The 56,025-nt window shown below is 65.4% G+C and carries 53 protein-coding genes and 1 tRNA gene (1 of these 54 only partly in view); 33 read left to right on the top strand and 21 right to left on the bottom strand.

The genetic code is table 11. The features are described from left to right. The 5 genes in view from ACOXXX_RS17690 to ACOXXX_RS17670 are tightly spaced (at most 12 nt apart) and all read left to right on the top strand, a layout consistent with a single transcriptional unit that may run on beyond the window. Positions 1–272, top strand: partial view of a carbohydrate ABC transporter permease gene (locus tag ACOXXX_RS17690; protein WP_422827934.1) — the final stretch only. The gene continues 595 nt to the left of window position 1, outside the view; the window shows 272 of its 867 coding nt (coding positions 596–867); its start codon lies off the left edge, out of view; its stop codon occupies positions 270–272. 12 nt (positions 273–284) lie between these two features. After that, the gene (locus ACOXXX_RS17685) at positions 285–1,115 is read left to right on the top strand and encodes a carbohydrate ABC transporter permease (RefSeq protein ID WP_422827933.1); all 831 of its coding nucleotides are present in this window, start codon (positions 285–287) and stop codon (positions 1,113–1,115) included. Positions 1,116–1,126: 11 nt separating this feature from the next. Next, entirely contained in the window at positions 1,127–2,131 is a 1,005-nt protein-coding gene (locus ACOXXX_RS17680) for an ABC transporter ATP-binding protein (protein WP_422827932.1), read from the top strand. Further along, positions 2,128–2,901: an L-iditol 2-dehydrogenase gene (locus ACOXXX_RS17675; protein WP_422827931.1), complete on the top strand. Its 774-nt coding sequence runs from the start codon at positions 2,128–2,130 to the stop codon at positions 2,899–2,901. The genes ACOXXX_RS17680 and ACOXXX_RS17675 overlap by 4 nt, the downstream gene beginning before the upstream one ends. Further along, positions 2,901–4,352, top strand: coding sequence for a mannitol dehydrogenase family protein (locus ACOXXX_RS17670; protein WP_422827930.1), 1,452 nt, complete (start codon positions 2,901–2,903; stop codon positions 4,350–4,352). Before ACOXXX_RS17675 ends, ACOXXX_RS17670 begins: the two co-directional genes overlap by 1 nt. A 67-nt stretch (positions 4,353–4,419) precedes the next feature. Here ACOXXX_RS17670 and ACOXXX_RS17665 read toward each other — a convergent pair whose 3' ends face one another. Then, positions 4,420–4,662, bottom strand: coding sequence for an accessory factor UbiK family protein (locus tag ACOXXX_RS17665; RefSeq protein WP_422827929.1), 243 nt, complete (start codon positions 4,660–4,662; stop codon positions 4,420–4,422). Between the two features lie 93 nt (positions 4,663–4,755). Between ACOXXX_RS17665 and lgt the strand changes: the two genes are divergently transcribed. The 5 genes from lgt (at position 4,756) to ACOXXX_RS17640 (ending at position 8,828) form a co-directional block, all read left to right on the top strand. After that, on the top strand, positions 4,756–5,643 hold the full coding sequence (gene lgt, locus ACOXXX_RS17660; protein WP_422827928.1) for a prolipoprotein diacylglyceryl transferase: 888 nt from the start codon (positions 4,756–4,758) through the stop codon (positions 5,641–5,643). Further along, positions 5,640–6,701 carry a class I SAM-dependent methyltransferase gene (locus ACOXXX_RS17655; RefSeq protein WP_422827997.1) on the top strand — a complete coding sequence of 354 codons (1,062 nt, stop codon included), beginning with the start codon at positions 5,640–5,642 and terminating at the stop codon, positions 6,699–6,701. Before lgt ends, ACOXXX_RS17655 begins: the two co-directional genes overlap by 4 nt. Further along, on the top strand, positions 6,698–7,456 hold the full coding sequence (gene pgeF / locus ACOXXX_RS17650; protein ID WP_422827927.1) for a peptidoglycan editing factor PgeF: 759 nt from the start codon (positions 6,698–6,700) through the stop codon (positions 7,454–7,456). The genes ACOXXX_RS17655 and pgeF overlap by 4 nt, the downstream gene beginning before the upstream one ends. Before the next feature lie 237 nt (positions 7,457–7,693). Continuing rightward, positions 7,694–7,831 (top strand): hypothetical protein, encoded by a 138-nt coding sequence (locus tag ACOXXX_RS17645; protein WP_422827926.1) that lies wholly within the window; start codon positions 7,694–7,696, stop codon positions 7,829–7,831. Positions 7,832–8,039: 208 nt separating this feature from the next. Continuing rightward, positions 8,040–8,828, top strand: coding sequence for a Hint domain-containing protein (locus ACOXXX_RS17640; RefSeq protein ID WP_422827925.1), 789 nt, complete (start codon positions 8,040–8,042; stop codon positions 8,826–8,828). Positions 8,829–8,849: 21 nt separating this feature from the next. Here ACOXXX_RS17640 and ACOXXX_RS17635 read toward each other — a convergent pair whose 3' ends face one another. Beyond that, on the bottom strand, positions 8,850–9,350 hold the full coding sequence (locus ACOXXX_RS17635) for an Lrp/AsnC family transcriptional regulator (protein ID WP_422827924.1): 501 nt from the start codon (positions 9,348–9,350) through the stop codon (positions 8,850–8,852). 199 nt (positions 9,351–9,549) lie between these two features. Here ACOXXX_RS17635 and trxB point away from each other — a divergent pair, with 199 nt between their 5' ends. From trxB to ACOXXX_RS17620, 3 genes are all read left to right on the top strand, one after another. Next, on the top strand, positions 9,550–10,554 hold the full coding sequence (gene trxB, locus ACOXXX_RS17630; RefSeq protein WP_422827923.1) for a thioredoxin-disulfide reductase: 1,005 nt from the start codon (positions 9,550–9,552) through the stop codon (positions 10,552–10,554). After that, positions 10,551–10,898, top strand: a complete 348-nt coding sequence (locus ACOXXX_RS17625) for a ribonuclease E inhibitor RraB (RefSeq protein ID WP_422827922.1) — start codon at positions 10,551–10,553, stop codon at positions 10,896–10,898. Before trxB ends, ACOXXX_RS17625 begins: the two co-directional genes overlap by 4 nt. A gap of 244 nt (positions 10,899–11,142) precedes the next feature. Continuing rightward, complete coding sequence (locus tag ACOXXX_RS17620) at positions 11,143–12,861, top strand: bifunctional sulfate adenylyltransferase/adenylylsulfate kinase (RefSeq protein WP_422827921.1); 1,719 nt, start codon at positions 11,143–11,145, stop codon at positions 12,859–12,861. 54 nt (positions 12,862–12,915) lie between these two features. Here ACOXXX_RS17620 and ACOXXX_RS17615 read toward each other — a convergent pair whose 3' ends face one another. Both ACOXXX_RS17615 and ACOXXX_RS17610 read right to left on the bottom strand, forming a co-directional pair. Continuing rightward, the gene (locus tag ACOXXX_RS17615) at positions 12,916–13,512 is read right to left on the bottom strand and encodes a pseudouridine synthase (protein WP_422827920.1); all 597 of its coding nucleotides are present in this window, start codon (positions 13,510–13,512) and stop codon (positions 12,916–12,918) included. Further along, the gene (locus ACOXXX_RS17610) at positions 13,505–13,963 is read right to left on the bottom strand and encodes a nucleoside deaminase (RefSeq protein WP_422827919.1); all 459 of its coding nucleotides are present in this window, start codon (positions 13,961–13,963) and stop codon (positions 13,505–13,507) included. Before ACOXXX_RS17610 ends, ACOXXX_RS17615 begins: the two co-directional genes overlap by 8 nt. A gap of 63 nt (positions 13,964–14,026) precedes the next feature. On the opposite strand from ACOXXX_RS17610, the gene ACOXXX_RS17605 reads away from it, so the two are divergent. The 11 genes from ACOXXX_RS17605 (at position 14,027) to dtd (ending at position 23,407) form a co-directional block, all read left to right on the top strand. Next, complete coding sequence (locus tag ACOXXX_RS17605; protein WP_422827918.1) at positions 14,027–14,830, top strand: pseudouridine synthase; 804 nt, start codon at positions 14,027–14,029, stop codon at positions 14,828–14,830. Positions 14,831–14,931: 101 nt separating this feature from the next. Next, entirely contained in the window at positions 14,932–15,129 is a 198-nt protein-coding gene (locus ACOXXX_RS17600; RefSeq protein WP_422827917.1) for a hypothetical protein, read from the top strand. 13 nt (positions 15,130–15,142) lie between these two features. Further along, positions 15,143–15,979, top strand: a complete 837-nt coding sequence (locus ACOXXX_RS17595; protein ID WP_422827916.1) for a hypothetical protein — start codon at positions 15,143–15,145, stop codon at positions 15,977–15,979. Positions 15,980–16,155: 176 nt separating this feature from the next. Next, a complete protein-coding gene (locus tag ACOXXX_RS17590) occupies positions 16,156–17,040 on the top strand; it encodes a 5-bromo-4-chloroindolyl phosphate hydrolysis family protein (protein ID WP_422827915.1) in 885 nt (294 codons plus the stop codon). A 29-nt stretch (positions 17,041–17,069) separates the two neighbouring features. Next, positions 17,070–18,269 (top strand): toxic anion resistance protein, encoded by a 1,200-nt coding sequence (locus ACOXXX_RS17585; protein ID WP_422827914.1) that lies wholly within the window; start codon positions 17,070–17,072, stop codon positions 18,267–18,269. Further along, on the top strand, positions 18,269–19,234 hold the full coding sequence (locus ACOXXX_RS17580) for a DUF2927 domain-containing protein (protein ID WP_422827913.1): 966 nt from the start codon (positions 18,269–18,271) through the stop codon (positions 19,232–19,234). The genes ACOXXX_RS17585 and ACOXXX_RS17580 overlap by 1 nt, the downstream gene beginning before the upstream one ends. A 26-nt stretch (positions 19,235–19,260) precedes the next feature. Next, the gene (locus ACOXXX_RS17575; RefSeq protein ID WP_422827912.1) at positions 19,261–20,385 is read left to right on the top strand and encodes an SPFH domain-containing protein; all 1,125 of its coding nucleotides are present in this window, start codon (positions 19,261–19,263) and stop codon (positions 20,383–20,385) included. A 22-nt stretch (positions 20,386–20,407) separates the two neighbouring features. Continuing rightward, positions 20,408–20,833, top strand: coding sequence for a hypothetical protein (locus tag ACOXXX_RS17570; RefSeq protein WP_422827911.1), 426 nt, complete (start codon positions 20,408–20,410; stop codon positions 20,831–20,833). A gap of 45 nt (positions 20,834–20,878) precedes the next feature. Continuing rightward, positions 20,879–21,988: a TFIIB-type zinc finger domain-containing protein gene (locus ACOXXX_RS17565; protein WP_422827910.1), complete on the top strand. Its 1,110-nt coding sequence runs from the start codon at positions 20,879–20,881 to the stop codon at positions 21,986–21,988. Between the two features lie 73 nt (positions 21,989–22,061). After that, positions 22,062–22,967 (top strand): carbohydrate kinase family protein, encoded by a 906-nt coding sequence (locus ACOXXX_RS17560; RefSeq protein ID WP_422827909.1) that lies wholly within the window; start codon positions 22,062–22,064, stop codon positions 22,965–22,967. Then, positions 22,964–23,407, top strand: coding sequence for a D-aminoacyl-tRNA deacylase (gene dtd, locus ACOXXX_RS17555; RefSeq protein WP_422827908.1), 444 nt, complete (start codon positions 22,964–22,966; stop codon positions 23,405–23,407). The genes ACOXXX_RS17560 and dtd overlap by 4 nt, the downstream gene beginning before the upstream one ends. An 81-nt stretch (positions 23,408–23,488) precedes the next feature. On the opposite strand, the gene ACOXXX_RS17550 is transcribed toward dtd, so the two are convergent. The 8 genes from ACOXXX_RS17550 to ACOXXX_RS17515 all read right to left on the bottom strand — a co-directional run bounded on the left by ACOXXX_RS17550 (position 23,489) and on the right by ACOXXX_RS17515 (position 37,358). Then, entirely contained in the window at positions 23,489–24,670 is a 1,182-nt protein-coding gene (locus ACOXXX_RS17550; protein ID WP_422827907.1) for an HlyD family efflux transporter periplasmic adaptor subunit, read from the bottom strand. Continuing rightward, positions 24,670–26,886, bottom strand: a complete 2,217-nt coding sequence (locus tag ACOXXX_RS17545) for an ATP-binding cassette domain-containing protein (RefSeq protein WP_422827906.1) — start codon at positions 26,884–26,886, stop codon at positions 24,670–24,672. The genes ACOXXX_RS17550 and ACOXXX_RS17545 overlap by 1 nt, the downstream gene beginning before the upstream one ends. Continuing rightward, positions 26,883–28,196: a TolC family protein gene (locus ACOXXX_RS17540; protein ID WP_422827905.1), complete on the bottom strand. Its 1,314-nt coding sequence runs from the start codon at positions 28,194–28,196 to the stop codon at positions 26,883–26,885. Before ACOXXX_RS17540 ends, ACOXXX_RS17545 begins: the two co-directional genes overlap by 4 nt. 66 nt (positions 28,197–28,262) lie before the next feature. Next, positions 28,263–32,921, bottom strand: a complete 4,659-nt coding sequence (locus tag ACOXXX_RS17535) for an Ig-like domain-containing protein (protein ID WP_422827904.1) — start codon at positions 32,919–32,921, stop codon at positions 28,263–28,265. Between the two features lie 382 nt (positions 32,922–33,303). Next, positions 33,304–34,026: a peptidase gene (locus ACOXXX_RS17530; protein ID WP_422827903.1), complete on the bottom strand. Its 723-nt coding sequence runs from the start codon at positions 34,024–34,026 to the stop codon at positions 33,304–33,306. A gap of 107 nt (positions 34,027–34,133) precedes the next feature. After that, complete coding sequence (locus ACOXXX_RS17525; protein ID WP_422827902.1) at positions 34,134–34,976, bottom strand: transglutaminase family protein; 843 nt, start codon at positions 34,974–34,976, stop codon at positions 34,134–34,136. Continuing rightward, positions 34,973–35,926 carry an alpha-E domain-containing protein gene (locus tag ACOXXX_RS17520; protein ID WP_422827901.1) on the bottom strand — a complete coding sequence of 318 codons (954 nt, stop codon included), beginning with the start codon at positions 35,924–35,926 and terminating at the stop codon, positions 34,973–34,975. Before ACOXXX_RS17520 ends, ACOXXX_RS17525 begins: the two co-directional genes overlap by 4 nt. Positions 35,927–35,933: 7 nt before the next feature. Further along, complete coding sequence (locus ACOXXX_RS17515; protein WP_422827900.1) at positions 35,934–37,358, bottom strand: circularly permuted type 2 ATP-grasp protein; 1,425 nt, start codon at positions 37,356–37,358, stop codon at positions 35,934–35,936. Between the two features lie 495 nt (positions 37,359–37,853). Here ACOXXX_RS17515 and urtA point away from each other — a divergent pair, with 495 nt between their 5' ends. The 6 genes from urtA to selD all read left to right on the top strand — a co-directional run bounded on the left by urtA (position 37,854) and on the right by selD (position 46,275). Further along, complete coding sequence (gene urtA, locus ACOXXX_RS17510; protein WP_422827899.1) at positions 37,854–39,140, top strand: urea ABC transporter substrate-binding protein; 1,287 nt, start codon at positions 37,854–37,856, stop codon at positions 39,138–39,140. Between the two features lie 74 nt (positions 39,141–39,214). After that, entirely contained in the window at positions 39,215–41,176 is a 1,962-nt protein-coding gene (urtB, locus tag ACOXXX_RS17505) for an urea ABC transporter permease subunit UrtB (protein ID WP_422827898.1), read from the top strand. Positions 41,177–41,309: 133 nt separating this feature from the next. Next, positions 41,310–42,560: an urea ABC transporter permease subunit UrtC gene (gene urtC / locus ACOXXX_RS17500; RefSeq protein WP_422827897.1), complete on the top strand. Its 1,251-nt coding sequence runs from the start codon at positions 41,310–41,312 to the stop codon at positions 42,558–42,560. Further along, positions 42,557–43,297, top strand: coding sequence for an urea ABC transporter ATP-binding protein UrtD (gene urtD / locus ACOXXX_RS17495; RefSeq protein WP_422827896.1), 741 nt, complete (start codon positions 42,557–42,559; stop codon positions 43,295–43,297). Before urtC ends, urtD begins: the two co-directional genes overlap by 4 nt. A gap of 4 nt (positions 43,298–43,301) precedes the next feature. Continuing rightward, the gene (gene urtE / locus ACOXXX_RS17490) at positions 43,302–43,997 is read left to right on the top strand and encodes an urea ABC transporter ATP-binding subunit UrtE (RefSeq protein WP_422827895.1); all 696 of its coding nucleotides are present in this window, start codon (positions 43,302–43,304) and stop codon (positions 43,995–43,997) included. Positions 43,998–44,115: 118 nt separating this feature from the next. Then, positions 44,116–46,275, top strand: a complete 2,160-nt coding sequence (gene selD, locus ACOXXX_RS17485; protein WP_422827894.1) for a selenide, water dikinase SelD — start codon at positions 44,116–44,118, stop codon at positions 46,273–46,275. Here selD and mnmH read toward each other — a convergent pair. Then, the gene (gene mnmH, locus ACOXXX_RS17480; RefSeq protein ID WP_422827893.1) at positions 46,257–47,315 is read right to left on the bottom strand and encodes a tRNA 2-selenouridine(34) synthase MnmH; all 1,059 of its coding nucleotides are present in this window, start codon (positions 47,313–47,315) and stop codon (positions 46,257–46,259) included. The two genes, selD and mnmH, sit on opposite strands and share 19 nt — an antisense overlap. 174 nt (positions 47,316–47,489) lie before the next feature. Here mnmH and ACOXXX_RS17475 point away from each other — a divergent pair. Continuing rightward, positions 47,490–47,564, top strand: a tRNA-Phe gene (locus ACOXXX_RS17475). A gap of 41 nt (positions 47,565–47,605) precedes the next feature. On the opposite strand, the gene ACOXXX_RS17470 is transcribed toward ACOXXX_RS17475, so the two are convergent. The 7 genes from ACOXXX_RS17470 to ACOXXX_RS17440 all read right to left on the bottom strand — a co-directional run bounded on the left by ACOXXX_RS17470 (position 47,606) and on the right by ACOXXX_RS17440 (position 53,356). After that, entirely contained in the window at positions 47,606–48,697 is a 1,092-nt protein-coding gene (locus ACOXXX_RS17470; protein ID WP_422827892.1) for a site-specific integrase, read from the bottom strand. Further along, on the bottom strand, positions 48,697–48,933 hold the full coding sequence (locus ACOXXX_RS17465) for a hypothetical protein (protein ID WP_422827891.1): 237 nt from the start codon (positions 48,931–48,933) through the stop codon (positions 48,697–48,699). The genes ACOXXX_RS17470 and ACOXXX_RS17465 overlap by 1 nt, the downstream gene beginning before the upstream one ends. 3 nt (positions 48,934–48,936) lie before the next feature. Continuing rightward, positions 48,937–49,152: a phage head-tail joining protein gene (locus ACOXXX_RS17460; protein WP_422827890.1), complete on the bottom strand. Its 216-nt coding sequence runs from the start codon at positions 49,150–49,152 to the stop codon at positions 48,937–48,939. After that, positions 49,152–50,870 carry a prohead protease/major capsid protein fusion protein gene (locus ACOXXX_RS17455; RefSeq protein WP_422827889.1) on the bottom strand — a complete coding sequence of 573 codons (1,719 nt, stop codon included), beginning with the start codon at positions 50,868–50,870 and terminating at the stop codon, positions 49,152–49,154. The genes ACOXXX_RS17460 and ACOXXX_RS17455 overlap by 1 nt, the downstream gene beginning before the upstream one ends. Before the next feature lie 44 nt (positions 50,871–50,914). Continuing rightward, positions 50,915–52,246 (bottom strand): phage portal protein, encoded by a 1,332-nt coding sequence (locus ACOXXX_RS17450; protein ID WP_422827888.1) that lies wholly within the window; start codon positions 52,244–52,246, stop codon positions 50,915–50,917. Beyond that, complete coding sequence (locus ACOXXX_RS17445; RefSeq protein WP_422827887.1) at positions 52,243–52,764, bottom strand: hypothetical protein; 522 nt, start codon at positions 52,762–52,764, stop codon at positions 52,243–52,245. Before ACOXXX_RS17445 ends, ACOXXX_RS17450 begins: the two co-directional genes overlap by 4 nt. Positions 52,765–52,936: 172 nt before the next feature. Further along, entirely contained in the window at positions 52,937–53,356 is a 420-nt protein-coding gene (locus tag ACOXXX_RS17440) for a hypothetical protein (RefSeq protein ID WP_422827886.1), read from the bottom strand. 404 nt (positions 53,357–53,760) lie between these two features. On the opposite strand from ACOXXX_RS17440, the gene ACOXXX_RS17435 reads away from it, so the two are divergent. After that, a complete protein-coding gene (locus tag ACOXXX_RS17435; RefSeq protein ID WP_422827885.1) occupies positions 53,761–54,165 on the top strand; it encodes a type II toxin-antitoxin system PemK/MazF family toxin in 405 nt (134 codons plus the stop codon). 280 nt (positions 54,166–54,445) lie between these two features. Here ACOXXX_RS17435 and ACOXXX_RS17430 read toward each other — a convergent pair whose 3' ends face one another. Continuing rightward, positions 54,446–54,883: a terminase gpA endonuclease subunit gene (locus ACOXXX_RS17430; RefSeq protein WP_422827884.1), complete on the bottom strand. Its 438-nt coding sequence runs from the start codon at positions 54,881–54,883 to the stop codon at positions 54,446–54,448. On the opposite strand from ACOXXX_RS17430, the gene ACOXXX_RS17425 reads away from it, so the two are divergent. Continuing rightward, positions 54,865–55,991 (top strand): IS3 family transposase gene (locus ACOXXX_RS17425; RefSeq protein ID WP_422824954.1). Its coding sequence is split into 2 segments (ribosomal slippage): positions 54,865–55,129 and positions 55,129–55,991, totalling 1,128 coding nucleotides; the frame shifts between segments, so codons are not numbered across the junction. The two genes, ACOXXX_RS17430 and ACOXXX_RS17425, sit on opposite strands and share 19 nt — an antisense overlap. Positions 55,992–56,025: the final 34 nt, after the last annotated feature.

Genomic DNA, 56,025 nt, shown 5'->3' with positions numbered 1-56,025 from the left:
GGTTCTTCTACATCATCCTGCCGCACCTGGGCCGCGCCATCACCATCGTGCTGCTGATCCAGACGATCTTTCTGCTGGGCATCTTCGCGGAAATCTTCGTGACTACCGGCGGATCGTTCGGCACCCGCACCCTGACTTATTTGATCTACCAGCGCGTGCTGGAAAGCCAGAACGTCGGACTGGGCAGTGCCGGGGGCATCTATGCCGTCATCCTTGCCAACATCATTGCCATCTTCCTGATGCGCATTGTCGGCAAAAACCTGGACGCATGAGGAGGAACTGATATGGCCCGTGCCGTCACGAAAAACCGCAAGATCATCAACACCGTCGTCGCCTGGACGATTGGCCTGCTGATCTTTTTCCCGATCCTCTGGACCGTGCTCACCAGTTTCAAGACCGAAGCGACCGCCATCGCCGATCCGCCGGTCTACCTGTTCTTCGACTGGACGCTTGAGAACTACTCGGCGGTGATGGAGCGGTCGAACTACGCGCTGTTCCTGTGGAACTCGATCTTCATCGCAGGCGGCTCGACAATCCTGGGCCTGCTGGTCGCGATCCCCGCGGCCTGGTCGATGGCCTTCGTGCCGTCGCGCCGGACCAAGGACATCCTGCTTTGGATGCTCTCGACCAAGATGCTGCCCGCGGTCGGCGTGCTTTATCCTATCTATCTGATCTTCATTCAGATGGGCCTGCTGGATACCAAGATCGGTCTGACCATCGTGCTAATGCTGATCAACCTGCCGATCATCGTCTGGATGCTCTACACCTACTTCCGCGAAATCCCCGGTGAGATCCTTGAAGCCGGCCGGATGGACGGGGCCAGCCTGAAAGAGGAGATCCTTTATATCCTCACCCCCATGGCCGTTCCGGGCATCGCCTCGACGCTGCTTCTGAACTTCATCCTGGCCTGGAACGAGGCGTTCTGGACACTCAACCTGACCGCCGCCAAGGCGGCACCGCTGACGGCCTTCATCGCCAGCTATTCGTCGCCCGAGGGCCTATTCTACGCCAAGCTGAGCGCGGCATCGACCATGGCCATCGCGCCGATCCTCATCATGGGCTGGTTCAGCCAGAAACAACTCGTCCGGGGCCTGACCTTCGGCGCGGTGAAATAAGGAGACGAACAATGGGACAGATTACCCTCAAGCAGGTCAGGAAAGCCTTTGGTGACGTCGAAGTCATCCCGCCGCTGGATCTGCAGATCGACGATGGTGAGTTCGTGGTGTTCGTCGGCCCGTCGGGCTGCGGCAAGTCCACCCTGCTGCGCCTGATCGCGGGGCTTGAGGATACGTCCTCGGGCGTGATCGAGATCGACGGCAAGGATGCCACCGGCCTGCCGCCCGCGAAACGCAGCCTTGCCATGGTCTTCCAGTCCTACGCGCTTTACCCGCACATGACGGTGCGCAAGAACATCGCCTTCCCGATGAAGATGGCGAAAATGCCGCAGGAAGAGCAGGACAAGCGCATCGCCTCGGCCGCCGCCGCGCTGAACCTGACCGACTATCTGGATCGACGTCCGGGTCAGCTTTCGGGCGGTCAGCGCCAGCGGGTCGCTATCGGCCGGGCCATCGTCCGCGAACCTGCAGCGTTCCTTTTCGACGAACCGCTGTCGAACCTCGACGCGGCGCTGCGGGTGGGCATGCGTCTGGAAATCTCGGAGCTGCACAAGAAACTGGCCACCACGATGATCTACGTGACCCACGACCAGGTCGAGGCCATGACCATGGCCGACAAGATCGTGGTGCTGCGCGCGGGCCATATCGAACAGGTCGGATCACCGATGGAGCTGTACCGCAACCCGCGCAACACCTTTGTCGCGGGCTTCATCGGATCGCCCAAGATGAACCTGATCACCGGCGCCGAGGCGGCCAAGCACAATGCCAAGACCATCGGCATCCGCCCCGAGCATCTGATGATCTCGCGCGAAAGCGGCACCTGGACCGGCAAGGTCGGCGTCGCAGAACACCTGGGGTCCGACACCTTCATGCATGTCCATTCGGACCTCTCGGACGAACCGCTGACCGTGCGCGCGACCGGCGAGTTCGAGATCAAGTACGGCGACACGATCCACCTGTCGCCCGACATGGACAAGCTGCACAAGTTCGACGCCCAGGGCCTGCGCATCGCATGAGGCGACTGGACGGCAAATCCGCCCTCGTGACCGGTGCCGCGCGCGGCATCGGCAAGGGGTTCGCCGCGGCCTTTTTGCGCGAAGGCGCCCGCGTGGCGATCGGGGACATCAACCTCAAGGCCGCGCAGGAGGCCGCCCGCGATATCGGCGAAGGCGCCTTTGCGGTCGAACTGGACGTGAGCCGCCAGGACAGCATCGACGCGGCGATCGCGTCGGTGGTGGATCAGGCGGGCAAGCTCGACATCCTTGTCAATAACGCCGCCCTCTTCGATGCCGCCGAAACCGTCGACATCACCCGCGCCAGCTATGACAAGCTTTACGCGGTCAACGTCGCGGGCACGCTTTTTACGATGCAGGCCGCGGCGCGCCAGATGATCGCGCAAGGGCACGGCGGCAAGATCATCAACATGGCCAGCCAGGCGGGCCGCCGCGGCGAGCCGCTGGTGCTGGTCTATTGCTCGACAAAGGCGGCGGTGATCTCTATGACGCAGTCGGCGGGGCTGAACCTGATCAAGCATGGCATCAACGTGAATGCCATCGCCCCGGGCGTTGTCGACGGCGAACACTGGGTCCATGTAGACGCGATGTTCGCCAAACTCGAAGGCAAGGCACCCGGCCAGAAAAAGGCCGAGGTCGAGGCCGGTGTTCCCGCAGGCCGCTTTGCCGTCCCCAACGACCTGACCGGCATGGCGGTCTTTCTTGCCTCGGACGAGGCCAATTATATCGTGTCGCAGACGTATAACGTCGATGGCGGCCAATGGATGAGCTGATGGCCACGAAACTTACCCTCGCGAACCTGATCAAACTGCCGCAGACGGTGGCGCAGCCGTTCTACCGGCGCGCCGACCTGTCGCCCGGGATCCTGCACATCGGGGTTGGCAACTTTCACCGGGCGCATATGGCGGTCTACCTCGACCGGCTGTTCAACCTGGGCCGCGATCACGACTGGGCCATCGTCGGTGCCGGCGTCAAAAGCTTTGACGCCCTACGCCGCGACAGCATGGCCGACCAGGACTGGCTGACCACGGTGGTGGAACTGGACCCCGAAGGCTTTTCCGCCCGGGTGACGGGCTCGATGATGGATTTCTGCCCGGTGGAACAACAGGCCACGCTGGAGCGGCTGGCCGATCCGGCGATCCGCATCGTGTCGATGACCATCACCGAAGGCGGATATTACGTGAATGCCGAAGGCGGATTCGATGCCGCGCATCCCGAGATCAAGGCCGACGCCGCCAACCCGGACGATCCCAAGACAGTCTTCGGCCTGCTGCTGGCCGGCCTGCAGCGCCGCCGCGATGCGGGCACCCCGCCCTTCACCATCCTGAGCTGCGACAACCTGCCGGAAAACGGCCATGTCGCGCGCCAGACGGTGCTGGGGCTGGCCGGGCTGATCTCGCAGGATTTGTATGACTGGGTCGCCGAAAACGTGGCCTTCCCGAATTCCATGGTCGATTGCATCACCCCAGGCACGTCGGATCGCGAACGGCAGATGGTGGCGGAAAAATTCGACATCGAGGATGCGCAACCCGTCGCCTGCGAGCCGTTCCGGCAATGGGTGATGGAGGATAACTTTCCCCTGGGCCGCCCCGCGCTCGAAGAGGTCGGGGTCGAATTCGTGGAGGATGTCGCGCCCTACGAGACCATGAAATTGCGCATCCTGAACGCCGGTCACGCGGCCATCGCCTATCCGGGCGCGCTGCTGGGCCATCACTTCGTGCATGACGCCATGGCGGACGAGGATGTGGCGGGCTTTCTGACCACGCTGATGCGGCGCGAGGTCATCCCCGTGCTGCCGCGCATTCCGGGCGTCGATTTCGACGCCTACCTGCGGATGTGCGTCAAACGCTTTGCCAACCCCGAAATCGGCGACACGATTCCGCGCCTGTGCCAAGACGGGTCGAACCGGCAGCCGAAATTCGTGCTTCCGACGATCCGCGAAGCGATTGCCGCGGGCAAAGGCACGGCCGGTCTGGCGCTCGAAGTGGCGCTCTGGTGCCGCTACTGCGCCACGGTCGAGGCGCTGGACGATCCCAATAGCGAGACCTTGCGCGCCGCGGCGAACGCCGCCGGGGACGATCCGGCGGCCTTCCTGGCGCAAAAGGCGATCTTTGGCGATCTGGCCCAGAACCCGACTTTCGCAGCCGCCTTCGCACAGAATGTCCGGGCGCTTTGGGCGACCGACGTCCGCAGCGTGCTCAAGGCCTATCTGCAGGCGCAATAACCGGGGCGGGCGCCGTTTTCTTTGAAAGAAAACGGGCCGGAAATTTTGAAATTTCCGGTGCCGGGCGTCAGCCCTTGCTTTCCAGCGCGTCGATGCGCGCCTTCAGCGCCTCGTTTTCTTCGCGGGCCTTCTGCGCCATGGCGCGGACCGCGTCGAATTCCTCGCGCGTGACGAAATCGCGGTCGGCCAGCCAGCGGTCGATCATCGACTTCATGGCGGTTTCCGCCTCGGTCTTGGCGCCCTGGGCCACGCCCATGGCGTTGGTCATCAGTTGCGAGATGTCGTCGAATACCTTGTTGCGGGTCTGCATCGTGTCACTCCGTATCATTCCCTTCGTATATGGCCCCTCGGTGCCGCAGTCTCAAGGTTGACTTCCGCTGCGGCCTGACGGCACATCTCGCGCATGCTGGCTGCCATCCCCTTTCCGCCCCTGTCGCCCGACCTGATCTCGTTTTCGGTCTTCGGGTTCACCATCGCGCTGCGCTGGTACGCGCTGGCGTATATCGTCGGGATCCTGATCGGCTGGCGGCTGGCGGTGATGGCAGTCAAACGCCCCGCGCTGTGGCGCCATGACACTCCGCCGATGCAGCCCGCGCAGGTCGAAGATCTGCTGACCTGGGTCATCCTGGGCGTGATTCTGGGCGGCAGGCTGGGCTTCGTGCTGTTCTACCAGCCGGGGTTCTACCTGGAAAACCCGAGCCAGATCCTGATGATCTGGCAGGGTGGCATGTCGTTTCACGGCGGCCTTATGGGGGTGGTGATCGCGGCGCTGGTCTATTGCTGGCGGAACGGCCTGCCGCTGGCCCCCACCGCCGACATGATGGCGCTGGCCACGCCGCCGGGGCTGTTGCTGGGGCGGATCGCCAATTTCATCAATGCAGAGCTTTGGGGCCGCCCGACCGATCTGCCCTGGGGCGTGATCTTTCCCGGTGCGGCGGCGCAGGACTGCGCCAACGTGGTGGCCGGGGCCTGCGCGCGCCATCCATCGCAGCTGTACGAGGCGCTGCTCGAAGGGTTGATCCTGGGCGCGGTGCTGCTTTGGCTGGCGTTCCGGCGGGGTGGCTTGAAACGTCCCGGCATGATCGCAGCACTTTTCTTCGCGGGCTATGGCCTTGCGCGGTTCCTGGTCGAGTTCGTGCGCCAGCCCGATGCGCAGTTCGTGAGCCCCGGCAACCCGCTGGGCCTCGCGTGGCACCTCGGCGGCTACGGGCTGACCATCGGGCAGATCCTGTCGTTGCCGATGCTGCTGGCCGGGCTGGCCGTGGTGCTTTGGCTGCGTCGCAGGGCATGACCCCGCTGGGCCAGATCATCGCGGCGCAGATCGCCCGGACCGGTCCGCTGAGCATTGCCGAATACATGGCTCTGTGCCTGCTGCACCCCGAGCACGGCTACTACACCACCCGCGATCCGCTGGGGGCGGCGGGGGATTTCGTCACAGCCCCCGAGATCAGCCAGATGTTCGGCGAAATGGTGGGGCTGTGTCTGGCGCAAAGCTGGCTCGACCAAGGCGGGCCCACCCCCTTTACACTGGCCGAGCTTGGGCCCGGCCGCGGCACGCTGATGGCCGATATACTGCGCGCGACGGCACGCGTCCCCGGCTTTCACGACGCCGCCCAGCTACACCTGGTCGAGGCGTCGCCCACGCTGCGCACAGTTCAGAAATCCGCGCTCGACCGCTGGGCGGTGCACTGGCACGACAGGGTCGACACCCTGCCCGCACGGCCGCTGTTTCTTGTCGCGAACGAATTCTTCGACGCCCTGCCGATCCGGCAGTTCATCCGCGATGACGGCGGCTGGCGCGAACGGGTCGTGGGGCTGCAGGACGATGCGCTTTGTTTCGGTCTCACCCAGCCCAGCCGCATCGCCACGCTGGAAGATCGGTTCGCCCGGACGCAGCCCGGCGACCTGGTCGAGACCTGCGGCCCGGCGCAAACCATCGCTCAGGATCTGGGCCAGCGCATCGCGGATCATGGCGGCGCGGCGCTGATCATCGACTACGGCGATGCAGACCGGACCGGAGACACGTTTCAGGCGGTGCAGGGCCACAAGAAGACCGATCCGCTGGCCGCGCCGGGCCTGGCCGACCTGACCGCGCATGTGGACTTTGCCGCCCTTGCGCGCGCCGCCCCCTGCGCCGCGACGCAGCTGGCCACGCAGGGCGTGTTTCTCGAAAGGCTGGGGATCACGCCGCGGGCGCAGGCGCTTGCCGCGCGGCTGACCGGCGACGCGCTCAACACCCATGTCGCCGCACATCGCCGGTTGACCCACCCGTCGGAAATGGGAACGCTGTTCAAGGTACTTGGATTCGTCGCTGAGGGCGCTGCGCCACCGCCCGGACTGGAACTATGACGCTGGACATCATTACCTCCGACACGCTGGCCCCGATCCGCCACGGGTTCTTTTCCCGCCGGGGCGGCGCGTCTTCGGGGGTATTTGCCGGGCTCAACTGCGGCACCGGCAGCACCGATCAGACGGAGATCGTGCAGATCAACCGCGCCCGCGTCGCCGCCGCGATGCAGGTCCCGCCCGAGCATCTGACCGGCGTGCACCAGGTGCATTCGTCGGATGTGGTGACCGTCACCGCGCCGCTGAACGGCGACCGGCCCCGCGCCGATGCGCTGGTCACCTCGACCCCCGGGATCGCGCTGTCGGTCCTGACCGCCGATTGCCAGCCGGTGCTGTTCGCCGACGCGGGCGCGCAGGTGATCGGGGCTGCCCATGCCGGCTGGCGCGGCGCGCTCGACGGGGTGCTGGACGCCACGGTGGACGCGATGGTCGCCCTGGGAGCAAGCCGCGAAAACATCCGCGCGGTGATCGGCCCGTCGATCAGCCAGCGCGCCTATGAAGTCGGCCCCGAGTTCTTCGAGGCCTTCCTGGACGAGGACCCCGGCAATGGCCGCTTCTTTGCCGGGGGCGACGGCGACCGCATGCAGTTCGACCTGCCGGCCTTTGGGCTGCACCGTCTGCGCAGCGCCGGGATCGGCGGCGCCGAATGGACGCGGCACTGCACCTATTCCGACCCGGACCGGTTCTATTCCTACCGCCGGGCCACGCACGAGAAAGAAGCCGACTACGGCCGCCTGATCTCGGTCATTCGGCTCTGACGGGGCGGATCCTGCCGCATTTCCGTCACGATCGGCGCAACAATCTCGCCTGAACACCGCGATTGTTCCCGCGCGGGCCTTTCAAACAAGGGCCTGACGCGCCGCGGACCTGTCAGGGCAATTTTTTCCGGTTCCCCGACAATCCCCTATTTCCGTCCAAAATCCGCCCCATCCGTAAACGATCTTGAAAGCATCAGACGCCGATACTCCGCCGGCGATGGACAAAGGACCACACCGATGAAGACCCGTTTTCTCCGCTCCGTAGTCAAGACCTCTCAAAACACCGACGTGATCATGCCCTGGGCCCGTGGCGCCCGCCGGGCGGCCTTTGTGGCCAAGCGGAAGGCCCCGCAGCCGGTGCGCCGCAGCGCCTGAGCCGAATCGCCAATTGTGGCGAAACGGTTCACGCCGACACGACAGTTTCCCTCGACTTGCCGGATTGTGCCCCTTCCCCAGGCCAATCCGGCCTTTCTTTTGACAATCAGGCGGATTTTCGCCGAATGTCTCCTCATAAACAGTAACAGTCCTTCTGTCGTTGTTGGTGGGGGCCAGCACGGATGTGACCAACCTTAGGGGTGATCACATGGCCAGCCTTCGCTTCAGCGCCTCGGGCGCAACCAAAGCGCCTTTGCTTCCCGTTCGCTATGACACGCCGACATCCGGGCAGGACCCGGCCCGGCGCAGCGTGTCGGTCATGCGCAAGTACGAGGTGTCTGCGCTGCTGCCGGATCTGTCGATCACGCAGAAATCACATGTCGCCCCCGCCACACCGCTGTTCGAGGAAACCGCCGGGGCTTTTGCCCGCGGCACGCTGATCCAGACCGTCCGCGGTGCCGTGGCGATCGAGGATTTGCTGCCCGGCGATTTCATCGAAACAGCGCGCGGCCCGGCGCCGGTGATGTGGATCGGATCGACCACCTACGTGCCTGGAGTGGCGGATGACGGATCCGGTCTGACCCGGCTCACCCGGGTGACGGCGGATGGCTTTGGCCTGGGCCGGCCGATGACCGATCTGCTGCTGGGCCCGGCGGCGCGGATGACATTGCGGCGGGAACGGCTGCGCAGCATCCTGGGCCAGGATGCGGTGCTGGCGCCGGTGCGCGAATACGAGGATGGCGACCGCATCTTTTCCGTCGAACCGGGCGGGTCGGTGCAGCTCTATCACCTGATGCTGCAGCAACACGCGGTCATCCGCGTCGGCGGGATCGAGATGGACACCTACCACCCCGGCAAGGCGCTTGTCCCGACGTTGGGGCACAACCTGCGCGCGCTTTACCTGTCGATGTTCCCCAACATCGAACATCCCAGCGATTTCGGAGAACTGTCGCTGCCCCGCACCAACCGCGAGGTGATCGACAGCCTGTCGCGCTGAACCTTTCAGACCCGGGCGGCGTCAGGCCATGCGGCTCAGCCGTTCCTCGAGCACGTCGAACGGCACGCCGGGTTCGTCCTTTGCGCCGCGGATGACGAGGCTGGTCTTTACGCTGCCCACGTTGGGCGCGGTCAGCAGCTGCGAGGTCAGGAAGGACTGGAACGTGCTCAGGTCCGGGGCCACGCATTTCAGTATGAAATCGACCTCGCCGTTCAGCATGTGACACTCGCGCACCAGCGACCAGCCGCGGCAGCGTTCCTCGAATGCGCTCAGGTCCGCCTCGGCCTGGCTTTGCAGGCCGACCATGGCAAAGACCTGCACCTCGAATCCCAGCTCGCGCGGATCGACCTCGGCATGGTAGCCGCGGATGAACCCCTGCTCTTCCAGGGTACGCACCCGGCGCAGGCAGGGCGGCGCGGAAATGCCCACCCGCTTGGCCAGTTCGACATTGGTCATCCGTCCGTCGGCCTGAAGCTCGGACAGAATCTTGCGGTCAATCGGATCAAGCCTGTGTGTCGGCACGCGGATCACCCCCCCCTGAATTGCCGGTTCTTATACCATGGTCGCTGTTGTGCGCAATAATGTTTCGCAACGGCGCAACATTATTAGCAGATCGATCAAAGCGCCAGCCCTGACGCACGCCCGCGTGTTGGGGGTTTGCGCGCACCCCCCGCATGGCTATATGACAGGCCCAACCATTGCCACCGCATGCGAGGCCAAGATGACCGAAACGCGCCACACAAAGGTTCTCATCATCGGATCGGGGCCTGCGGGCTATACCGCCGGGGTTTACGCCAGCCGTGCCATGCTGGAGCCGATCCTGGTGCAGGGGATTGAACCCGGCGGCCAGCTGACCACCACCACCGAGGTCGAGAACTGGCCCGGCGACACCGAGGTTCAGGGCCCTGATCTGATGATCCGGATGGAAGCGCATGCTCGCGCCATGGGCTGCGAGATCATCGGCGACATCATCACCTCGCTCGATATGCAAAGTCGGCCCTTCAAAGCCCAGTCCGACAGCGGCACGGTCTACACCGCCGACGCGGTCATTCTGGCCACCGGCGCGCGGGCAAAATGGCTGGGCCTGCCCAGTGAAGAGGCGTTCAAGGGCTTCGGCGTTTCGGCCTGTGCGACCTGTGACGGGTTCTTTTATCGCGGGCAGGAAATCGTCGTCGTGGGCGGCGGCAACACCGCTGTCGAAGAGGCGCTGTTCCTGACCAACTTCGCCTCCAAGGTCACGCTGATCCACCGCCGCGACGAACTGCGCTCGGAAAAGATCCTGCAGGACCGGCTGTTCAAGAACCCCAAGATCGAGCCGCTGTGGTTTCACGAACTCGACGAGGTGGTGGGCACCGACATGCCCAAAGGCGTCGAAGGCGTGCGTGCCCGCAACGTCAAAACCGGCGAGATCACCGAGATCCCCTGCAAGGGCGTGTTCATCGCCATCGGCCACGCGCCCGCCAACGAACTGGTCAAGGACACGCTGGAAACCCACATGGGCGGCTATGTCGTGACCAAGCCCGACAGCACGGCAACCTCGATCCCCGGCATCTTTGCCGCGGGCGATCTGACCGATCACAAGTACCGCCAGGCGGTGACGAGTGCCGGAATGGGCTGCATGGCCGCGCTCGAGGCTGAACGCTGGCTGGCCGAACAGGACCTCGACAGCGGCAAGGACACGACCGAGCCGTTGGGTTACGGCGCGCCCGTGGACGCGGCAGAGTGACCGGCGCCCACGATTTCGCCGCCCAGAAGGCCGAGACCTACGCCACTTTCGCGCGCATCCGCGACGAGGCGGGCACCCTGCCAGATACCGCCCGGATCGATTATGCCTTTCTGCCCGGCGACACCCCCGATTGGGACGCCGTGCTGGCGGCGCTGGCCGAACAGGGCTTTGACTGCGCCCGGGTCGAGCCCGGCCCCGACGATGGGCCGGATGGCCCCTGGCTCGAGGCGTCGCTGACCGATCAGCCGCTTTCGGCCAGCGCCGTCTGGCTGGGCGAGGAGATGGCGACCCGCACCGCCCTGCCCTTCGGCTTTCGCCCCGACGGCTGGGGCTTTCTGATCTGAGGCCCTGTTTCCCCGGGTCAAGACAGTCCCGGGGCGCTTCAGCGGCAGGACGCTTGGCCCGACGCCAGCCATGCCCCCGGCAGGCGATCCGCGCTATGCACCGCGTGCAAAGCGGCATTTCGGCATCAAACCGCGGCCCAACCTGAATTTTGCTTGAAAGCGCAACAAAACAGCGTCTAAACGCACGCCAGACGCGGCTGCGCCAGACCCTGCGCAACCCCATTCAAAGCGAGAGTGTATTACGATGTCCATGTCCGCCAACCTGGCCCCGATCCCCGAACTCTATGTGTCCTACGAAAGTGCACAAAAGCTGAAGGTCGAGGCGGCGGAGCTGACCTCGCACGATCTGACTCCGCGCCAGATCTGCGATCTGGAGCTTTTGATGAACGGCGGTTTCAATCCGCTCAAGGGGTTTCTGTCGGAAGAGGATTACAACGGCGTCGTCGAAAACATGCGGCTCGCCGACGGCACGCTCTGGCCGATGCCGATCACGCTCGACGTCAGCGAAAAGTTCGCCGAGACCATCGAGGAAGGCCAGGACATCGCGCTGCGCGATCAGGAAGGCGTGATCCTCGCCACCATGACCGTGACCGACAAATGGGTGCCCAACAAGGCGCGCGAGGCCGAAAAGGTGTTCGGTGCCGATGACGACGCGCATCCGGCGGTGAACTACCTGCACAACACCGCCGGCAAGGTCTACCTTGGCGGCCCGGTCACCGGCATCCAGACGCCGGTGCATTACGATTTCCGCGCCCGTCGCGACACGCCGAACGAACTGCGCGCCTATTTTCGCAAGCTGGGCTGGCGCAAGGTCGTGGCCTTCCAGACCCGCAACCCGCTGCACCGCGCGCACCAGGAACTGACCTTCCGCGCCGCCAAGGAAGCGCAAGCCAACCTGCTGATCCACCCGGTCGTCGGCATGACCAAGCCGGGCGATGTCGATCACTTCACCCGCGTGCGCTGCTACGAGGCAGTACTGGACAAATACCCGGGCTCCACCACCACGATGTCCCTGCTCAACCTTGCGATGCGTATGGCGGGCCCGCGCGAGGCGGTGTGGCACGGGCTCATCCGCGCCAACCACGGCTGCACCCATTTCATCGTCGGTCGCGACCACGCAGGGCCCGGCAAGAACTCTGCCGGCGAGGATTTTTACGGCCCCTACGACGCGCAGGATCTTTTCCGCGAATACCAGACGGAAATCGGCTGCGAAATGGTCGACTTCAAGCACATGGTCTATGTGCAGGAACGCGCGCAGTACGAACCCAATGACGAGATCGAGGACAAGGACAACGTCACGATCCTCAACATCTCGGGCACCGAACTGCGCCGCCGTCTGCGCGAAGGCCTGGAAATCCCCGAATGGTTCTCATTCCCCGAGGTGGTGACGGAGTTGCGCCGCACCTCGCCGCCCCGGTCCGAACAGGGCTTTACCGTGTTCTTCACCGGCTTTTCCGGCTCCGGCAAGTCGACCATCGCCAACGCGCTGATGGTCAAGCTGATGGAGATGGGCGGCCGCCCGGTCACGCTGCTTGACGGCGACATCGTCCGCAAGAACCTGAGCTCGGAACTGGGTTTCAGCAAGGAACACCGCGACCTCAACATCCGCCGCATCGGCTATGTGGCGTCCGAGATCACCAAGAACGGCGGCATTGCGATCTGCGCGCCGATCGCGCCCTATGCCGCCACCCGCCGCGCGGTGCGCGAAGATATCGAAAGCTTCGGCGCCTTCATCGAGGTGCATGTCGCGACCAGCATCGAGGAATGCGAACGCCGCGACCGCAAGGGCCTTTACAAGCTGGCGCGCGAAGGCAAGATCAAGGAGTTCACCGGCATTTCCGATCCCTACGATGTGCCTGAAAACCCCGAACTGCGGGTCGAAACCGAAGGCACCGATGTGGACAACTGCGCGCATCAGGTGATCCTGAAGCTTGAATCGATGGGCCTGATCGCCGGTCAGTAAGCCTTTGAAGACCTGAAGGAAACGGCCCCGGGGTGCGCAATCCCGGGGCCGTTTTCATGTCTGCGAGGGCATTGCGGCCTCGACCCAGGCGCCCGGCGCGATGCCGTCCAGGGACCAGTCGCCGACCGACCAGCGCACCAGCCGCAGGCAGGGCAACCCCACATGTGCCGTCATCCGTCGGACCTGGCGGTTGCGGCCTTCGCTGATGGTGATCCGCAGCCAGTGGTCCGGCACGGATTTGCGGAACCGCACCGGCGGATCGCGCGGCCACAGATCGGGCTGGTCGATGACCTCGGCCTGCGCGGGCCGGGTCGGGCCGTCCTTGAGCGTCACGCCTGCGCGCAGGGCATAGAGCTTTTCTTCGGACGCCGCGCCCTCGACCTGCACCAGATAGGTCTTGGGCCGCTTGAACTTCGGGTCGCTGATCCGCGCCTGCAACCGCCCGTCGTCGGTCAGCACCAAAAGCCCTTCGCTGTCGCGGTCAAGCCGCCCGGCCGGATAAACACCCGGCAGATCAATATGGTCCGACAGCGTCGCGCGCGTCGATCCGGCCGTGCCCCTGTCGGTGAACTGCGACAGCACGCCGTAGGGCTTGTTGAAAAGGATCACCCGCCCCTGCCCCCGCGGGGCTTGAGCCCGCGCCTTACGCATCGCCGCCCCGCCGCGCGGCAAAGAAGGCGCGCAACAGCGCCTCGGCCTCGGCCCCGGCGATGCCGTCATAGACCTCGGGCCGATGGTGGCATTGCGGATGAGAAAACACGCGCGCACCCTGCGCCACGCCCCCCGATTTCGGATCGGACGCGCCATAATAAAGCCGCCGGATGCGGGCAAAGGAAATCGCCGCCGCGCACATCGGGCAGGGTTCGAGCGTGACGTAGAGATCGTGATCCACCAGCCGTTCCGACCCCAGCGCCGCGCATGCCGCGCGGATCGCCAGCACCTCGGCATGGGCGGTGGGGTCGCGATGCTCCAGCGTCCGGTTGCCTGCGGAGGCCACAACGCCTTGCGGCCCGACCACGACCGCCCCCACCGGCACCTCGCCCCTGGCGGCGGCGGCACGCGCCTGGGCCAGCGCGGCGTCCATATGTGTGGCAAAGGTCATGGCTGTCTTCCTAGCGGCCCTTGCGCCCTTCCCCAAGGGGCCAAATTCGGTTAGCGCAGGATCATGAGCACCCAAACCCCTCCGGGCGACCGTATCGCCAAGGTCCTGGCCCGCGCCGGTGTCGCGTCGCGCCGCGAAGCCGAACGCATGATCGAAGCGGGCCGAGTCAGCGTCAACGGCAAGGTCATCACTCGCGCCGCGCTGAATGTCACCGGCGCGGACAAGATCACCGTCGACGGCAAACCGCTGGGCGCGCCCGATGCGCCCCGACTCTGGCTTTATCACAAGCCCACGGGCCTCGTGACGACGACGAAGGACGAACAGGGCCGCGCCACGATCTACGACGACCTGCCCGAGGACCTGCCGCGGGTGATGTCGGTCGGGCGGCTCGACCTCAATTCCGAAGGCTTGTTGCTGCTGACCAATGACGGCGGCATCAAGCGCAAGCTGGAACTGCCGTCGACCGGGTGGCTGCGAAAATACCGCGTGCGCGTCAACGGGCGGCCCAGCGATGCGACGGTTGAACCGCTGCGCCGGGGCCTGACGGTGGACGGGCAGAGTTTTCAGCCGATGATCGTGTCCATCGACCGCCAGCAAGGCGCCAATGCCTGGCTGACCATCGGCATCCGCGAAGGCAAGAACCGCGAGATTCGCCGCGCGATGGAGGATGTGGGCCTCAGCGTAAATCGGCTGATCCGTACGTCCTACGGGCCGTTCCAGTTGGGCCAGCTGAAACCGGGCGCCGTTGAAGAGGTCCGCCGCAAGGTGGTGCGCGATCAGCTGGGCCTGGACGGGCCGAAGCCCGACAAGCCGGTGCCGCAGCGCCGCCGCAAGCCGCCACGGCGCGGCGCACCGGACGACACATGACGCGGGGCCTGCCATAAACCGCTGTTAACCCTGTCTTAAAGTCCGCCGTTTTTCCCCGTCCACGCCGTCTTTTTGCCCCGATTTGTCAGCACAACCGGGGCATGATGTATTCCCTGCTCGCTCTTGCCGTCATCCTCGGCTCTGTCTTTCTGGTGCTCGCCAACCTGCGGCTGGTGGCGCATGACACCTTTCAGGTGCTGCGCGACACCGCGCGCAATGCCAGCCGGTCGGGCCAGTTGCTGCCCAACATGGCGTTCGCCGCGCTGTGGCTGCTGATCTTCGCGCTCTGCCAGGTCTAGGGAGGCTCGCAAGATGCCCATGCCCACAACCCGCAAAGTCCGACGTCCGCACGACGCCGAACCGCAGGGGTCGGCCATCGGGCTCTTGTTCCTGGCGGGCTGCCCGTTGTTCCTGCTGGTCTTTCACGGCTCGCCCGCGGGCATCCTCGCCGCGGCGACGCTGCTGGCGCTTCTGGGTGGCGCGCTGTCGCTGATCCGCAAGGGCCAACTGGTCCAGCAGGCCTATGACGCGGCCGAGGTCGCCTATCGCCCGCGCATTCCCTACAAGATCTTGGGCTCTGCCCTGATCGGGCTTCTGGCGGCGATCCTGGCCCTGTCGCAGTTCGACACCCTGTTGATGCCGCTGGGTCTGGGCGTGCTGGCGATGCTGTTGTCGATCGCGGCCTTCGGCGCCGATCCGCGCCGCGACAAGGGCACCGACAACCCAGAGGTGGTGCTGCGCAAGCTGGCCGCGGACCAGATCGCCGCGACCGAGCGTGCGCTGGAACGCATCGTACAGGACATCGACACGCTGGACGATGCCGAACTGACCAGCCGCACCGATGCGGTACGGGTGGCCGTCGCGCGGCTTTTGCGGGCGCTGTCGAGCAATCCGGCAGAGCTGCGCAGCCTGCGCAAGCCGTTGGTCAAGTTCCTGCAGATGCTGCAATCCGAGGTCGACCAACTGAGCGAGCACTGGGCCGACGAACGCCGGGCGCGGGCGCGCAAGCGGTATCTGTCCCGGCTGTCGGCCATCGCCCGCGCGTTCGAGGCGCGGGCGCGCAAACAGCGCGACCTCATAGCCGGGGATGCCTTCGAATTCGAGACCGATCTGCTGCTCGACCGGATGCCGCACGAAACCGCCGCGTGACGCATCGCGCGCGCAGTTCCCCCTAGCACACCCGCCGTGATTGCCTTAAGTTCCGGGTAAACCGCGACAATTCGGGGGGTTCGATGTCCGGCACCGGACTGCAGAAAATTGCCTATGTCCTTCTGATCGTGCTCCTTTTCGGGGTCAGCTCAGGTATGTTGGGGGGGCTTTAGGCGATGGCGCAGCGCTATGGCGGCAAGTACAGCCCCGACGACACCCCCGGCACCGAACCGGCCGAACGGCCCGCCTTTCAGGGCGCGCGCGTCGACCCGGTGGGGGCGCGCAGCAATGTGCTGTTTTTCCCGCCGATCATCCTGGCCGCCACCTCTTTGACCGCGGGCGCGACCGGGCTTGCGGTCGGTCTTCTGGGGGCGGGCAGCCTGCTTTTAGGGGCCTGGCTGCTGCGCGACGGCCTGCGGGCCGAGGCGGAATACAACACCCGCAAGGTCGCCCGCCGTCCGGCGCTGCCGCGCAAGATGCTGGCCGCCGTGCTGGCCGCCATCGGCGCAGGCCTTGCGGCGTGGAAATCCGAACCGGGGCTCGTCGCTCCGCTGATCTTTGCCGGGGCCACGGGTACGCTGCACATCGGCGCCTTCGGCATTGACCCGCTTAAAAACAAGGGCATGGAAGGCATCGACACCTTTCAGCAGGACCGGGTCGCCGCCGTGGTGAACGAAGCCGAGAAATACCTGACCGGCATGTCCGACGCGGTCAAGCGCGCGGGCGACCGGCAGGTCGAGGCGCGCGTGGAACGGTTCCAGATCAAGGCCCGCGACCTGATCCGCACGGTCGAGGAAGACCCGCGCGACCTGACCGCCGCGCGCAAGTTTCTGGGCGTCTACCTGATGGGCGCGCGCGACGCGGCGGTGAAATTCGCCGATGTCTATTCCCGAACCCGCGACGCCAAGGCGCGCAGCGATTTCATGATGCTTCTCACCGATCTTGAAGAAAGCTTTGGCCAGAAGACCCGCAAGCTGCTGCTCGACAACAACTCTGACCTCACGGTCGAAATAGACGTGCTGCGCGACCGGTTGCAGCGCGAAGGTGTGCGCCCGAGATAGGCGCGTCATAGAGAAACGAGGAATCCCGAATGTCCGAAACAGTCCGCGCCAAAGCCGAAGCCTCGGTGGCTCTTGTCGACGAAGTCAACGCCGTCGTTCTGCCCGAACCGCGCCAGGCCGATGCCGTGGTGCCGCTGGCCGAGGCCGACGCGCCGGTGGGCGAGGAGATCCGCAGCCGCATGGCCGAGATCGACATGGCCGATACCCAAAGCATCGTGTCCTTCGGCTCTGCCGCGCAGGCGGAATTGCAGGAGATCAGCCAGGCGATGCTGCAGGACGTCCGCAACAAGGATGTGGGCCCCGCGGGCGATTCCCTGCGCACCATCGTGACCGCCATCCGCGGCTTTTCGGTGTCGGAACTGGATGTGCGCCGCGAACGCACCTTCTGGGAAAAACTGCTGGGCCGTGCCGCGCCCTTTGCCAAGTTCACCGCCAAGTTCGAAGACGTGCAGGCCCAGATCGACCGGATCACCGACGACCTGCTCAAGCACGAGCACACACTGCTCAAGGACATCAAGTCGCTCGATCTGCTTTATGAAAAGACGCTGCAGTTCTATGACGAACTCGCGCTTTACATCGCCGCCGGTCAGGAAAAGCTGAAAGAGCTGGACGAAAAGGACATCCCCGCGAAGGAGGCCGAAGTCGAGGCCGCGCCCGAAGGCGACCAGGTGATGGTGGCGCAGGAGTTGCGCGATCTGCGCGCCGCGCGCGACGATCTGGAACGCCGGGTGCATGACCTCAAGCTGACCCGGCAGGTGACGATGCAGTCGCTGCCGTCGATCCGGCTGGTGCAGGAAAACGACAAGTCTCTGGTGACCAAGATCAATTCGACCCTCGTGAACACCGTGCCGCTGTGGGAAACCCAGCTGGCGCAGGCGGTCACGATCCAGCGGTCGGCCGAAGCCGCCAGCGCCGTGCGCGAAGCCAACGACCTGACCAACGAACTGCTGACCGCAAACGCCAAGAACCTGCGCGACAGCAATAAGATGATCCGCGAAGAGATGGAGCGCGGCGTCTTCGACATCGAGGCGGTCAAGCAGGCCAATGCCGACCTGATCGGAACGATCAACGAAAGCCTGCAGATCGCCGACGAAGGCAAGGCGCGTCGCGCCGCCGCCGAAGAAGAGCTCAAGAAGATGGAGGCCGAGCTGCGCGATACGCTCGCCTCGGCCAAGGCGCGCCGTGACGGGGTCGGCGACAACGCCGGCACCGCCGTGCCGCAGGGCTGATGCGTATGGGCTGGGGCAGACCGGTCACGGCTGCGGCACTGGCGCTGGCGCTGCTGGCGGGGTGCGAAACGCTGCCCCCCGCGCCGCCGGGCATCAAGCCGCAGGCCCGGCCCGACCGCCCGGCCCCGGCCGCACCGGCGCCCGATCCCGGCCCGTCGGACGAAAGTCGGGCGCTCGCGCAGTATTACGCCCGCGTTCAGGCCGATCTGCTGACCCGCGGGCTGCTGCGCACCGATGGTGGCGGACCTGACACACCCTTTACCGACACGACGCTGGTGCGCAATTTCCAGGCCATTGCCTTGGAAGAGGAATACGCCCGCGGCGGCGGGTTCCGGCGATCCCAGGGGGGCGACGGCCGGATCAAGAAATGGACCCAGCCGGTACGCGTCAGCGCCGAATTCGGCCCCTCGGTGGTCGATTCCCGCCGCGCCAAGGACCAGTCGATGCTGGCGTCCTTCGTGGCGCGGCTGAACCGGGTGACCGGCCATCCGATCACCATGTCGACCGCCAACCCGAATTTCCATGTCCTTTTCATGAGCGAGGATGACAAGGACCTGATCAAGCCGCGCATTCGCGAACTGGTGCCCGATATCGACGCCACGTCGCTGGCAATCTTCGACAACCTACCGCGCGCGATCCACTGCCTTGTCATCGCCTTTTCCGAGGAACCGGGCGGCTACAACTACGGGCGGGCCATCGCCCTGATCCGCGCCGAACATCCCGAGTTACTGACCCGGTCGTGCATTCACGAAGAAGTGGCACAGGGCCTGGGCGTGGGCAATGACAGCCCGCAGGCCCGGCCCTCGATCTTCAACGACGACGACGAATTCGCGCTGCTGACCACACATGACGAAATGCTGCTGCGCATCCTCTACAACCCCCGCCTGCGTCCCGGCATGACCGCCGAAGAGGCGATCCCCATCGTGCGCGACCTTGCCGCGCAGATGGTGGGCGGGCCAAGCTGAACACGACCATCAGGAGGCTATGCGCCATGGGCATTTTCGATTTCCTTTCCGGCCAGTTCATCGACGTCATCCACTGGACCGACGACACCCGCGACACCATGGTCTGGCGGTTCGAACGTGAGGGCCACGAGATCAAGTACGGCGCCAAGCTGACGGTGCGCGAAGGTCAGGCAGCGGTCTTCGTGCACGAAGGCCAGCTGGCGGATGTGTTCACCCCCGGTCTCTACATGCTCGAGACCAACAACATGCCGATCATGACCACGCTTCAGCACTGGGATCATGGCTTCAAGAGCCCGTTCAAGTCCGAGGTCTATTTCGTCAGCACCACGCGGTTCAACGACCTCAAGTGGGGCACCAAGAACCCGATCATGGCGCGCGATCCGGAATTCGGCCCGGTGCGCCTACGCGCCTTTGGCACCTATTCGATCCGCGTGACCGATGCGGCCAAGTTCCTGACCGAAATCGTCGGCACCGACGGCGAATTCACCATGGACGAGATCAGCTATCAGATCCGCAACATCATCGTGCAAGAGGTCAGCCGCGTGCTGGCAGGCTCCGGCATCCCGGTTCTGGACATGGCGGCCAACACCGGCGATCTGGGCAAGCTGGTGGCGGCCGAGGTCTCCAAGACGCTGGCGACCTACGGGTTGACCATGCCCGAGATGTATATCGAGAATATCTCGCTCCCCCCGGCGGTCGAACAGGCGCTGGACAAGCGCACGTCGATGGGTCTGGCGGGCGATCTGGGCAAGTTCACCCAGTATTCCGCGGCAGAGGCGATGACCGCCGCGGCCTCCAACCCTGCGGGCGGCGGCATGGCCGCCGGTCTGGGCGCGGGCATGGGCATGGCGATGGCAAACCAGATGGCGCAGCAGCAGGGCCCCTGGGGGTCCGCCCCGGCGGCGCAGCACACCGCCGCCGCGGCTACACCGCCGCCCCCGCCGGTCGAACATGTCTGGCACGTCGCCGAGAACGGCCAGACCAAGGGCCCGTTTTCGCGCGCCGCCCTGGGCCGCATGGCCAGCGCCGGCGAGATCAGCCGCGAGACCTATGTCTGGACCGCCGGCCAGGACGGCTGGCTCAAGGCAGAGGATGTGACCGAGCTGGCGCAGCTTTTCACCGTGATGCCGCCGCCGCCCCCGGGCGCGTGACCTGCGCAGGGCCGCACCCACGATGACCCGCCGCCGCATCACCGTCCTGCTGCACTGGACAAGCTTCGTTCTGCTGGTCCTGCTAGTGTCGGGCGGAACCGCCTATCCGCTGCTGGTCTGGGCCTTTGTCCTGTCGGGTCTGGCAATGACCGCCACCGCGCTGCTGCGCGGGCTGATGACCCGCCCGGGCCCAAAGCTTGAGGGGATTGCGCGCAACGCGCATCCGTGGATGCATCGCGGCATGTACGCATTGCTGACCTGGGCGGCGCTGGTCGCCGCGGCGCACCAGCTTGGCCTTGCCCTGCCCGGCCCGGACCTGTCCCTGACGCTGATGATCCTGCTCTCGGCCTCGTCCCTGCACGCGATCTTTCACCTCTGGCGTCACACCGCGCTGGGGGACGGGGCGTTGCGGATCATCACGCCGAAAGCCCTTCACAAGGTCCTCTGATCGCGGCATCCTGCCCGAACCCTCGCCCGCCGGAGCCTGAGCCCGATGTCAGACACCCCGCCCGCCGCCCCGTTGCAAGAACACCGCTTTGCCTGCGAACAATGCGGCGCGGACTACCGGTTCGACCCGGCCGCCGGGGAACTGGTCTGCGATCACTGCGGGCACACGCAGTCGACCGGCCAGGCGGGCCCCTGGGAGGGCGGCATCAGGGAGCTGGATTTCCGCGCCGCCATCGACAACCTGCTGCCCGCGCAGGAGATCGAGGAAACCCGCGTTTCGACCTGCCCCAACTGCGCCGCGCAGGTCGAATTCGACGCCGACACCCATGCGGCGGAATGCCCCTTCTGCGCGACGCCCGTGGTGACCGACACCGGCATCCACCGCCATATCAAGCCGCGCGGCCTGCTGCCCTTCAAACTGAACGAAGAGGCCGCCCGCGCCCAGATGACGCAATGGCTGGGCAGCCTTTGGTTCGCCCCCGGCGGACTCACCGACTATGCCCGCAAGGGGCGCAAGCTGCAGGGCATCTACGTGCCCTACTGGACCTTCGATGCCGACACCAAATCCCGCTATTCCGGCCAGCGCGGGACGATCTACTATGTCTCTCAGACCGTGATGCGCAACGGCAAGGCCCAGACCGTGCAGGTCCAGAAAATCCGCTGGCGGCCCGCCTCAGGCCGGGTCGCGCGGTTCTTTGACGACGTTCTGGTTCTGGCATCGACCAGCCTGCCCAAGCGCTATACCGACGCGTTGCCGCCCTGGGATCTGACCACGCTGGAACCCTACCGGCCCGAGTTTTTGGCCGGGTTCCGTGCCGAAGGCTACACGGTCGACCTGCACGACGGCTTTGCCGAGGCGCGCCAGATCATGGACCGGCAGATCGAGCGTGACGTGAAATTCGACATCGGCGGCGACCGCCAGCGCGTCAACTCGGTCGAAACCGACGTGAGCGCCGTCACCTTCAAGCACATCCTGCTGCCCGTCTGGATGGCCGCCTACAAGTACCGCGGCAAGAGCTATCGCTTCGTGGTCAACGGCCAGACCGGGCGGGTACAGGGCGAACGCCCCTGGTCCGCGTGGAAAATCGCCTTTGCGGTGATCCTGGGGCTGATCGTGGCCGCCGGCATCGGCTACGTGGTGGCGATGAACCAGTAGCGCCGTCTGTCGCGGCTTGCCCCCGGGCGCGCGACGGGCCATGTTAGCGCGAACAGATGAAGGAGACCCCGCGATGATCCTGTGCTGCGGAGAGGCGCTGATCGACATGCTGCCGCGCGAAACCACCGCCGGAGAGCCCGCCTTTGCGCCGCTGTCCGGGGGCGCCGTGTTCAACACTGCCATGGCGCTTGGACGTCTGGGGGCGCCTGCGGGCTATTTCGGCGGGCTCTCGACCGATCTTTTCGGCCTGCAGCTTGGGGCGACCCTGGACGCGTCGAACGTGGATTACAGCCTGTCGCCCCGGTCCGATCGCCCCACCACGCTGGCCTTCGTGACCCTGACGGACGGCCATGCGAAATACGCCTTCTACGATGAAAACACCGCCGGGCGGATGCTGGCGGAAAGCGACCTGCCCGCGCTCGATGGCTCGTGCCAGGCGCTGTTCTTCGGCGGCATCAGCCTGGTGTCGGAACCCGCCGCCGACAGCTACGCCGCCCTGTGCGCGCGCGAGGCGGGCGAACGCGTGGTGATGATGGACCCCAACATCCGTCCCGGCTTCATCAAGGACGAGGCGCGGTATCGCGCCCGCCTGACCGGCATGCTGTCATCCGCCGACATCATCAAGGTGTCGGACGAGGATATGGAGTGGCTGGGCACCTCGCCCGCCGACCTGATCGCGAACGGCACAAAGGTGGTGCTGGTCACGCGCGGGGCCCAAGGGGTTGATCTGCATCTGGCCGACGGCTCTGCCCGTGTGCCCGCGCAGAAGGCCACGGTGGTCGATACGGTGGGCGCTGGCGATACGTTCAACGCGGGCCTTCTGGCCGGACTGCACCGCGACAGCCTGCTGACCCGCTCAGCTTTGGCCGAGGCGACGCTGGACACCCTGCGCCCGGCGGTCGAACTGGGCGCCCGCGCCGCCGCGATCACCGTCAGCCGCGCGGGGGCCAACCCGCCGTGGGAGCATGAACTAGCATGAGGGCGCTGCTGCAGCGGGTCAGCCGCGCCTCGGTCACGGTCGAAGGCGCGGTTCTGGGCGAAATCGGCCCGGGCCTGCTGATCCTCGTCTGCGCCATGCAGGGCGACACCCGGGCCGAGGCGGATAAACTGGCCCAGAAGATCGCCAAGCTGCGCATCTTCAAGGACGACGCGGGCAAGATGAACCGCAACGTCGTCGATGCGGGTGGCGCAGCACTTGTGGTCAGCCAGTTCACCCTGGCCGCCGATACCTCGCGCGGCAACCGCCCCGGCTTTTCCGCCGCGGCCGCCCCCGAGGACGGCCGCGCGCTCTATGAATATTTCGCGGCACAAGTGCAGGCGCAGGGGATTGCGGTCGCCACCGGGCGTTTCGGCGCCGACATGGCGGTGGACCTCACAAACGACGGGCCGGTGACGCTCTGGCTCGACACCACGCAGTAACGCCCGCCCCTTCATCTGCCCGGAAATACTTCAGAGAGCACGAGAGACAGCGTCTCTCGTATCCCGGCACGGGATATTGCCTTACGGTTCGCGCAGCGCCTCGCGGGATTTGTAAAGCGGCTTGAGCAGATACTGCAGCACGGTCTTTTCGCCGGTGTGCAGTTCGACCTGCGCCTGCATGCCGGGCCGGATCTCGATCTGCGCCTGCCGCTCGGTCAGCGACGACATGTCGACCCGCAGGCTGACCTTGTAATGCGCGTCGTCCTCGTCGCGCCGCTCGTCCTTGAACGTGTCGGCGGAAATCACGTCGACCCGGCCCTTGAGCGTGCCGTAGATCGTGTAGTCATAGGCCGAGAGCTTGATCGTCGCCTCCTGCCCCGGGCGCAGCCCGGCGATGTTCTCGGGTTTGACCCGCGCCTCGACGAACAGCTCTTCGTCCAGCGGGATGATCTGCAGGATCTCTTCGCCCGGGCGGACGACGCCGCCGATGGTTGTGACCGACAGGTTGTTGACGACGCCGTGCATCGGGCTTTGCAGCACGGTGCGGTTCAGCTGGTCGGTGCTGGCCTTGAGGTTCTGGCGCAGGGTGGCAAGTTCGCGCAGGGTGTCGGAATACGCCTCCGCCCGGGTCAGCTCGGTCTGGGTGACGATCTCGTCATACTTGATCCGCGCATCGGCGTGGGCCTTGCGCGCGCGCGTCACCTCGATCAGCGCGACCACCTTCTTGTCGAGCAGATCCTCGAGCAGCGCCAGTTCCTTGGCGGCCTGATCCAGCACCCGCTTTGCCCCGTCGCGCCGCTTGGTGAAATCCGACTGCCGCGCCGCCAGCAGCGCGCGTTCCGATGCCACCATGTCGGGCGCGCGCTGCGCAAGGTCGGCGGGCACGTCAAACGACGCGGCGCCGTCAAGCTCCGCCTCGAGCCGCAGGCGCCGCACCTCGAGCGTGGCGATCTGATCGCGCAGGTCGTCGACCGAAGACTGGAACATCGTGCCGTGCAGCCGCGCCAGCACGTCGCCGCGCATGACCTCGTCGCCTTCCTTGACCAGCAGTTCCGACAGGATGCCGCCTTCGAGGTTCTGGATGATCTGCGGGCGCGACGAGCTGATGATCTCGCCATCGGCGCGCACGATTTCGTCGATCCAGGCGTTCGCCGCCCAGATGATGAAAAGCCACACGGTCGCGGCGCACAGCCAGATCGTCAGCGACGGGCCGCGCATGCGCGTCGCCATCTGGCGGCTGAGGTTGGTCGAGGATATGGCCATCAGGCGCCTCCCTGTCCGGCGGTGCGCAGGTGATCGAGCACCTGATCGCGCGGCCCGTCGATGGCGGTGCGGCCGTTGGCCAGGATCAGCGTGCGGCTGGCCAGCGACAGGATCGGGACCCGGTGCGTGGCGATGACCGCCGTGCGGCCCGCAAGCCAGCTTTCCAGCCGTGAAATCAGCGTGCGTTCCAGCGTCTGATCCAGCGCGGCGGTGGGTTCGTCCAGCAGGCAGACCTGCGGGTCCTGAAGCCACAGCCGCGCCCAGCCGATGCTTTGACGCTGACCGACGGACAGCCCTTCGCCGCCGTCGCGAATGTCGAGGTCCAGCCCCTTGGCATGGGCCTTGACGAACTGGCCCAGCCCGGCGAAATCCAACGCGGCATAAAGCCGGTCATCGTCGCGTTCCAGCAGGTTGAGGTTCAGGTTGTCGCGCAACGTGCCATGGAACAGCTTGACCTCCTGCCCGAGGTAACCGATGCCCCGGCGCAGGTCGCGCGGGTCGATCTGGCCCATGTCCGTGCCGTCGATCAGCACCTTGCCTTCGCTGGGGGCGTAAAGCCCGGTCAGCAGTTTCAGCAGCGTGGATTTGCCCGAGCCATTCGCGCCCAGCACCGCGATGGTCTGGCCCGGCTGCAGGATCAGCTGCGCAATGTCCAGAACCGGCGCGCCGTCCTCGTCGTAGCGGTAGGTGGCGCCGCGCAGTTCGTACTGCCCGCCCAGCTTTTCCCGGCGCAGGTAAGTGCGCGCCGCGCCCCGGTCCTGCTCGGCCTCGGCAATGCTGTCCAGCCCGTCAAGCGCGGCGCGCACATTGCCCCATCGCGCCATGATGCCCGACAGCTGTGTCAGCGGCGCCAGCGTGCGCGAGGTCAGGATGCCCGTGGCGATGATCGACCCCACGGTGAACTGCCCGGCAAAAACCAGGTACGTGCCGGTGATCACCGCGCCCACATAGGTCGCCTGCTGGACCCCCTGGCTCCAGAACGTCAGCGCCGAGGACAGCCGCCGCTGTTCAGAGGATTTAACCGACTGTACCGCCGTCAGTTCTTCCCACATGCGGCGGAACCGGTCCTCGCCGCGCTGGGTCTTGATCGTGTCCAGTTCGACCACGGTTTCCTGCAAGAGCCGCGACGCCTTGGCCGACGCGCCCTGCATTTCCTGGGTCAGCCGGATCATGCGCTTTTGCAGCAGGAAACCCGGCACGACCATCAGCACGCCGCCCAGCATCAGCACCCAGACGACATTGCCTGCGATCGACCAGACCAGCAGCAGAAAGACGAAGATGAACGGAATGTCGGCCAGCGCGCCCACCGTGGAGGCGGTGAAGAACTCGCGCACCGACCCGAATTCACGCATGGAGGAGAAAAGCTGCGCGGGCGACCGCCCGGCGGTGTCGGACCGCATGCCCAGAAGCCGGTCCATCAGCAGGCCCTGCACGCCCATCTCGATCTGGCGGCCCGCGCCGTCCAGAAGCTGCGCCCGCGCGGTTTTCAGGAAACCCTCCATCAGCAGGGCCATGGCGGCCCCGGCGGCAAGCACCCAAAGCGTCGCCTCGGACTGGTGCGGGATCACCCGGTCGTAGACCTGGAGCGAGAAGAGCGCCACGGCCACCGCCAGCAGGTTCGCCACAAAGGACCCCAGCGCCACCTCGCCGAACTGGCGGCGGAACTGGCCGAAACGGCCCCAGAACCAATGCGCCTGATGCGCGACATGGGCGTGGCTGTCGGTCAGGCTGTGCAGCGGCGCCTCTGCCCGCAGGACGGTGCCGCCAAAGACCGGCAGGAAATCCGCCAGCGGCACCTCGGCGCGGTTGTCGGCCATGCCCGCGTCGAAAATTGTCAGCGTCCGGTCCTGCTGGCCCAGCACCAGCACCGCCTGACCGTTCGCCATGAGCGCCAGCGCGGGCCAAAGATCCGGCGTCAGGCGGTCCGGGGTGACGGCAGCCGCCTCGAGCCCTGCGGCCTTGAGCCCCGCCAGCAGCGCCATGGCGCCATAGCTGTCGTCCTTGCCGCGATTGAGGCTCAGCGCCTCGAGCACGTCGGCGCTGCGCGGCTCGACCCCCAGCCTGCGGCCCAACATCCGGATCAGTTCGGTGCGGTTGCGGGCGCGGTCGCTGTGGCGCGGCGCGCGGCCTGGCAGGTTTGCCGCCGCGGCGGGCACGGGTTTGAGAAGCGCGGTGCGGGCGCGGGACGCCAGCCCCTGAAAGGTCACACCGGTCACAGCAAGGTCCCGTCGGCCAGCACGCCCTTGATTCGCGCGATCTCAAGCTCGGCGCGGGCGGCGTCGTAGGTCAGCGACAGCGCGGTTTCCAGCGACCGGGCGTAGGTTTCATAGACCCCGACCACGTCCATGACCTGCCGCTGCCCGCCGTCGTACTGGCGCTGGAACAGATCGAGGTTGGCCTTGGCCTGCCGGGTCAGCGCCTCGGCCTCGGCGGCCTGTCGGCGCAGCGCCTCAAGCTGACGGGTTTGCGACTGCAGCTTGCGCTCTTCGACTTCGCGCGCCTCGGCCACCCGACGGGTCGCGGTTTCGCGGCTCACCTCAATGGCCTTGAGCGCCGCACCGGTGCCCAGCCCCAGAAGCTGTTCAGAATCCACCTGCAAGCCGTAGTTCGTGCCGGAATCGCCCACCGTGCCGGTGGCCGACAGCCCCGGCAGATGCCCGGCGCGGGCGATCTGCGCCTCGGCCACGGTGCGGTCGCGGTCGGCCTCGGCCCGCAGCACCGCCAGCGGCGCGATCCCTCCGGGCATGGGGCCAAGCTTGCCCAGCCCGCTGATGCCGTCGACCGGGGTCGCCGACATTGCCGCCAGTTCGGCCAGGGCCGTCACCGTCGCCTCGCGCGCGGCGGATTGTTTGGCGCGCAGATCGGCGAGCTTCTGACGCAGGACGTTGAGATCGGACATATCCGACACGCCGCCCTTCACGCGTTCGTTCATCACCCATTCGAACTGCGCCATATCCTTGGCGGCGACGGCGAACTGGCGTTCGATCGCACGCCCCTCTTCGGCCTTGAGGTACAGTGTCAGCGCCTCGAAGACGCGGGTGTTGCCATCCTCGGCCAGGGCGACGGCGGCCAGTTCGACCTCGGCCTTGGCGAGGTCGCGCTCGGCCTTCTTGCGGCCATTGTCGAACAGCACCTGATTGATCAGCAGATCAGCCACAAAATCGCCCAGCGAGGTCAGCGACACCCTTGGCCCGATGGTCGGCAGCCAGTTGCGCGACGCGGCCTTGGCGCGCAGTTCGGCCGCGCGCAATTCCGCTTCGGCCACGCGGGCGTCGGCGGCCAGAACCGACGACGCGATCTGCGCGTAGGCCGACCCGGGCACCAGCACCGCGCGCCTGGTCTGCAGCGCGGCGATGATCGGCGATGTGGTGGCGCCCGGCTTTTGCGCCTTGGCGGGCGTATCTGGCGCGGGCGCGCCCGTGGCATCACTGTTCAGAAACCGACTCACGTCGCCGCCATCGGCCAGGCACCCGGTCAGTGCCAGTGCCGCGACCAGACACAGGGCGTGTCGGTGGATCTGCCTCATCCTGCTGCCCCCGTTTTCCGGCGTGCGTTTCTTGAGGCCCGGCGCAAACGCCGGGCCCGGATTCCATCAGATGACGACGTTGGTGATCTCGTCGTCGATCAGCAGGGTGCCCTGGCCCAGTTCGTAGACGTTGTAGCCTTCGCCGTTGTCGCCCTGCGTGGTTCCGGTCAGGGTCGCGCCGGTGATGGTGACCATGTCGTCCACCCCGCCCTCGACCGTGACGGTGTCGCTGTTGGACGACAGCGCCAGAAGCTGCGCTTCGGTGATCGTGAGCTGGCTGTCCTCGGCAAATTGCAGGTCGATGGTTTCGATCTGGAACTGGCCCAGCGTGCCAGCGGCGGTCATGTCCACGACCGAGGTCGTGGTGTCGTCCACCACAAGGTAGGTGCCACTGCTATTGCCCGCCGTATCGGTGGCGGTGATCACCAGATGCGATCCGTCCGGCACGTTCTGGGTGAAGGCCAGGCTGGTTTCGCCAAGTGCCGGCAGATCGTAGGCCTCAAAACTGACCGGATCGACCGTGACGGTGCCGGAACTGTCGACCACGTGCCCCACCTCGACCGCGTAATCGGTCGTCGCGATGGTGATGCCGCGCAGGCCGGTGTGATCGCGGGTATAGCTTTCGGCGTTCACGGTGGTCGGTGCATCGGTGTCGATGGCGATGGTCGCGGATTCGGACCGGGTATTGCCCGCGGCATCCGTCGCCTCGATCAGCACCGGCGCGTCGACGGTGCCGCTTGGGGTCGAGCTGGCCGGAATATCCACCGTCCAGTTGCCCGCCGCATCGACCGCGGCGGTATGCGCCACCCCGCCGATAGTCAGCTGCACGTTGCTGCCCGCCTCGACCACACCGGTCAGGGTCAGGCCCTGCGCGGCTTCGGCGGCGTTGACGACGTTGTCGGCGGTGACCGGATCGTCGGACATGGCCAGCCGGTCCACCTCGGTATCGACGCGGAAGCCGGTGCTGGTGCTGGCGGTGTTGCCCGCCGCATCGGTGGTGTCGACCTGGGCCGTGGCGTCGTACTGGCCGGGCGGAATTTCGGCGGCGGTGAAGCTGGCCGTCCAGTTGCCCTGGGCATCGACGGTGGCCACGCGCGTAGTGCCTTCGAAGGTGACCGTGACGCTGGCGCCCGGTTCGGTCGTGCCGCTGAGCACAAGGCCGTTCGCGGCCTCGTCGGCGTTGACCACGCCATCGCCTTCGACGGGTTCGGCGCTGACGCCGAAGTTCAGCACTTCGGTATCGACGCGCACGCTGTCGGTGCGGGTCAGCGTGTTGCCCGCGCCGTCGGTGATGGTGGCAGTAATTTGCGCCTCGTGGGTGCCAGGGGTGATCTCTCCGGCGGCGTAGGTGGCGCGCCAGATGCCAGCGCTGTCGGTCTGCACGGTGCGGGTCACGCCGTCGAGCATGACATCGACCATTTGCCCTGGATCCGAGGTACCGGTCAGCGTCACGCCATCGGCGCGCTCTGCCGCGTTGACGATATCGTCGCCTTCGACCGGGTCGGGGCTGATCGTGAGGGTGCCCGCATCAGTGTCGATGGTGACGCTCTGGCTCAGCTCTTCGGTGTTGCCCGCGGCATCGGTGCTGCTGGCGGTCAGGATGACGCTTTGTTCACCGGTCGGCACCTCTGCCGCCGGGAAGGTCACGGTCCAGCTGCCATCGGCGGCCACGGTGGCGGGACGGCTGGTGCCGTCCAGGGTCAGCGTCACGCTGGCGCCGGGTTCGGTGGTGCCCGACAGGGTCAGGCCCTGTGCGGCCTCGGCGGCGTTGATCACGCCGTCCGCCCCGCCCGGCGTCGTGTCGATGGCGAAGTTGCGCACCAGGGTGTCGACGTCGACGCTGCCGGACGCGCTGCTGGTGTTGCCGGCCGCATCGGTCGCAGTGGCGGTGACGTCGACGGCGGTTTCACCGCTCGGCACCTCGTTGACCGCGAAGGTTGCGGTCCAGCTGCCGTCGGCGGCCACGGTCGCGGGACGGACGGCTGTGCCCATCTGCACCATCACCGACGCACCCGGTTCGGCCATGCCGGTCAGGGTCACGCCGTCGGCGCGTTCGGCATCGTTGACGATCCCGTCGCCTTCGACACCGTCGGTGTCGACGGTCACGCTGGTTTCGGTATCGACGGCAAAGCTGTCGGTGGCCGAGGTCACGTTGCCCGCCGCATCGGTGGCGGTGGCGGTCGCCTCGACCGTCTGGGTGCCCGACGGAATTTCGTCGGCGGCAAATGTCACCGACCAGCTGCCGCTGGCGGCGACGGTGGCGGCATGGGTCACGCCGCCGATGCTGACATCGACGCTGGAGCCGGGTTCGGAGATGCCGGTCAGCGTCACGCCATCCGCAAGCTCTGCCGCGTTGACCACGTCGTCGCCTTCGACCGGGACCGCATCGAATGCGACCGATCCTTCGGTGTCGATCTGGAAAGTGCCCGAGGTCGTGGCGGTATTGCCCGCCTGCGACACGGCCGTGACCGTGGCCGAAACCTCGGTCGTGCCGGTCGGCAGATCGGCGGGGCCCAGGTCCACGGACCAGGCCCCGTCGGCAGTGACGCTGGCAGCATAGGTCTGGCCCGCGATGGCGACGGTCACGGTCGATCCGGCCAGCGCCGTGCCCGTCAGCGTCACGCCTGCGGCATGTTCCACGGCGTTGACCGTGCCATCGCCGCCCACGGCCCCGGCGTCGAAGCTGACCGAGGCTGTGGTGTCGACCTGCGCGGTGGTTTCCGCCACCTGCACGTTGCCCGCCGCATCCGTCGCCTGCATGGTGACGGTCGCGTCATAGACCCCTTCGGCGATGCCGGTGGTCGGCACGCTGACCGACCAGGTGCCCGCGTCGGTGGCGGTGGTGGTGTATTCGGTCGACTGGAAGGTCACCGTAACGGACGCGCCCGCCTCGGCGGTGCCGGTGATGGCGATGCCCGCTGCCGCCTCGCCCGCGTTGATCAGCCCGTCCCCGGCGATGCCGTCGTCGATGGCGCCGCTGATTTCGGTATCCACGTCAAAGCTGTGGGTGGTGCTGCTGGAGTTGCCCGCGGCGTCGGTGGCGTTGACCACGACCTGTGTCGCATAGGTGCCCGCGGCGATATCGCCCGGCCCGAAGGTGACAGACCAGGTGCCGTCGGCGGTGACCGTGGCGTCCAGCGTCGTGCCCTCGACGGTGACGGTCACGACCGACCCGGGCTGCGTGGTGCCGCTGAAGGTCGTGCCCGCGGCATGTTCTTCGGCATTGATGATGTCGTCGCCCTGCACTGCGGGACCATCGAGCGTGACCGCACCCACGGTGTCGATCACCACCTCGGACGAGGTCGCACTGGCATTGCCTGCCGCGTCCACCGTGCTCGCGGTGATCGTCGCGCTGTATTCCCCGCCGGTGAAATCCGCCGAGGAGACGAGCACGGTCCAGACGCCATCGGCGCCGGTTGTGACCTCGTGCGTCATCTCGCCAAAGACGACCGACACGACCGCCCCGGCGGTCGAGGTGCCGGTGATCTCGAACCCGGCGTCGGCATCGGCGCCGTTCACCAGGTTGTCACCGCCGACCGGGTCGATGGTGATGGGGTGCGGAACGGTGTCGATCTCGATCACGTCGCTGACGACGGTGCTGTTGCCCGCGGCATCGGTGGCGGTGATGGTCACGGCCTCGGAATACTCGCCGCCCGGCAGAACGGTGTCGTCGAAGGTCACGGTCCAGCCGCCGTCGGCATCGACGGTCGCGTCGTAAATGACGCCGCCCACGGCCACGACGACGGTCGCCCCCGGCTCCACGGTGCCGGACACGGTCGCGCCGTCGGCATGATCCTCGGCATTGACGATATCACCGACGGATTCGGTGCCGGCTTCGATGTCGATCAGCGGCGGCGTGGTGTCGATGGTGATGCTTGGGCCGGTCAGGTCGGTTTCGGTTCCGTCGGGGGCCGTGACATCCGCCTCGACCACGTAATCGCCGTCGGCCGGGAAATTCTCGTCCTCGAATTCGACGGTCCAGTTGCCGTCGTCGTCCACGGTGGTGGTCTGGGTTTCGTCGCCGATGGTCACGGCCACGTCCGATGTGGGCTCTCCGGTGCCCGAAACCGTGATGATCGGATCGTCGTTGCCGCCGATGACGATGCTGTCGTCGGGCGTCAGGATCGTCGGCACAACCGGATCGCCGTTGCCATTGTCGCCGCCGACCCCGCCATTGCCACCGCCGCCATCGCTGCCGCCGACCACGCCGATCAACCCTGCGCCGACCAGCGCCGCACCGCCCGCGGCCCCCAGCGCGCCCAGCCCGGTGGTGCCCAGCAGACCGGCCGCCAGCATGCTTACGTCGTCATCCCCGGTCGGGCCCAGATCGGCCACGACGTCGGGACGGTTGACAAAGATCAGATCGTCGGACGGGCTCCATTTGCCCCAGGTCTCGGTCGGGCCGTAGCTGGCGTAGAGCGTACCGCCCTCGGCCGCCTGAAAGCTGACCTCGGCCAGTTCTCCATCGGCGCTCAGGAACAGGCGGTTCGCCTCTTCGCCCGCGGCGACGAAGTAGCCTTCGATCACGATGACCCGACCGTCCGCCAGGGTGATCAGCAAATCGTCGCCCGCGCGATCGTACCCGCGCAGATCGGACTGTCTGAGGTTGATGGAGATTTCTTCGCCTGCGGTCGCGGGGATGACGAAATCCTGTCCCTGGCCGCCAACAGATCCATAGCTTGTTGCACCCGCACGTGTACGGGTTACGAATTCAATCGCATTCATGACTACACCGCTCTACCTCGCGACAGCTGTTTTTTCCGCTGCCAGTTATGATTGCGGTCGGTTTACTGCAATTTTGCCGCATTCGCTAGAACTTATGTCAAGGGACATTCACTTTTTGCAGGGAGGCACAAAGGTCATCCATACAGAACGAGCAGCCTAAAGATCTGAAGCCGCTTGAAAATAAGCACCCGCGCCACGCCGCCGCCCGGAACGAATCGCACCGAATCAGAGCGGCGTCACTATGGCCGCAAAGCCACGGTCTCGCGCGAACAGCGCCCCAAAAAGGCGAGCAATTTGGCAGTTAGCGCAATTTATCCGAGAGGTTTGACGAACGTCCGTCACTGTGCCGAAAACCGGTGTCCGCTGGCCGGCTGTCCTCGGCTCAGACCCGCTTGATCCGCTGGAAGGCGTCGCGCAGCGCGGTGGACCAGTCGTTGCTCATCTGCGCGAAATCTTCGTCCGCCGGCTCGATCCGGCGCTGCTTTCCGATCCGGAACGTCCCCTCTTCGATGACCGTCAGGTCAAGCGGCATGCCCACCGACAGGTTCGACCGCAAGGTCGAATCCATCGACAGGAGTACGGCCTTTTCCGCCTCTTCCAGGCTGGTGTCGACGGTGATCACCCGGTCGAGGATCGGCTTGCCGTATTTATGCTCGCCGATCTGCAGATACGGCGTATCTTCGGTCGCCTCGATGAAGTTGCCTTCCTTGTAGATCAGGAACATCCGCATCGGCCCGCCCCGTCGCTGGCCGGCCACGATCATAGAGGCCGAGGCATTCTGGTTCATCCGGTCCATTTTCTGCGACACCTCGAACGACACGTCCGACAGCATCTTGCCCACGGTTTCCGCGACCTTGAGCATCGTCGGCATCCGCAGGATCGAACTGTCATCCTCGGGATCGTCGATGGCATCGCTCAGCCGCGCGATCACGGTCTGGGTCACCGACAGGCTGCCCGCTGTCATGATCGCGATGACCCGTTCGCCGGGCGCCTCGAAGGTGAACATCTTGCGATAGATCGAGATATTGTCGAGCCCGGCATTCGTGCGGGTGTCAGACAACAGCACGATGCCCTGGTTCAGCAGCAGCCCGACGCAATAGGTCATGTCTTGTCTCGATCATCCTCGGCGGCGAATCGCGCACCACGCGCCTCCGCCCCGCACCGCACATAGCGCGCGTGGACGGCCACCGACAGGCCCCGATGCAAATTACGTCACTGTTGCTGGTGCTGGCTCTGGCTTTGCGACTTCACGGCCACGCTGACATCGACATCGAGCGTTTCCGAAACCCCGCCGGCCAGCACGCCCCGGATCGGTGCGGCGTCCTGCGCGTCAAAACCCGACCCCAGCCGGATATACCGATCGTCGGGGCAGCAGGCGTTGGCGGCGTCAAAGCCGACCCAGCCCAGCCCCGGGACATGCAGCTCGGCCCAGGCGTGGCTGGCCTCGTGCGCCGCGCCGTCGGGGCCCGATTGCAGGTAGCCTGTGACATAGCGGGCGGGAATATCGGCCGCCAGCGCCGTCGCGATCAGCGCATGCGCATGGTCCTGGCACACGCCCTTGCCCAGCGCCAGTGCCTCGGCCCCGGTGGTGGCGGGTTCGGTCAGGCCGGGCTCGTATGTGATCGCCTCGGCGATGGCGCGGGCCAGCGCGTGGGCGCGGTTCAGCGCAGTGTCATTCTCCATCCCGTCCAGCGTGTCGTCGGCCAGCGCGCGCAGTTCGGAATCGGGGCGGGTCATGCGGCTGTGGCGCAGATAGGCCCCGGGCGGCACGCTTTCACGATGATCGCGCAGCACGCCGAAAAGATCCGTCGTCTCGACCTCTCCGCGCACCTCGACAACCAGTTCGTCGACCGGGCCGCGCAACGACACCGTTTCGATCAGATCGCCGGCACCGTCGCGGTAGATTGCGCCCTTGGTGGCGCCTTCGGTCACGATTTCCCACGACAGGACGCGCTGGCTGGCGCTGTCAGCGGGGGTCAGGCGATGGGTCTGCACGAGCCGCCGCACGGGCGTTTCGAACCGGTAGTGGCTGACGTGGTGAACGACCAGTCTCATGTCGGGCTCCCCTGCAGGTAGGTGTCCTGAATGACGCCGGCGAGGCTGGCATTCTGCCCCATGAACCGCAGCAGAAATTCATGCAGCCCTTCGTCAAAGATATCCGCCACGCGGCATTCGACCAGTTCGGCCAGCATCGCCCGGGCGTGCGACTGGGCCTGGGTCGACCGGCCATACCCGCGGGTGAGGCAATCCAGATGATCGCAGGACCGCTGCACGCTGGTCCGCAGCGAGCGCGGAAACTGCGGGTTCAGGATCAGGAAATCGGCGATCTTGGCGGCGGTCAGCCCGCCCGTGTAGGTCCAGTTGAAGGCGCGATGCGCCGACATCGATCGCAAGAGCGTAACCCATTGCGACTGATCCAGGCCCGAGCCGACGTAGGACACGTTGGGCAGCAGCACGTAGTATTTCACGTCCAGCAGCCGCGCGGTGTTGTCGCCACGTTCGATGGAAAAGCCGGTGCCCATGAAATGATAGCCGTCATTGCGCATCTGCGTGCCGTCGATGCTGCCGCGGATCAGCGCGCAGGCGCGCAGGGTCCATTCGGTCAGGTCCGACAGCGCCACCTTGCTGCGCTCCATCCGCTGGAACTGGCCCAGCTCCTGATAGGCGCCGTTGATCGCGTCCCACACCGGCGAGGTCAGCGCGGTGCGCACGACCCGGGCGTTTTCCCGCGCCGCCGACAGGCACGACAGGATCGAAGACGGGTTTTCCGCGTCGAAGAACAGGAAGGTCTCGATGTTGCGCTGGACGGGATCACTGTATTTGTCCTGGAACGCCTGCAGCGATCCGTTGGATTGCAGGATCGCCTCCCAGTCGTTGCGGAATCCGCCGCCGATGTCGGGCATCAGGGCGTTGCGCGCCCCGACCTCGAGCAGGCGCGCGGTGGTTTCGGCCCGTTCGATATAGCGGGCCATCCAGAACAGGTGCGATGCGGTACGGCTTAGCATGTCACGATCACTCCGCCAGAACCCAGGTGTCTTTGACGCCGCCACCCTGAGAGGAATTGACGACCAAGGACCCTTCGGTCAGCGCCACGCGGGTCAGCCCGCCGGGCACCAGTTCGATGCTTTCGCCCACCAGGCAGTAGGGCCGCAGGTCCACATGCCGGGGCGCGATGCCTTCGTCGACGAAGGTCGGGCAGGTGGACAGCGCCAGCGTCGGCTGGGCGATGTAGTTGGCGGGATTTTCGATGATCTTCTGCCGGAACAGCTCGATCGTGCTCTTGTCGGCCTTGGGGCCCACGAGCATGCCGTAGCCGCCCGATCCGTGCACTTCCTTGACCACGAGATCGCCGAGGTTTTCCAGAACGTATTTGCAATCCGCACTCTTGGCGCATTGCCAGGTGGGCACGTTTTCCAGGATCGGCGCCTCGCCCAGGTAAAAGCGGATCATCTCGGGGACAAAGGTATAGACCGCCTTGTCGTCGGCCACGCCCGCGCCGGGGCAGGAGCAGATGTTCACCCCGCCCGAGCGGTAAACCGACATCAGCCCCGGCACGCCAAGCATGCTGTCGGGGCGGAAGCACAGCGGGTCGATGAACGCGTCATCCAGACGTCGATAGATCACATCGACCTTCTGCGGCCCCTTGGTGGTCTTCATCCAGACGAAATCGCCCTCGACGAACAGATCCTGCCCCTCGACCAGTTCGACGCCCATGAGATCGGCCAGGAAGGAATGTTCGTAATAGGCGCTGTTGAACTGGCCGGGCGTCAGGATCACCACGTTGGGTTCGCCTTCGCACTTGTCCGGCGCGACCGAGGCCAGCGTCTTTTTCAGGAGCCGCGCGTAGCCGTCGACGGGCGCGATGCGGTTTTCCACGAAAAGCTGCGGATACATCCGCATCATGATCTCGCGGTTCTGCAACATGTAGCTGACGCCCGACGGCGTGCGGCAGTTGTCCTCGAGCACGTAGAACTGATCGCGCCCCGTGCGCACGAGGTCGATTCCGACGATATGGGAATAGACGTTGCGCGGTGGACGGAACCCGACGGCGGCCTTCTCGAACGCCTCGTTCTTGGTGACCAGGTGTTCGGGAATGCGGCCCGCCTTGATGATCTCGCCGCGGTCATAGACATCCGCGAGGAACGCGTTCAACGCCGCGGCGCGCTGGCGAATGCCGCGTTCCAGCTTGCGCCATTCGCCGTCGGTAAAGACGCGCGGGAACATGTCGAACGGAATCAGGCGTTCCGGATCGCCGCCCTCGCCGTAGACCGCAAAGGTGATGCCGACGCGCCTGAAAAGGTTTTCTGCCTCGCTTTGCTTGAGGCTCCGCAGGTCGTCGGGCATGGATTTGTGCCAGCGTTCGAGGCTTTGATAGGCCTCGCGCACCTGCGTGCCGCTGAGCATTTCGTTGAATACGCCGTTGTCAGGTTGGGTCATCTGTCATCCTTCTTGGCGTCCAACACAGCATTAACAGCGGCTTAAGTAAATCCGCTAAGGTGGAGGGTTTGCCGCCACACCAAACCCCGCCACTTTTTTGGGCAGACCCCGCAGAGGGTCTGCCAAGGCGCTGTGCAGCGCAGCCCGCTGTGTCGCCCATTTGACCGCCGATGGGCCGTTGACGCAAGGTCAGCAGGCCCCAAATCGCACATTTCCGCGCCAGTTGCACCCAGCACTGCCCATTAAAGCGGCATTCCGGCCAACTCGGCGACTTTGACGGTTTGCCACCCGTGGCAGCGCCCGGATCGCTGGCTAACGGTAAGGCGTCTTTTCAAACGGACAAGAGGACGGTCGTGCAAGGGCCGCAACCTGGCAGTTTCAAGCCCCTGCACGACGGCAACGAAAACGCTGCGACGCGTGACTTAGCAGGTCATCCGCAGGGGGCAACCCCAAGGGCCCGCTGACCGCCGTCGCGCCACATGGGATGGAACCTACATGACCTCTAAGATTTCACTGACGGGCCTTGCCGCCGCAACCTTGCTGGCGGGCACCGGCGCTGCCATGGCCCAGGACTGCCCGATTAAGGTCGGCGTGCTGCATTCGCTCTCGGGCACGATGGCGATTTCGGAAACCACGCTGAAGGACACCATGGAGATGCTGGTGGCCAAGCAGAACGAAGCCGGCGGCGTGCTGGGCTGCGAGCTTGAGGCCGTCGTGGTCGATCCGGCCTCCGACTGGCCGCTTTTTGCAGAAAAGGCGCGCGAGCTGCTGACCGTGCACGAGGTTGACGTGATCTTTGGCAACTGGACCAGCGTGAGCCGCAAATCCGTGCTGCCGGTGATCGAGGAACTGAACGGTCTGCTGTTCTACCCGGTGCAGTACGAGGGCGAAGAAAGCTCCAAGAACGTCTTCTACACCGGCGCCGCGCCGAACCAGCAGGCGATCCCGGCCACCGACTATTTCCTGGATGAACTGGGCGTCGAAAAGTTCGCGCTGCTGGGCACCGACTATGTCTATCCCCGCACCACCAACAACATCCTTGAAAGCTATCTCAAGGACAAGGGCATTGCCGAGGAAGATATCTTCGTCAACTACACCCCCTTCGGCCATTCCGACTGGGCAACCATCGTCGCGGATGTCGTGGCCCTGGGCGCCGACGGCAAGCAGGTCGGCGTGATCTCGACCATCAACGGCGACGCCAACATCGGTTTCTACAAGGAACTGGCCGCCGCCGGAGTTTCGGCGGATGACATTCCGGTCGTCGCCTTCTCGGTCGGCGAAGAGGAACTGTCGGGCCTCGACACTTCGAACCTGGTCGGCCACCTGGCGGCCTGGAACTACTTCATGTCCGCCGACACGCCTGAAAACGCCGAATTCATCGCCGCCTGGCACGAATTCATCGGCGACACCGACCGCGTGACCAACGACCCGATGGAAGCCCACTACATCGGCTTCAACATGTGGGTGAATGCGGTCGAAGCGGCCGGCACCGCCGATGTCGACGCCGTGCGTGACGCGATGTACGGCCAGACCTTCCCGAACCTCACCGGCGGCACCGCCGAGATGCTGGTGAACCACCACCTCAGCAAGCCGGTGCTGATCGGCGAGATCCGCGCAGACGGTCAGTTCGACATCATCAGCCAGACCGATCCGGTGCCCGGCGATGCCTGGACCGACTTCCTGCCGGAATCCGCCGTGCTCAAGTCCGATTGGAAAGAGCTGGGCTGCGGCATGTACAACACCGAAACCGAGACCTGCGTTCAGTTGACCTCCAACTACTGAGACGCACCTCGCGGGCGCGCGCCTCCCTCGCGCGCCCGCACATGCCCTGTCCTCCCATATTCAGGCCCTTGCCCATGCTCCGCGCGCTTCTCATCGTTCTGGCGCTCTGCTTTGTCCTGCCCGGTGCCGGTGCACAGGCCCAGCAGGCCAATGCCGCCGACCTGCAGTCCATTCTGCAGCGCCACGCCGATGAGGTCGCAAGCCCCGGGCGGCGGACGGTCGGCGTGGTCATCGACGATCTGGTCGCCTCGGGCCTGCCCGGCGTGTCGGAGTTTCTCGAACGCTGGCAGAACAAGGGCGTTTTTCAACGCGCCAGCGACGGTCTGTTCTTCTATGCCGAACCCGACGGTGACGGCTACGCGCTCACCGATATCTCCACCCTCGAACCCGCAGGCACCGCGCCCGACATGACCGAGGTGCGGCCCAACGGCGGCGTGCGCCGGGTGCTGGGCGCTGCCCTTGTGCAGTTCCAGCTTTCCGATCCGGATCGCGAGCGCCGCGTCGCCGCGCTCGATGCCATTGAACGCAGCCCCGATGCCGACCAGATCGAACCGCTGACCCAATCGATAGACACCGAACCCGACGCCGCCCTCAAGCGCCGGAAGGAACGGCTGGCGGGCAACCTCGCCGCGCGCTTCGCCGACACGACCGAGGAACGCGTGGCCGCGATCAACCGGCTGTCGTCGGAGCTCGACGTGGAAACCCGGTCGGTGCTGAACCTGATCCTTGCAAGCACCGCCCGCGCCGCCCCCACCCTGCCCGAGGATGCCAATATCGCCCGTGTCCTCACCCCCGGCACCGACATCACCGAGGCCGAGGCCTACGACAGGCTCGTCGCCGCCGACCTCGCCCCGCCCGCCGCCACCTCCGACCAGATCAAGGCGCTGCTCACCCGCAACATCACGGATGGCCGCGTTGGCGGCGTGCCGGTCGGGCAGCTCAACACCGAAGAGGCCCGCGCCCGCGCCTATGCCGCGCTGATCGAGGATGTGGACACGGATGTGCCCGCGCTGGTGACGGACGACACCCGCGCCGCCGCCCTCTCCAACCACGTCTTCTTCGAGGAATATTCCGAGCCCGACCCGGCCGTCACCGACGCCGCCCGCGCCGCCCTTGACGAGGTCGAGGCCCGCGTGGCCCGCAACCAGATGCTCGACATCTCGCTGGACGCGCTCAGCCTCGCCTCGATCTACTTCCTCGCCGCCATCGGCCTGGCCGTGACCTTCGGCGTGATGGGCGTGATCAACATGGCGCATGGCGAATTCATCATGATGGGCGCCTATACCGGCTACGTGGTGCAGCAATTCGTGCCCGATTACACCGCGTCGCTGATCGTCGCCCTGCCGCTGGCCTTCCTCGTGACCTTCGCGGCGGGCGTCGCGATGGAACGGCTGGTGATCCGCCACCTCTATCACCGTCCGCTGGAAACCCTGCTGGCGACCTTCGGCATCTCCATCGCGCTGCAGCAGCTGGCCAAGAACATCTTTGGCACGCAGGCGCGCCCGCTGACCTCGCCCGGCTGGCTTGATGGCGCATGGGTCATCAACGACGTGGTACAGATCGCCAACATCCGCATCGCCATCTTCGTGCTGGCTCTGCTGTTTCTGGGCCTGATCCTCTTCATCCTGAACAAGACCCGGCTCGGGCTCGAGGTGCGCGCCGTTACGCAGAACCCCGGAATGGCCGCGTCCATGGGCATCAACCCCGACCGCATCAACATGCTGACCTTCGGCATGGGATCCGGCATCGCCGGGATCGCGGGCGTGGCCATCGGCCTTTACGCCAAGGTCACGTCGGAAATGGGCGCCGACTACATCGTGCAAAGCTTCATGACCGTGGTCGTGGGCGGCGTCGGCAACGTCTGGGGCACGCTCGCAGGCGCCACGCTGATCGGCGGGCTGCAGAAAGGCATCGAATGGTTCAACCCGTCAAACACGCTGGCCGCCCAGACCTACATGATCCTCTTCATCATCCTCTTCATCCAGTTCCGCCCCAAGGGCATCGTCGCCCTCAAGGGCCGCGCGGCAGGGGATTGACCATGGCACATCAGCGCACCCCCATCCCGCTTGCGACCACCCCCCCATTTCTCCGGTTTCAAAAAACCTCGGGGGAGTCGCGGCCTGCCGCGACGGGGGCAGAGCCCCCGACATGCGCCGACGGAGGCCAGTCATGAGCCAAGGTTTCCTCTCGAAAAATCCCTCCGTCCTGTGGTTCCTCGTCTGTCTCGGGCTCTTCACCCTGGTCGTGACCGTGATGGCCGAAACCACCGGAATCGGGCTTCTGTCGACGTCCTTCATCAAGACCCTCGGCAAAACCCTGTGCCTATGCCTGATCGCCGTGGCGATGGACGTGGTCTGGGGCTATTGCGGCATCCTCTCCCTGGGCCATTTCGCCTTTTTCGGCATCGGCGGCTATGCGATCGGCATGTGGCTGATGTATGCGCGCACGGAAATCATCGTGACCGAAAGCCTCGCCGCCGCCGCGCTCCCCGCCACCCCGGCCGAGATCGAGAACGCCATCGGCACGCAGATCTTCGGCGTGGTGGGCAGTTCCGACTTCCCCGCCCTCTGGGCCTTTTCCGACAGCCTTTTCCTGCAATTGCTGATGGTCGTCCTGGTGCCCGGGCTTCTGGCGCTGGTCTTCGGCTGGCTGGCCTTTCGCAGCCGTGTCACCGGCGTCTACCTGTCGATCCTGACGCAGGCGATGACGCTGGCGCTGTCGCTCTATCTCTTCCAGAACGACTCGGGCCTGCGCGGCAACAACGGGCTTTCGGGCCTGCAGAACCTGCCGGGATACGAGGACACCTCTCAGGCGGTGATCTCCATCGCCTTCTTCTGGGCCTCGGCGCTCGCCCTGGGCCTCGGCTACGTGCTTTTCGCCTGGGTCGTCTCGGGCAAGATGGGCAGCGTGATCCGCGGTGTCCGCGACAATGAATCCCGCGTGCGCTTTCTTGGCTACCACGTGGAAAGCTACAAGCTCTTCGTCTTCACCCTCACGGCCATCGTATCGGGGATCGCGGGCGCGCTCTACTATCCGCAGGCGGGCATCATCAACCCGGCGGAAATCGCCCCCATCGCCTCCATCTATCTCGCCGTCTGGGTCGCCATCGGGGGGCGCGGCAGGCTTTACGGCGCGGTCATCGGCGCGGCGTTCGTGTCGCTGCTGTCGTCGTGGTTCACGGGCGGCGGCGCGCCGTCCATTCCGCTGGGGGTCTACACGATCAACTGGACCGACTGGTGGCTGGTGCTGCTGGGCGTCAGCTTTGTCCTTGTCACGCTCTTCGCGCCCAAGGGGATCGGCGGTCTATTTGATTACATCACCATCAACCGCGCCCCCTGGCGGGTCGGCGATTATGGTCCGGACAAGGGCGCGCTGCGCCGCGAGGAGGGCCAGCAAGGGCCCGAGGAGCGGCGCCCATGAAAACCCTGCTCGAACTCTCCGGCGTCACCGTGTCCTTCGACGGCTTCCGCGCCATCAACAACCTCTCCTTCCAGATCGGAGAGCCGGAACTGCGCGCCATCATCGGCCCCAACGGCGCGGGCAAGACCACCTTCATGGACATCATCACCGGCAAGACCCGCCCGGACGAGGGCCGCATTCTCTACGGCGAAAAATCCATGTCGCTGCTGAAAATGTCCGAAAGCCAGATCGCCCGCGCGGGCATCGGACGCAAGTTCCAGAAACCCACCGTGTTCGAGGCGCAGACCGTGCGCGAAAACCTCGCCATGGCACTCGCCAACCCGCGCGGGCCCTTCGACGTTCTCTTCTACCGCAAGACCGCCCAGGGCGCCGCCCGGATCGAAGAGCTTGCCGATGAAATCGGCCTGACCCAGGATCTGCCCCGCCCCTCGGGAGAGCTCAGCCACGGCCAGAAGCAATGGCTGGAAATCGGCATGCTTCTCGCGCAGGATCCGCGGCTTCTGCTGGTCGACGAGCCCGCCGCCGGGATGACCCCGGCCGAGCGGGCGCACACCACCGACCTGCTCAAACGCGCCGCGAAAACCCGTGCCGTGGTGGTGGTCGAACACGACATGGAATTCGTCCGCCGCCTCGATTGCCGGGTCACCGTGCTGCACGAAGGCTCGGTGCTGGCCGAAGGATCTCTGGACCATGTGACCAAGAATCAGGACGTCATCGACGTCTATCTGGGAAGGTAGCCCCATGCTGAGCGTCGAGAACCTGACCCTGCACTATGGCCAGAGCCAGATTCTGCACGGCCTGTCGCTTGAGGCGCATCCCGGCCAGGTGACGGCCGTGATGGGCACCAACGGGGTCGGCAAGACCTCCCTGCTCAAGGCGATTGCCGGGCGGCACCCCTATTCGGGCGGCACGATCACGCTCGACGGCGCGCCGCTCGACCATCTCAACGCCTACCAAGCCGCCCGCGCGGGCATCGCCTATGTGCCGCAAGGGCGCGAGGTCTTTCCGCTGATGACGGTGATGGAGAACCTCACCACCGGCTTTGCCTGTCTGCCCAAGTCCGAAAGGCACATCCCCGACCATATCTGGGAGCTGTTTCCGATCCTCAAGGACTTCACCCACCGGCGCGGCGGCGATCTGTCCGGCGGGCAGCAGCAGCAATTGGCCATCGCCCGCGCGCTCATCTCGCGCCCGCGCGTGCTGCTGCTGGACGAACCCACCGAAGGCATCCAGCCCAACATCATCCAGCAGATCGGCCGCGTCATCGCCCGGCTGCGCGATCAGGGCGACATGGCGATCATCCTGGTCGAGCAGTATTTCGATTTCACCTGGGGCCTTGCCGACAGCTTTGTCGCCGTGACCCGGGGCGAGGTATCGCTTTCGGGCACCGCGGGCGAGGTCGACCGCGACGACCTGCTGGCCAAGGTTTCGATCTGACCCTCGGGTCTGTCCTGCGCGTCGGGTGGATTTACAACCCACCGTGACCCTGCGCTTGGGCCCAAGACAGCCGCGCCGTGCCGTGCTAAGCCGCTCTGGCACGACCCGGAGCCTGCCCATGCATCAGTCCCCCCTGCCGATCACCCGCGATCTTGTCCTGATCGGCGGCGGGCACACCCACGCGCTGGTGCTGCGCAAATGGGGCATGGACCCCTTGCCGGGCGCGCGTGTCACGCTGATCAACCCCGGCCCCACCGCGCCCTATTCCGGCATGTTGCCCGGCCATATCGCCGGGCACTACAGCCGCGAGGCGCTGGATATCGACCTCTTTCAGCTGGCGCGCTTCGCAGGCGCGCGGATCGTGAACGGCGCCGCCCAAGGCATCGACCTGCAGGCCCGCAGCGTGCACGTGCCGGGCCGCCCCCCCCTGGGGTTCGACGCGCTGTCGGTTGACATCGGCATCACCAGCGCCATGCCCGACCTGCCCGGCTTTGCCGCGCATGGGGTGCCGGCCAAACCGCTGGGCCCCTTCGCCACCGCCTGGGCCGATTATCGCGACGGCACCGGCCCGGCATCCGTGGCTGTCCTGGGCGGCGGGGTCGCGGGGGCGGAAATCGCGATGGCCATGGCCTTTGCACTGCGCGAACGCGGCCGCCCCGCGCAGGTGCATCTGGTCGATCGCAGCCGCGTCCTCCCGGGCCTCGCGCCCGCCTCAACCCGCCGTTTGCGCGCGGCGATGCAGGCTTTGGGGGTCGAGGTGCACGAGCACACCGCGGTGGCCGGGGTCACCACCGAGGGTCTGACGCTCGAGGATGGCAGCACGATCGACGCGGCTTTCGTGACCGGCGCGGCGGGGGCGCGTCCCTACGGCTGGCTGCAGGACACCGGACTGGACCTGCACGACGGGTTCATCACCGTGGACAGCCGATTGCGCAGCTCCGACCGGGGAATCTTTGCCGTCGGCGACTGCGCGCATCTGGCGTTCGATCCGCGTCCCAAGGCCGGGGTCTACGCCGTGCGCGAGGCGCCGGTGCTTTACGACAACCTGCGCGCCACACTGGCGGGCACCGGCCTGCGGCCCTACCGCCCGCAAAAGGACTACCTCAAGCTCATTTCGCTGGGCGGCAAATCGGCGCTGGCCGAACGCTTCGGCCTGCCGCTTTCCGGTGGGCTCATGTGGCGCTGGAAGGACCGGATCGACCAGGCCTTCATGGACCGCTTCCGCGACCTGCCCACCATGCCCCAGCCGAATCTGCCCTGGCCCCGGACCAAGGGCGTGCGCGCGGAGCAAGGCCCGAAACCCATGTGCGGCGGCTGCGGCGCCAAGATCGGTCGCGGCGTCCTGACCGAGGTGCTGGCCGCCCTGCCCGGCCCCATGCGCGAAGATGTCCGCCCCCTGCCCGGCGACGATGCGGCTCTCCTGCTCACCGGCGGGGCGCGGCAGGTGCTGACCACCGACCACTTGCGCGCGATGATCGCCGATCCGGTGCTGATGACCCGCATCGCCGCCCAGCACGCGCTGGGGGACATCTGGGCCATGGGCGCACGGCCGCAGGCCGCCACCGCCAACCTGGTGCTTCCGCGCCTCTCTGACCCGCTGACCCGGCGGACCCTGGCCGAGATCATGCGGACCGCGCACGAGGTCATGCGCGACGCGGGCGCCGAGATCGTCGGCGGTCACAGCTCGGTCGGGGACGAGCTGACCATCGGCTTCAGCCTGACCGGCATCTGCGAGAACGCGCCGATCACGCTGTCGGGCGCGCAGCCCGGCGATGCGCTGATCCTGACCAAACCCTTGGGCGGCGGCGTGATCATGGCCGCCGACATGGCCGGGCGCGCGCCCGGCGCATGCGTGGCCCAGGCCCTGGAACAGATGGTGCAATCACAGCGCGGCGCCGCTGAAATCCTGAGCGGTGCGCACGCCATGACCGACATCACCGGCTTCGGCCTCGCCGGGCATCTTGAAGGGATGTGCGCCGCCTCGGGCTGTGGCGCGCGTGTCAGCCTGCGCCACCTGCCGCTTCTCCCCGGCGCGCTGGTGCTATCAAAACAGAGCGTCCGCTCTTCCCTCTTCGACCGCAACCGCGCCGTCGGCGTGATCGCGCCCGACACCCCGCTGGCCGATCTGGTCTTCGACCCCCAGACCTCGGGCGGGCTGCTGGCCGCCGTGCCCGCAACGGCGGCAGAGGCGCTGCTGGATCAGCTCTTGTCCGCAGGCTACGACGCCGCCCGCATTGGCGAGGTCACCGATGAGGCGGGTCAGATCACCTTCGACTGAAGCGCCGCCTCGATCTCTGCCGCGGCCGCGTCCAGCGCGCTGTCGTCCAGCCGTTCCGTCCGCACCACGGCCCGCACATCGGGCGCCGTCGCGCGCTTGGACTTGTCATAGGCCGGATCATAATGCTGCGCCGCCAGCGCCACCGTCAACGCCTGATGATCGCCCGCCGCGATCAGATCGGACCAATGCGCAACCACCTCGCGCCCGCGGTGCGGAATGAGGAACGACAGCTTTTCGCGCAGCCTGTCGCCGTCGGCCAGCACATCCGCGTAGGCCTCGGCCAGATAGGCCGCGCGGGCCTCTAGCGGCGCGGAAATCTCGATCCAGGGCGCGTCCTTCATCGCGGACCACAGCGACGGCGGCAGGATTCGCGCACCGATCTTGCTCGATTCCGCCTCGACCAGCACCGGCCGGGCCGGGTCGAGCCCCTGAAACGCTTGCACCAGCCGCGTCTCGAACGCCTTCTGACTGGGTTGCCCGCCCGGCATGCCGCCCAGCAGCGACCCGCGATGCTGCGCCGCGCCCTCCAGGTCCACGACCTGCACTCCGCGTGCCTTGAGCCGTGGCAAGAGCGCCGTCTTCGCGGTGCCGGTATAGCCGCCCAGCTGCACCAGCCGGTAAGGCAGCGGATCATCGTAAAGCGCCCGCGTCACCAGCCTGCGATAGCTCTTGTAGCCGCCCTGAACCGTCTCGGCCCGCCAGCCGATCTGGCCCAGCATCCAGGCAAAGGACCCCGAGCGCTGCCCGCCGCGCCAGCAATAAACCAATGGCCGCCAGCCGCCGTCATGATGCGCGAGCGGCCCCTCGATATGCGTGGCCGCATTGCGAAAGACCAGGGCCGCGCCGATCTTGCGCGCCCGGAACGGGCTGTCCTGCTTGTAGATCGTACCGACCCGGGCACGCTCGTCGTTGTCGAGCACCGGCAGGCTGATCGCGCCGGGAACGTGATCCTCGGCAAATTCCGCCGGGCTGCGCACGTCGATCACGTCGTCAAAGCCGTGGTCGAGAAACCCGGCGATATCGTTGAATTCCTGCACCATCCAAACGGCTTACCCCGCGCGCGCACCCGGCGAAAGCAGGTTTGTCGACCTCGACGCTGAGGCACGCCCCGACCGGTGCGTAAACACATCGCCTTTTTGCGCATTCCCCTCTGGACAAAGGGTCCGCGCCTCGCCTAGAAGGCCTTCACCCGAACGGCCCGCCCGTTCACCCGTGCCCGGGTAGCTCAGGGGTAGAGCAGTGGATTGAAAATCCTCGTGTCGGTGGTTCGATTCCGCCCCCGGGCACCATTCAAACGCTTGATCCTGCTCGATTTTCATTCTTGAGCCTTTCAGGGTTTGACGGTTTTCTTAAATGGTTTGACAACTTTTGATCGGCGTTCGTTCTCCTTTTCCAGCGTTTCCATCGTGATCCGGTTGCGATCCGCAAGGTTGGCGGACCGGGAATAGTGGCGGGCCATCGACGGCGTTTTCTGCCCCAGCAGGTCCGCAATCTGACGTTCCTCTAGCCCCGCCTCGCGTAGCGTCGTTGCCACGGTGTGTCGCAGCCCCTTGAGGGTCAGGCCGGGTTGCACAACGCCCTCAGCTTCCAGCTTCTTCTTGAAGCGGTGCCAGACCGTCGAAAAGCCGTTGTACGTCCAGGGCTTCCCGGTGGACGTGGCAAGGATCGTCACCGCGTCGTGGGCCGGTGCAGCGTCCAGAGCCGCTTGCAATGTCGGGCCGATAGGAATGGCGACCTCGTGGCCCGTCTTGCCCCGGACGCCCCAGATCGTGTTGCCGTCGATCTCGCGACGGGTCAGCTTGAGCGCGTCGGACGGATCAAGGCCGGTGTTCATAATCAGGGCGACCGCCACCCGGACGTGGGGCGCGGCCCGATCCAGCACAACCACGCGTTCCTCGACCGCCCAGGGTCGGTTGGCATAAGGCCGATCCTTCGGGCGCGGCTTGGGAATGACGCCCGCCGCATAGTCCCGGTCGATCAGGCCGCGCGGAATGGCATAGCGGAAAACTTGGCTCAGGAAGGTGCGGACCATGTTTGCCCGCCGCCAGCCGATCTTGCCCGCCGCCTTGTCATGGATGCCAGACACAAGGGGCGTGGTGATCGCGGAAACGGGCGTGTCTCGGATCGGGTGCAGGAAGTCAGCGCATTTGCGATAATCCCGCTTGGTGGCGTCCGCCAGATTGCCAAAGTGCTCAGTCTGGAAATAGGCATTGACCAGCCCGCCAAGCGTTCCCGGCTTGGGGGCTTGCGACTTCCTCGCTTCGGCAATGGCCGCAATGCGGGCGCATTCCGCGAAAAATTTAGCTGATCCCAACGGGGTCTCTTCCAGGTCGATCTTGTGGCCCGTGGCGCGATGGTAGCAGCGCGGTTTCCCGTGCCGGTCATCGAATATCTTGAAGCCCTTTACCCTGATCCGCGTCATCACAGTTTGCCCAGAATGGCGTCTTGCGTGGCCATCTCCGACCCTTCCTTCATCGCATCTATCCACTTGTCCAAGTCACGCTTGTCCCAAAGGACCGTGCCGGGGCGCATCTCGACCGGCTGGACCGGGCATGATGCCTTGAAATGCTTAACAGGCAGACCGGTATAGTTGGCCGCCTCACCCTGATTCAGCATTCGTTTATCGACGACACTTATGTTCAGGTTGGCGGCGGCCATCGGTCACAATCCTTTTGAAGCGCCGAAGCGGATGGTTGAAGGGCGCCCGCCGCTCGCGGCGCGCAAGCGGGTGTCCAGGTCGGCAATCGCCGCCGCCATTTCGGCGTCGGACCCATAGCGGACCCGCTCGCCGTTCATTTGCAGCTCGCGGGCGCCCTTTGCGCGCGCCCTGATGAGGGCGTCGCGCATCGTTTCAAGCTCGGTGGCGCTGATAGCCATCAGGCACCTGCGTTCCGATACCAGCCGCGGAAGTCGGTCCAGCCGCATCCGAAGTCGAGCCGGACCTTCATCTGGACCCCGTCGACCTCGAAGCCTTGGCGGGTCTCGATCTGCGGGCCAGGCGCGCCTTCGAGGTAGGCGTATTCCAGGCCGTCGATGGTGGCCGGATCGGCGGCGACGTACCAGGCGCCGGTGTCCGTCAGGCGCGGTTCAACCGCCAGCATCAAAGTGCCGAACGGGTTCACATCGTCGCTCTTCGTCGCGTTGATCTCCGTCAGCAGCTGTTCGGCCAGGGTTTCCAGTTCGGGCGGCACCACCACCGCGTAGGGTTTGGCGTCGATGGGCTGACCGCCCAGACCCTTCTGGCGCCGCATCGCGGTACGGGCGGCAGTCAGTGTCGTGATGCTAAGGGCTGCACCACTGGCCGCCAGATTGCCGTGATCGGCGTGGAACACCGGATTGCCGTCGCTCATCGCCGGGTTCTCGACCAGCTTTGCGACCAGCTGGCCCGCTTCGAAGGCGCGGGCGGCGTTGCCCAGCTTGGCGGGGATCTGGGTGAAGGCGCCCAGGTCGTCGTTGATCAGCGCATGGCGGGAAATCGAGAAAATCCGCCCGAAGGTCTCGACACTGTACGTCTCGGCGGATTCGTCGATGGTCCCGTACTGGAATTCGCCGCCTTGGGGTACTTTTTTCAATTCGGGGCCTTCACCGAATTGCAGGGCGCGCTTGGCGCGGAAATCCCGTGCCGTGGTCTGGCGGGCCAGCATGCGGACCCCGGATGGTGCCGCCTGATAGGCCCGGCGCAATTCGCGGCTCACCGTATCGCCTAGGATCAGCGGGAAATCGGACGTGGTGTGCAGCGCCCGGGTGATCACCGTGTCGGCGGTCATTCCGGTGTAGCTGATACCGGAGCGCCGCAGACAGTCGCGGGCCAGGTCGATGGTGGTCATGTTGGCGTATGGCCGCGCCGCTTCGCTCAGTTCGTGATCGTGGTGCGACCTGGCGAACAGCGCCTCACCGGCCCGCATGGCGATCTCGGCCGGGTCTGTGTGGTCGGCCGTGATCGTGGCGCGGGTGCTGCGGGTCGTGGTCTGGGCGCTGCGGGTGCGCATCGCCTCGAAGGCGGCGGTGCGGGCCTCTTCGGCGCTGGCGTCCGCGTCGATCTGCTGATCGGCCCAGCTGCGGGTCAGCCCTGCCGTCTCGGCAATGCTGCGGATTTCGCGGTTGGTGTCCGCCCGCGTGGCGGTCGGGGTCTGCGGCGGGGTATCCACCGTCTGCACTTCGGGTTCCATGCTCGATGCTCCGTTTCGGAAGTGTGCGCCCCGATCAGCCGGGACAGGGACAATGGAAGCCTCTCGGGGCGTCCATTGGATTGCGGTGCGGACACGTCCGCTGCTTTCGCGGGTTTCCTGCCATTTCTGCACCGTGTAGCCGATGGAAATACCCCGCAGGGTGCCTTCCTCGATGTCGGAAAGGACCGACGCGGCGGCGGCGTTGCTCCGGAATTTCATCCGCACCCAGAGGCCCTCTGGGCGTATCTCTGCCGCTTCGATAACGCCCAGCTGGTCGCGGGTGGATGCGCTGCGATGCGCATCCAGCACCGGCGCGCCGATCAGCTGGGATAGATCGGCGCCTGAAAGGTCCAGGCGCTCGATGAAGCCCGCGCGCGGGGTATCGGCCCCGGTCGACACAATGGCCTCAACCGTACGGGATGCCATATCGACCGTTGTGGGCCGGGGGGTCAGATTTCGAATGTGGATTGTCATGCGACGGCGCCTCCGTTTGCCCGCCTGGCGTCTCGGGCGATCTCTTCGTTCAGATCGTCAATGTCCCTGCCCCGGCCCGCGACCACCTCTTCCCGGCTCTTCAGTCCGGTCTCGATCGCGCGGGCATCGGCTTCGACCTCGTTTTTCGGGTCCACCCATTGCCAACCGGGCGGGACGAAGCGGACGCCCCGATAATCGTCCAGGGCTGCGCCGGTGGCGTCGATCTCGCCCGCCAGCGCCCGCAGGTCGATCCAGCGGCGCCAGAGCGGGCGGAGCAACTGCCCCTCGATCAGCTGGCGTTGAAGCATCTCGGCGCGGCGGCGGAATTCCAGAAGCCCGACGCGGGCGGAGCTGTAGTTGGTCTGCGTCAGATCGCCGGTCAGGGCCTCGAATGTCAGACCGACGCCCGCCGCGATTTCCCTGTCTTGGGCGCGAAGGAAATCAGCCGCCTGGGTCAATCCCTGGCCGGGATGGGAAAAGGTCACGTCTGCACCTGGGGGCAGGATGCGCATGGCGCCCGGCTCAAGCGCCACGTTGATCGCACTGCCTTCCTCCTGGCCCTCGAAACCCGCAAAGCTTCCGTCCGGATCGCGGACATAGCCGGTGATCAGGCTGGCGGTTTTCAGCTGCATCAACAGGGCGTCGGATGCCTCGTCCCTGTCGCGGAGCTTCAGAAGGACCGGCGCGAACCAGGACAGACCGCGCACCTGCCCGGGAAAGATCGGGTCGAAGATGTGCAGAACGTCGCGGGCCGGAACCCGGATCGCGGCGCCGTAGGTCACGAAGGGGGTTCCCGGCGCTTCGGGCAGGATGTGGTAAGCGACGATTTCGTCCTCGGCGTCGAATTCGACCCCGGCGACGATCCGGGCACCGCCGCCTAGATCGCGGGACAGCGACGGGTCCACCTGTTCGGAAGGGATCGGCTTCAATTTGATCTCGCCGCTTGCGGTGATCTGGATGCGCAGGAAGGCTTCGCCGTCGCGGACCAGGGCGCGGGCCGCGATTGCCATCTGCGGCGCTGTAAGGGCCTCGAAGGCATCATTCAGACTGCGCGCGATGGCGGCATTGGGGTGCTGCGACCGGGTTTGCCAGCCCTTTCCGATCAGCGCGGACACCCATGTTTCGGTGATCCGGTGAGCGTGAGGATTGTTGAGCGTCAGCGCCGCAGCCCGGGTCTGCGCCGGGCCTCGGGCGGCTAAGGTCGAGTTCGGGCAGTGGGCGATCACCTGGGCGCCCTGCCAGCGCCGCCCGCCGCCTGCGGCCTCGATGCCCGACCGTTTGCGGAAGGGCGCGGCGATGCGGTCGAAGATGCCGAAGGGAAAGCTCATGAGCTTGCCTCGCTCTCGCTTTGCACTTCAGCAATCGCCTTAATGGTTGAGAGCAAGATCGTGCGAAGGTTCACTGCCGTAAAAACGGGCGCCGACGAAAATGACTCCTTCAGCCGAAGATTGATTGCTGCGGTAATTTCATCGGGGCTGCTATAAATCTCGCCCATCCAGTCTCCATTTTCGTCACGCCAGAAAACGAGCATTCGATCACGCGTGAAGGTCGAGAGACTGAAATAAGGCACACCCGCTTCGTCTTCCTGCCATTCGTCCATGATCGCTTTAGAAGCCAGCAGCATGCCGAGCGTTGCAACATCGTCGTCTTGAGTTGCGCGTTTGATCCGCGCATGCGTTGAGATGATAATGGTCTCGAAGTCAGTAAATCGCTTCCAGCCGCGCGGGCGATCGAAGCTGAAGACGCCTTGTTTCAAGCGCGTGCGGATGGTTTCCCGCGGGTCGCCCGCGACGCGTGCCACTTCTCCGACAAGCATCGGGCGGCAGCGAAAAACGTCATTAATCATAGCGGGCGACCTAAAGCGGTTTTCAGGAACCACTTCTGCTCAAGCCAAAAAACGGTTTCTCGCAACCATTTTTACATCAGCAGTTTTGAAGTTCAGCTGCGACCTGGCCCGCTCGATCCGCGCGGCGATCTCTCCGTCGGTTGCACCGGCCCGCCAGATCGATAGCACCAAGCTACCAGCGCGCTCTCGGATCGCCGTCCAACCCGACCAGCCCAAGCGCGTTGCGCAACAGGGCGGGATGGTCAGCGGACGAGGCACCGAACTCAGTAAAACACAGGAACTGCAAGACAAAATCCTCGGCAACGCGTGGTTGAGCCGCCATGATCTCGTCCTCAAGTATGTAAAGCATTTCGCATTCGGCGACGATTTCGTCATCGCTCAAGGTTGACGGTAGCGAATCCACTCTTTCGCGCTCTTCAAGCCATTGCTCAAAAATTCGTTGAAGGCGCAGAGAGCCCGTTGTCGGCGCCTCTTTTGGATCAGCGCTAAGGTAATCAGCCGAACTATCGTCAGCTCCCAAAAAGCTAGGCGCGGCGCAGGCTGCGGCGGGAAGCGCGCCCAAGACGGCGCGGCGGGTCGTGGTGTTGATCATCGGTTTTCTCACAGTTTGGCTTCTTAAGGCCGTGCCAGCGTCGGGCTGGCGCCGGGGTGTTAAGAACCTGCTGTGAGACAGGCACGACGTATTCCGCTTGCGCGTCTTGTGTTCCGCCGTCACCCCGACATAAGCTGTCGGAGCGCGGCACCGCCAAGCGCCGTCGCAGTTTCGCCGCCCTACGCGCCAACGTAGGAAACCCCTATCAGGTGTTGCGGCTATCACAGTCCGGGTTCTTAAGCCCACGGACACCCTGCCTTCAATGCGAGAATCGGTCAATCCCCCTAGGGGGAACGGCGATTTAGGGTTGTGTTAATAAAAAACTACTAAATGCACGTTCCAAAAATTACTTATCCACACGTTACGGTAGTCGCACCTACTGCTTGTGGTATAGGGTGCGCGTCATGCCAATTCGATTCCATCCAGGCCGGGGCGCAGTCCTTCGTTGCAACTACTCAACAGGCGGCTTTATGCCTCCTGAAATGGTTAAGGTTCGCCCAGCGGTAGTCCTGTGCGAAAGACCTCGCCGCAACAAGGGACTGCTGACTGTAGTTCCGCTCAGTACAACTGCGCCAACTCCGCAGATGGATTATCATTGCAAGGTGAGTGTAGAGGACTTGCCTGGCTTTCCGGTGGCCGAATGTTGGGTCAAGGCAGATATGATCGCGACGGTTGCCTTTCACCGTTTGGACATGTTCCGCCTTGGCCGTTGCAAAGAAACCGGTAAGCGTCAGTATATGAAAAAGTTTTTGTCACCCGAAGACCTTGAGAAGGTTCAAGAGTGCGTACGCGTGGCACTAGGACTGTAAGAAAAAGCCTTGCCTCGATCTCTGGGTTAATTGACATTTAACTGATCCGCCCACATATTGTGCCTTGATAGCTCGTGTTCTGCACTGAGCCTCAAGACCACATATGGCGGCCCTGTCGCACGAAACCAAGAGCGGCAGGGCCTCGGTCTTCACAATACAAAGAGCTTACCGATTTTGACACGCGCCGCGATCGTCCGCTGATCCGCGCGCTCTGGGGGTTTGTCCACTCGCCCAGTGACGGGGGTGCTTTGCGACGGTTCGCCGGGGCGCCCTCCCGATCTCATCTTTCCATCCAGCTCGATTTCAGCACCGGCCCGGCCTTCGCCCTGGGCGCGTCCTGTGTCGCCAGCTCCTGCCGCCGGGCATCCCAATCGGGCCGGATTATCTGCCGCGCCGCCATGGCATACACCAGGCAATCGAGGGCTTCGGCGCGCCGTCCTGGGATACGCTCGAAGCTGCGCACGGGCTGGCCGCGCCGATAGCGCAGCACGGCGCGTTCGCTAGCCACCTGTTCATGCCAGACGCGGGGCAGATCGCTGGACAGGCGGATTGACCCGCCGCGCGCCAGCCGGGCAAATATCTGCCCCTTGGCGGTGTCTACCCCGACAATCCAGAGCCGAGCGCCGGTCTTTGTCTTTGACCCTGGTCCTCCCCCACTGAAGTGGTCCTCCGCTATGTTTAGGAAAACGGAGGAAACACATGGCCAACAAGCGACCAAAGCCCGAGGAGATTGTCACGAAATTACGGCAAGTTGAGGTTCTGACGGGGCAAGGTCTGCCGCGACTGGATGCGATCCGGCAGATTGGCGTGACTGAACAGACCTACTACCGGTGGAAGAAGAAGTACGGTGGAATGGGCACAGACCAGTTGAAGGAATTGAAGCGGCTTCAGAAAGAGAACGAGCGGCTGCGCAAAGCTGTTTCCGATCTGACGTTGGACAAGCTGATCCTTGCAGAGGCCGCAAAGGGAAACTTCTAAGCCCCGCTCGTCGCCGTGCTTGCATTGATCGCGTTCGTGCCGAGCTGAATGTCTCGGAACGCCGCGCCTGCCGGGTACTGCGACAGCACCGATCCACACAGCGCAGGGTGCCAGTTGGCCGCCGGGATGAAGAACGATTGGTGGCCGACATGATCGAACTGACCCGGCAGTATGGCCGATACGGCTATCGTCGGATCGCTGCGCTGCTGAGAGACGCTGGCTGGCATGTGAACGATAAGCGGGTCGAAAGGCTGTGGCGACGAGAGGGGCTGAAAGTGCCAATGAAACAACCGAAGAAAGGGAGGCTCTGGCTCAATGACGGATCGTGTGTCCGGCTTCGGCCGGAACGGCGCGATCATGTCTGGAGCTATGACTTCGTGCATTGCCGCACCGAAGATGGAAAGGCGTTCCGCACGCTCAACATCATCGATGAATACAGCCGAGAATGTTTGGCCATCCGTGTGGATCGCAAGCTGAACTCGGGCAAGGTCATCGACACCTTGAGCGACCTGTTCATCCTGCGCGGCATCCCGTCGTTCATTCGGTCTGACAATGGCCCGGAGTTCGTTGCTCAGGCCGTGCGGGACTGGATCGAGGCTGTCGGAGCAAAGACCGCTTACATCGAACCCGGGTCGCCTTGGGAGAACGGATATTGTGAAGGCTTCAATGCCCGGTTCCGGGATGAGTTCTTGAACGGCGAAATCTTCTACAGCCTACGCGAGGCGCAAATATTGATCGAAGAATGGAGGAAGCACTACAACACGAAACGCCCACATAGTGCTCTGGGCTACCGCCCGCCAGCGCCAGAAGCCATCGTTCAGATGGACCAAAGGCCAGTCATGCACTAACAATCAGATCGGACCACTCAACTGGGGCTGATCA

The organism is Thalassococcus sp. BH17M4-6 (assembly GCF_049323015.1).
In the GTDB taxonomy this organism is placed as follows: domain Bacteria; phylum Pseudomonadota; class Alphaproteobacteria; order Rhodobacterales; family Rhodobacteraceae; genus Puniceibacterium.
Note: the sequence above shows the minus strand (reverse complement) of the source record. Positions and strands in the feature narration are given on the sequence as shown.

Excerpts from the sequence above, each read along its gene's own strand:
- ACOXXX_RS17655 (WP_422827997.1), top strand. The coding sequence starts at position 5,640 with ATGACCCCGCTGGGCCAGATCATCGCGGCGCAGATCGCCCGGACCGGT.
- selD (WP_422827894.1), top strand. The coding sequence starts at position 44,116 with ATGCATCAGTCCCCCCTGCCGATCACCCGCGATCTTGTCCTGATCGGC.
- dtd (WP_422827908.1), top strand. The coding sequence starts at position 22,964 with ATGAGGGCGCTGCTGCAGCGGGTCAGCCGCGCCTCGGTCACGGTCGAA.
- ACOXXX_RS17675 (WP_422827931.1), top strand. The coding sequence starts at position 2,128 with ATGAGGCGACTGGACGGCAAATCCGCCCTCGTGACCGGTGCCGCGCGC.
- ACOXXX_RS17600 (WP_422827917.1), top strand. The coding sequence starts at position 14,932 with ATGATGTATTCCCTGCTCGCTCTTGCCGTCATCCTCGGCTCTGTCTTT.
- ACOXXX_RS17665 (WP_422827929.1), bottom strand. The coding sequence starts at position 4,662 with ATGCAGACCCGCAACAAGGTATTCGACGACATCTCGCAACTGATGACC.
- ACOXXX_RS17460 (WP_422827890.1), bottom strand. The coding sequence starts at position 49,152 with ATGGCTATCAGCGCCACCGAGCTTGAAACGATGCGCGACGCCCTCATC.
- urtD (WP_422827896.1), top strand. The coding sequence starts at position 42,557 with ATGAAAACCCTGCTCGAACTCTCCGGCGTCACCGTGTCCTTCGACGGC.
- pgeF (WP_422827927.1), top strand. The coding sequence starts at position 6,698 with ATGACGCTGGACATCATTACCTCCGACACGCTGGCCCCGATCCGCCAC.
- ACOXXX_RS17680 (WP_422827932.1), top strand. The coding sequence starts at position 1,127 with ATGGGACAGATTACCCTCAAGCAGGTCAGGAAAGCCTTTGGTGACGTC.
- ACOXXX_RS17445 (WP_422827887.1), bottom strand. The coding sequence starts at position 52,764 with ATGATTAATGACGTTTTTCGCTGCCGCCCGATGCTTGTCGGAGAAGTG.
- trxB (WP_422827923.1), top strand. The coding sequence starts at position 9,550 with ATGACCGAAACGCGCCACACAAAGGTTCTCATCATCGGATCGGGGCCT.
- ACOXXX_RS17620 (WP_422827921.1), top strand. The coding sequence starts at position 11,143 with ATGTCCATGTCCGCCAACCTGGCCCCGATCCCCGAACTCTATGTGTCC.
- ACOXXX_RS17580 (WP_422827913.1), top strand. The coding sequence starts at position 18,269 with ATGCGTATGGGCTGGGGCAGACCGGTCACGGCTGCGGCACTGGCGCTG.
- ACOXXX_RS17455 (WP_422827889.1), bottom strand. The coding sequence starts at position 50,870 with ATGGCATCCCGTACGGTTGAGGCCATTGTGTCGACCGGGGCCGATACC.
- ACOXXX_RS17645 (WP_422827926.1), top strand. The coding sequence starts at position 7,694 with ATGAAGACCCGTTTTCTCCGCTCCGTAGTCAAGACCTCTCAAAACACC.
- ACOXXX_RS17615 (WP_422827920.1), bottom strand. The coding sequence starts at position 13,512 with ATGCGTAAGGCGCGGGCTCAAGCCCCGCGGGGGCAGGGGCGGGTGATC.
- ACOXXX_RS17515 (WP_422827900.1), bottom strand. The coding sequence starts at position 37,358 with ATGACCCAACCTGACAACGGCGTATTCAACGAAATGCTCAGCGGCACG.
- ACOXXX_RS17610 (WP_422827919.1), bottom strand. The coding sequence starts at position 13,963 with ATGACCTTTGCCACACATATGGACGCCGCGCTGGCCCAGGCGCGTGCC.
- ACOXXX_RS17585 (WP_422827914.1), top strand. The coding sequence starts at position 17,070 with ATGTCCGAAACAGTCCGCGCCAAAGCCGAAGCCTCGGTGGCTCTTGTC.
- ACOXXX_RS17470 (WP_422827892.1), bottom strand. The coding sequence starts at position 48,697 with ATGACGCGGATCAGGGTAAAGGGCTTCAAGATATTCGATGACCGGCAC.
- ACOXXX_RS17595 (WP_422827916.1), top strand. The coding sequence starts at position 15,143 with ATGCCCATGCCCACAACCCGCAAAGTCCGACGTCCGCACGACGCCGAA.
- ACOXXX_RS17525 (WP_422827902.1), bottom strand. The coding sequence starts at position 34,976 with ATGAGACTGGTCGTTCACCACGTCAGCCACTACCGGTTCGAAACGCCC.
- ACOXXX_RS17565 (WP_422827910.1), top strand. The coding sequence starts at position 20,879 with ATGTCAGACACCCCGCCCGCCGCCCCGTTGCAAGAACACCGCTTTGCC.
- mnmH (WP_422827893.1), bottom strand. The coding sequence starts at position 47,315 with ATGGTGCAGGAATTCAACGATATCGCCGGGTTTCTCGACCACGGCTTT.
- ACOXXX_RS17670 (WP_422827930.1), top strand. The coding sequence starts at position 2,901 with ATGGCCACGAAACTTACCCTCGCGAACCTGATCAAACTGCCGCAGACG.
- urtE (WP_422827895.1), top strand. The coding sequence starts at position 43,302 with ATGCTGAGCGTCGAGAACCTGACCCTGCACTATGGCCAGAGCCAGATT.
- ACOXXX_RS17640 (WP_422827925.1), top strand. The coding sequence starts at position 8,040 with ATGGCCAGCCTTCGCTTCAGCGCCTCGGGCGCAACCAAAGCGCCTTTG.
- ACOXXX_RS17575 (WP_422827912.1), top strand. The coding sequence starts at position 19,261 with ATGGGCATTTTCGATTTCCTTTCCGGCCAGTTCATCGACGTCATCCAC.
- ACOXXX_RS17685 (WP_422827933.1), top strand. The coding sequence starts at position 285 with ATGGCCCGTGCCGTCACGAAAAACCGCAAGATCATCAACACCGTCGTC.
- urtB (WP_422827898.1), top strand. The coding sequence starts at position 39,215 with ATGCTCCGCGCGCTTCTCATCGTTCTGGCGCTCTGCTTTGTCCTGCCC.
- lgt (WP_422827928.1), top strand. The coding sequence starts at position 4,756 with ATGCTGGCTGCCATCCCCTTTCCGCCCCTGTCGCCCGACCTGATCTCG.
- ACOXXX_RS17550 (WP_422827907.1), bottom strand. The coding sequence starts at position 24,670 with ATGGCCATATCCTCGACCAACCTCAGCCGCCAGATGGCGACGCGCATG.
- ACOXXX_RS17465 (WP_422827891.1), bottom strand. The coding sequence starts at position 48,933 with ATGGCCGCCGCCAACCTGAACATAAGTGTCGTCGATAAACGAATGCTG.
- urtC (WP_422827897.1), top strand. The coding sequence starts at position 41,310 with ATGAGCCAAGGTTTCCTCTCGAAAAATCCCTCCGTCCTGTGGTTCCTC.
- urtA (WP_422827899.1), top strand. The coding sequence starts at position 37,854 with ATGACCTCTAAGATTTCACTGACGGGCCTTGCCGCCGCAACCTTGCTG.
- ACOXXX_RS17435 (WP_422827885.1), top strand. The coding sequence starts at position 53,761 with ATGCCAATTCGATTCCATCCAGGCCGGGGCGCAGTCCTTCGTTGCAAC.
- ACOXXX_RS17530 (WP_422827903.1), bottom strand. The coding sequence starts at position 34,026 with ATGACCTATTGCGTCGGGCTGCTGCTGAACCAGGGCATCGTGCTGTTG.
- ACOXXX_RS17605 (WP_422827918.1), top strand. The coding sequence starts at position 14,027 with ATGAGCACCCAAACCCCTCCGGGCGACCGTATCGCCAAGGTCCTGGCC.
- ACOXXX_RS17535 (WP_422827904.1), bottom strand. The coding sequence starts at position 32,921 with ATGAATGCGATTGAATTCGTAACCCGTACACGTGCGGGTGCAACAAGC.
- ACOXXX_RS17450 (WP_422827888.1), bottom strand. The coding sequence starts at position 52,246 with ATGAGCTTTCCCTTCGGCATCTTCGACCGCATCGCCGCGCCCTTCCGC.
- ACOXXX_RS17570 (WP_422827911.1), top strand. The coding sequence starts at position 20,408 with ATGACCCGCCGCCGCATCACCGTCCTGCTGCACTGGACAAGCTTCGTT.
- ACOXXX_RS17590 (WP_422827915.1), top strand. The coding sequence starts at position 16,156 with ATGGCGCAGCGCTATGGCGGCAAGTACAGCCCCGACGACACCCCCGGC.
- ACOXXX_RS17560 (WP_422827909.1), top strand. The coding sequence starts at position 22,062 with ATGATCCTGTGCTGCGGAGAGGCGCTGATCGACATGCTGCCGCGCGAA.
- ACOXXX_RS17440 (WP_422827886.1), bottom strand. The coding sequence starts at position 53,356 with ATGATCAACACCACGACCCGCCGCGCCGTCTTGGGCGCGCTTCCCGCC.
- ACOXXX_RS17520 (WP_422827901.1), bottom strand. The coding sequence starts at position 35,926 with ATGCTAAGCCGTACCGCATCGCACCTGTTCTGGATGGCCCGCTATATC.
- ACOXXX_RS17540 (WP_422827905.1), bottom strand. The coding sequence starts at position 28,196 with ATGAGGCAGATCCACCGACACGCCCTGTGTCTGGTCGCGGCACTGGCA.